This is a genomic window from uncultured Clostridium sp. (genome assembly GCF_934754925.1).
GTDB lineage: Bacteria > Bacillota > Clostridia > Clostridiales > Clostridiaceae > Clostridium.
Genome location: NZ_CAKVJA010000008.1, coordinates 1 through 57,671, shown reverse-complemented (window position 1 = coordinate 57,671; position 57,671 = coordinate 1). Strand labels below are relative to the sequence as shown.

Sequence of the window (57,671 nt, the reverse complement as noted above, 5' to 3'; positions counted from 1 at the left end):
AATTATGATGTAATAGAAAACATTTTAGATTATAGTATTTATGGTATATTAAACTCATTAAATGCTAATATTCCTCATGCACAACAAGTATACTTTTTATCATCTATTTTATTTGAAGAATTAAAACCCCTTCATAGATTAGATGATAAGTATTTAAATATATTAAAAACAGGAACTATGCTTCATGATTGTGGAGTTAGTATCAATTATCAAAATCATCATAAACACTCCTTCTATATTATTTTAAATTCATTTATTAATGAACTTACACACAAAGAGCATCTAATGAGTGCAGCTATTGCAGCTTCTCATAGATTTAATAATTATCATTTACCTTTAGCTCAATTTTCTTATCTAATCAATAAACTAGATATTGATATAATTAATAAAATTGGTGCATTAGTAAAAATTTCTGAAGGTTTAGATAGAAGTCTTGTTGGTGTAGTAAAAAAATTAAGAGTTTATTTTGATGATGAAAAAGTTATTATTACTGTCTCATCACCTAGCAACTTAGATGTAGAAATACATCAAGCAATGCGTGGTAGAGAGTTTTTTAAAGAAATATATCATAGAGATTTATTTATAGAAAAAGAAAGGTGGCAAAATTAATTGCCACCTTTTAAATAATTCCAAATATTAATTTTGCGAAAGCCATAAATCCATTCAAAATAAGGTTAACTGGTATTGATAAAATAGTTCCACCGATAAATATAATTGCAATAAGTATTAAAAATTGATATTGATATATTTTATCTGAAACCTTATAAAATGTTTTTGGCCATAAATCTCTAAATATTTCAAATCCAGCTAATCCTGGTATAGGCAATAAATTAAATACAAATAAACTTACATTTACAGTTGCAATTAGTAATACCATATTAATTAATATGAAGTATATTGTATCTGGTAAGATATTAGATAAAAATTTATATGTACCTACATATAATATTGTTCCTAAAAGACCTACTAATAAGTTAGCTAATGGTGCTGCAATAGAAACTTTTATTGCATCTTTATATCCTCTTTTATAAGCGCTTGGATTTGTGTTTAAAGGTTTAGTCCATCCAAATCCAGCTATTAAAATCATTATAAATCCAATTAAGTCTATATGTGCAGCTGGGTTTAAAGTTAGTCTACCTTGAAATCTTGGCGTTTTATCACCTAATTTATCTGCAACTAAAGCTTTTGCATAACCTTGGGCAGTAAAAGCTATTAATATAGCTGGTATTTTCAAAATTACTCCTAATAATTCCATTCTAAACGAGCTCATTATTTTATTCCTCCCTATTATTCTTTTAATTATTATATCATATATTATGGTATAAATTATCATATTAATAATAATTTAATAAACTTATATTAATAATATTGTTAAATATAAAAGCGATGATTTTACTCATCGCTTTTTATATTTTTACACTTAAATAACTTATTGAATTATTTAAACCTCTCCAGAAGGTGCTGGATTCTCTGGAGTAATCGTCTCTTCTGGAACTACTGGTTCTTGTGGCGTACTTGGCTCCTCTGGCGTACTTGGTTCACTTGGCGTACTTGGTTCACTTGGCGTAGTTGGCTCTTCTGGAACTACTGGTTGTTCTGGAGTACTTGGAGTTTCTGTACTTGTTCCACCATTATTACTATTATTACTATTATTATTGTTATTACTGTTGCTGTTGCTATTACTATTGCTATTACTATTACTATTGCTATTACTATTTGTATTACTAGATGGTGGAATAACAATATCTTCACTATTATCTATATAATCTTCTGGTTTAATATTATGCTTATTATTATATTCTTCTGACTCTGATTTGTATTCAGACATTGCTTCATTAAAGGAATTATAATCATATTCATCTGGATTTGGAAGCTTACCTTCAAATATAAATTGATCTAAGAACTTAGCATTTTGCTGCCTATCCATTAAAAATACCCAACCTAAGTTTTTATATAAACCACCATAAGCTAAATCAGGAATTGGTATTTGAAGTTGCTCAATATCTAAACTTGGGAACTTATATATAGTATATGCCATATTTAACGCTTGAATTGGCTCAATATTTGTTTTTATATACTCTAACATATTATTCATTATTCCTAAGTATTTACTTGGTTTAGTTTCTTTTAACTTTTCTGCTACCTTTATTAAAACTTCTCTTTGTCTATCAGTTCTTGCATATTCATCTCCAACACCTTTTCTTATTCTTGCATAAGATAAAGCTTGTTTTCCATTTAAAACTTGTAATCCAGCTTCTGTAACTGGGCAGTCATTTCCACCTGTAGACTCACCAATATACTTATTTAATTCATTAAGCATATACTCTTCTACATTTAGCTCTAATCCTCCCATTTGATCAATAATTGCTTCAAATCCCCAGAAATTAATAATTACATATTTATCAAGACTAATTCCATAAGTTTCTTTTATAGTTTCAATTAAAAGCTCCGGTCCCCCATATGCTAATGCAGCATTTAATTTTCCTTCTCCATGACCTGGAATATTAACTAGAGTATCCCTAAATAATGAAGTTAATCTTATTTGTTTTCTATTATTATCTAATGTAGCAATTATAATAGAATCTGCTCTTGACGCTTCATCCAATGTTCTTGCATCAGTTCCTATCAATAGAACGTTTGTTATCCCTTCAACTTCCTTATATTCAGTATCAGATATAGTTTCTGATGGATTTAATCCCGAATATATTTTGCTTCTAATATACATATATCCTGTTGCAAGAGTAGATATTAATAAAGCAAAAATAATAAATGTAGATATTATAACTTTCTTTTTAATTGACCACCCTTTCTTTTTAGAACGCTTTTTTCTTTTCCTATTTGATTCACTCATTACTGTTCCATCCCTTCAAAAATATTAATTTTTAATATTAAAAGTTAAATGTATGCATTATTATTTTAATTATAGTTTATGTAATTTTAATTTTATAATTATAAATTACCAAATATAATAATACCACATTTTACAGTAAATTTTAAATTTTTAATAATATTTTTGTAATTTGTTAAAATTTCATATAATTATTATAAATTTGCCATGTCAATATATTTATTTTATTCTTATTTTATGATTTTATTAAACAAATAATTTTAATTTTATACATTTTCTCCTTTAATATAAAACATCTTTTTTGTCATCTTGGATATAATATAAATAAGGTATTCATATATTTTGACAAATTTTATTAAATAAAAAGGAATTTAATATTTACTTATATTATTTAAAGTATTATTATAAGTATTGTGCAAAATTTAGTTAATTGATGGAGGTCTTTTTATGGATATAAGTATTATTGGAATGCCTCTTTTTTATGGTTGTGATAAACCTGGTGTAGAAAAGGGACCTGAAGAATTAAGAAAAAACAACCTTATAGATATTTTTGAAGAAAATCATAATGTTTATGATTTAGGAGATATTGAAGTTGAAAAAGCAAATGCTGAACATAAATTTTTAAGTAACCCAAAATTAAAATATTTAGATCAAGTTGTTTCGGCAAATAATGGACTAGCTGTTAAAGTTTTAAGCGCATTAGAAAATAACACTTTACCTTTTATAGTTGGTGGTGATCATTCATTAGCGTTAGGCTCAATTGCTGGTGCTAGTAAATTTTTAGGAAATGATTTAGCTGTAATTTGGATAGATGCTCATGGTGATATAAATACTGAAGAGACCTCACCATCTGGAAATATTCACGGAATGCCTTTGGCTGCATCAATGGGAATTGGATATAAAAAGTTAACTTCAATTTTCTTTGATGATTTCAAAATAAAACCAGAGAATGTTTTCATTCTTGCTTGTCGTGATTTAGACGCAGGAGAAATCGCTTTAATAGATGAGCTAAATATTAATGTTTGGACAAATGAAGATATAAATGTTAAAGGAACTGACGTGGTCGTGAATGAATTATTATCAATAATAAAAGAAAAGAATATAGAAAATATTCACCTTTCTTATGATATAGATTGTTTAGATCCTGAATATGTTCCAGGCACTGGAACTCCAGTTACTGATGGTCTATCTTTTGGTGAAAGTAAAATATTACTTGAATCTATCTTAGGTACAAGCTTGGTAAGATCTATAGATTTTGTAGAATATAATCCTGATTTAGATAAAAATAATAGAACTAAAGAAACTTGTATAGAGTTATTAAAACTTATATCTAAAATATTAAAATAAAAAAAATCACCTTTATATTAGTACTATATAAAGGTGATTTTATTATTATTAATTTGTTTATTAACATAAGTTATGATATGATAAAATGAATAAATTAAATTTTTGGAGGTAAAGATGAAATTATTATTTTTCGATACTGAAACAACTAGTGTACGTCCTGGTCATATATGCCAGTTAAGTTATATAACTGTAGATACATCTACAAAACCACAAACAACTATAGGTAAAAACTTCTTCTTTACAGTTGATGAAATGGATCCTGCCGCTCAAGAAGTTCATGGATTCTCTCTTGAAAAACTTTATGAATTATCTAATGGTTTAGAGTTTTTAGAACAAATTCAAGATTTTATGGGTGATTTTTTTGATGCCGATTTTGTTATTGGGCATAATGTTCAATTTGATGTTAAATTTTTAAAGCATGAAGTTAATTCTTTATATGAAGCTGGAATGATAGATTCAACTTGGGAACCTAAAAAAACATTCTGTACTATGGCATATTATAAAAATATATGTAAAATTCCTTCTCCAAATGGTAACGGAATAAAAAACCCAAAACTTTCTGAAACAATTGAATATTTAGGAATTACTGATGATGCTATTGCTAAAAAAGCTAATGAATTATTCCAAGGTAGTGGAAATTATCATGATGCTAGATTTGATACTGCAGCTGTTTATCTTTTAGTTATTGAAGGTATGAAAAAGAAATTAATAAAACCAGGTTTTTTCTCAAGTCAACTTTAATTTGAACTAATAAAAATAGTAGTAAACTATTTATAAAGTTTACTACTATTTTTATTTTATAAATTAAGCAATTTATATAACTCTTTACATTGATCCTTGTCCATTGCAGGAACACCATCTAATCTATATTTTATTCCCATATTCTCATATTTATTTACACCAAGTAAATGATATGGAAGTAATTCTACTTTTTCAACATTATTTAGAGATTTAATAAATTCTCCTAATGAAGTTATATACTCTTCACTATCTGTCATTCCTGGAACCACAACTTGTCTTATCCATATTTTTGTATCACACTTCTTACATGCTTCTAAGAACTTTAAACTTTCATCTATTTTTATTCCTGTCATTTCTTTATATCCTTCTGCTGTAAGATGTTTAACATCAAAAAGAACTAAATCTGTATATTTTAATATTTCTTCATAATTTCCAAAACCTACTCCAGATGTATCTAATGTAGTATGTATTCCCTTTTCCTTACAAAGTCTTAAGCATTCTTTTAAAAATTCTGGTTGTCTTAATGGGTCACCACCTGAGAAAGTAACTCCCCCTCCAGATCTTTCAAAGTAACTTCTAAATCTAGCAATTTTATTTACTAATTCTTCAGGAGTAAATTCTAATGCTTCTTCTCCCTTATCACTCCATGTGTCTGGATTATGACAATATTGGCATCTTAGTGCACATCCTTGCATAAATACTACAACTCTAATACCAGGACCATCTACTAATCCCATTGTTTCTATCGAATGTATCGTTCCTTTTAACATATTTGCTCCTCCATATTGTTCTAAGTTTATGTTAAATATTCTTTAAATTTATCGAATAATTAAATAAAGGTAGATTTTTTTTAAAATTATTTTTATGTTTCCAACAAAGATTATTATACACCGTAATTTTAAATTTGTTAATAGCTTCGTGTAATCATTATCTATTCATAATAATTATTATTTAACTTAATATTAAAAATAATATTTTAATCGTTAAATTTTACTGATTCATAGTTTTTATAATTATATTTAAAATAAATTTATATAATTTTATATTTAATAATTTTATATGTATTTTTTTCTGTTGTTTACCAATTATAAATTTATATAGAAATTTTTATTTTAAAGTAATAAGAAAATTTATATATATACTTTGCTATTACCCTTTAAATTAGGTGTTCTTATTTTTTTTATAATTTAGACCATTCTTAGCTATACTAAACTTTTAATGTATAAATGTTAAACTTTTTTTATTGCTTTTTCTTCAAACCCTTTATTTATAAGGTTATATAGAGAATTTTTATTTAAATATTTTATTTAAAAATATTGATTTTTTACTTACAAGTCTATATAATAACATTGTTTGTTTAGTAATTTTAAACCATTAGTTTAGTAATAGTTATTATTAGACTAGTTGAAAGGCAAGGTGAAATTGTGCAAATTGGTGACAAAATAAAACGAATGAGAATTGAAAAAGGACTAACACAAGAAGAACTTGCTAATAGATGTGAATTATCTAAAGGTTTTATATCTCAAGTTGAAAATGATTTGACTTCACCTTCTATTGCTACACTAATAGATATTCTTGAAATACTAGGGACAAACCTAAAAGAATTCTTTAGTGATGATAAGGATGAAAAAATAACTTATAAATATGAAGATATGTTTGAAACCGAAAATCATGATTTAAAATATAAATTAATGTGGTTAGTTCCAAATGCACAAAAAAATGAAATGGAACCTATAATGATAACATTAGATCCTGGTGGAAAATATACAGAAGAAGAACCCCATGAAGGTGAAGAATTTGGCTACGTTCTATCGGGAACAATAACCTTACACCTTGGAGATAAATCTTATAAAGTGAAAAAAAATGAAAGCTTTTATTTTAAACCAAGATCAAATCATTATATAAGCAATAGTGGAAAGACACCAGCTAAAGTTATTTGGATTTCTACTCCACCATCATTTTAAGTGATATTCTAAATTTTCAATTTAGCTAATAGAACTTGCTCAATTGGCTAACTATAGAAAGTATTAATATTAAAGAAAGAGGTGTTTTTTTTGAGTCAAAATATTATCGAAATACAAGGTGTTTCTAAAGTCTATGGTGATAATACAGTTTTAGATAACCTTTCATTAAATATACGCAAAAATGAATTTTTAACCTTACTTGGTCCTAGTGGATGTGGTAAAACAACTACTCTAAAAATAATAGCAGGATTTGAAACTGCTGATAGTGGAAAAGTGGTCTTCGATGGAAATGATATATCTGACTTACCTCCTTATAAAAGACAATTAAATACAGTGTTCCAAAAGTATGCATTATTTCCTCATATGAATATATATGAAAATATTGCATTTGGATTAAAGATAAAAAAACTTCCTAAAGAAGAAATTGATAAAAAAGTCCATGAAATGCTAAAAATGGTTGCTCTTGAAGGCTTTGAAAAGAGATCTGTTGAATCATTAAGTGGTGGGCAACAACAAAGAGTTGCAATTGCTAGAGCATTAGTAAATGAACCACAAGTTCTTCTACTTGATGAACCACTTGGTGCATTAGATTTAAAACTTAGAAAAGAAATGCAATTAGAACTTAAGAAAATTCAAAAGAGACTTGGAATAACATTTATATTTGTAACTCATGACCAAGAAGAAGCCTTAACAATGTCAGATACCATTGTTGTAATGAACAAAGGAAAAATTCAACAAATGGGTTCACCAGAAGATATATATAATGAGCCTGCTAATGCTTTTGTTGCAGACTTTATTGGAGAAAGTAATATATTAAATGGAGTTATGTTAGAAGATTACAAAGTTAAATTCTCTAATAATATTTTTTCTTGTGTAGATAGTGGATTTACTAAAAATGAACCTATAGACGTTGTAATAAGACCAGAAGATATTGAAATTACAACTCCAGATAAAGGAATGTTAACTGGAAAAGTTAATTTAGTAACCTTTAAAGGTGTTCATTATGAAATAGAAGTAGAAGCTGAAAATAATAAGTGGATAGTACATAATATAAAGAGTGCAAGTGTTGGTAATACTGTAGGATTAATAATAGATCCTGAGGCAATTCATATAATGAGAAAGGTTGAAGCTAATGAAAAATAAAAATAATCAAGGTCTACTCCCAGCATCACCTTATATTATTTGGAGCGCTCTTTTTATTGTTATTCCACTTTTAATCGTAGTTTTCTTTAGTTTTACAATAAAATCTGGAGATAACTATAGCTTTTCTCTTGAAAATTTTAAAAGATTAATTGATCCTAATTATCTAAAAGTATTTTGGAGAAGTTTGCTTTTAGCTGCTGAAGCTACAATAGGCTGTCTTATACTTGGATATCCTGTTGCATATTTAATTTCTAAAATGAGAGAAGGAAAAAGAAATGTATTAATTATGCTTTTTATCGTTCCAATGTGGATGAACTTCTTACTTAGAACTTATGCTTGGCTTCCTATCTTAGGTAAAAACGGACTTATTAATAACCTTCTAGTTACTTTAGGATTTTCTCGTATTGATATTCTTTATAATGATTTTGCAGTACTTTTAGGTATGATATACAACTTTTTACCATTTATGATATTACCTATATATACTGTTCTTACAAAAATGGATAAAGATTTAATTAATGCTGCTGCAGATTTAGGTGCAGATAGAAAGAAAATATTTACTAAAATAATTATACCTTTAAGTATGCCTGGTGTTATTTCAGGAATTACAATGGTATTTATGCCTGCTGTTTCTACATTTGTTATTTCTAGAATACTAGGTGGCGGTCAATATATGTTACTTGGTAATTTAATTGAAACACAATATACAACAATGGGCGACTGGAATTTTGGTTCTGCTATTGCAATATTTATGATGATAATAATATTAATTTCAATGGCCTTCATGAATAAATTTGAAGGTACAGACGATAAATAAGCAGGAGGTATACTATGATAAGAAAACTTGAATCTTTCATTAAAAGATTTTATTTAATTTTAATTTTTATATTTCTTTATACACCAATAGTTACTTTAATGGTATTCTCCTTTAATGATTCAAAATCAATGGGAAAATGGAGTGGCTTTACTTTAAGATGGTATACCCAACTTTTCCAAAATGCCAGAATAATGGAGGCATTAAAGTACACAATAATAATAGCCGTTATTTCATCTATCGTTGCTACAGTAATAGGTACATTTGCAGCAATAGGTATTCATAGAATGAAAGGACTACCTAAAAAAACTTTATTAAATATAAATAATCTACCTGTATTAAACCCTGATATTGTTACAGGTATATCTATAATGAGTTTATTTATATTCCTATTTCCTTTACTGAATAAAATAGGAATAAATGCCCAATTTGGCTTTACTACAATGCTTTTAGCTCATATTACATTCAATATTCCATATGTTGTATTATCAGTATTGCCTAAATTAAAACAATTACCTTCTAATATAACTGAAGCAGCCTTAGATTTAGGTGCCACACCAGGATATGCTATGAGAAAAATAATTTTACCTCAAATAAAGCCTGGTATAGTTGCTGGTTTATTAATGGCTTTTACAATGTCAATTGATGACTTTGTAATTAGTTTCTTTACGACAGGTCCTGGAGTAACTAATCTTTCTATTGAAATTTACTCTATGGCTAGAAAGGGAATTAACCCTTCAATTAACGCATTATCTACTTTAATGTTTATAACAGTATTAATTTTATTATTAATTGTAAATAGAAAAGAATTTACTTCAAGGGGTGAATAAATTGAAAAGATTTAAAAAATTATCAGCATTAATTGCATCAACTTTATTAACAACTTCTCTTTTTGTTGGTTGCGGAAACAGTAATGTTGGAGAAAATGGAACAATAAACTTCTTTAACGTTGGTGATTATATTGATGAAGCTCTTATTAGAAAATTTGAAAAAGAAACAGGAATAAAAGTTAACTATTCAACTTATGATACTAACGAAATAATGTATCAAAAAGTTAAAACTAATCCTGGCACTTATGATCTAGTTGTACCATCTGATTATATGATTGAAAAAATGATTGAAGAAGATTTATTAGAAAAAATAGACTTTAATAATATTCCTAATTATCAATATATAGGAGAAAATTATAAAGATTTATCTTACGATCCTAGTAATGAATATTCTGTACCTTATATGTGGGGAACTATAGGTATAATTTATGATAGTTCAAGAATTACAGAACCTGTAACTAGCTGGGATATACTTTGGGATTCTAAATATAAGGATGAAGTTTATATGTTTAACTCTCTTAGAGATTCTTTAGCTATTGCTTTAATAAAAGCTGGATACTCTATAAATTCTACAAATCCTAGTGAAATAGAGGCTGCTAAAGAAGAGTTATTAAATCAAAGAAAATTAACTAATCCAGTTTACGTTGTTGATGAAGTTAAAGATAATATGATTTCAGGCGAAAAAATGCTTGCTACAGTTTGGTCTGGTGATGCAATTTATATAATGAATGAAAACCCTGACATGAAATACGTTATACCTGAAGAAGGATCTAATAAATGGGTAGATGCATTATGTATTCCAAAGGATGCACCTAATAAAGCTGGTGCTGAAGCTTTCATAAACTTCTTATGTGATCCTGAAAATGCTAAAGAAAATGTAGACTATATTGGATACTCTACACCTAATACTGCAGCTTATGATTTACTTGATGAAGAAACTAAAAATAATCCTGCTGCATATCCATCAGAAGAAACATTATCAAAATGTGTTTTATTTACAGATTTAGATCCTGAAACATTAAAGCTATATGAAGCTGCTTTTACAGAAGTGCTTTCTCAATAAAAAATAATGCAGAAACTTAATAATAGTTTCTGCATTATTTTTTTATTTTTTATAATTTAAATTAGGAAACCATATTTTTATTTCTCTTTCAGAACTTTCAATAGAATCTGATGCATGTACACAATTTTCCGTGATTCCCTTAGCATACTTTTTTCTTATAGTACCCTCTTTTTGTTCCTTAGGATTGGTAGATCCATTTATCTTCCTAACTTTATCAATACAGTCCTTTCCTTCTAATATTAATGCACATAATGGACTTCTTGTAATAAATTCTATTAATGAATTATAAAAGCTCTTTCCGTAATGTTCTTTATAATGCTCTTCTGCTACTTTTCTTTCTGCCTTTTCCATTCTTAATGCAACAACCTTTAATCCAGCATCTTCATAAAAGCTTATTATCTTTCCAATTATATTTTGCTCTACTGCATCAGGCTTAATTAATACTAATGTTTTTTCCATACTTCCCCCAAACTTTATTATTTAATTAATAACATTATATGATGTATTTACTATTTTTATATGTGATATAATTCTAAATATATATTTTTTTATAAAAGGAGGAACTTATGATTAGATACTATATAATTGTTGATGGTCGTGTACAAGGCGTTGGGTTTAGATTTTTCTGTACAATGAATGCTCGTACATTAGACTTAACTGGTTGGGTTAGAAATATGGATAATGGTATGGTAGAAATGGAAGTTCAGGGTGAAGAAAATTCTATTGAAAAATTTATTAAAAACATAAAAAAAGGTAATCGCTTTATTAGAGTTGATGAACTTTATCAAAAGAAAATAGAAATACTCCCTCAAGAACGTACCTTTACAGAACGCTACTGAAAAATATTGCGCATCAAAGCGTTAATGCCATGATGACGAAAATTAATGATATTCTCTCCAGAAATTAGTGTAATTTTCGTTAAGAATTTAATCTTTGTGGAATTGAACTTGCGTAAAGAAGTTGTATTGAAGCGTCAGCGGCTTTTACAACTTTAGCAAGTTCAATGGAACAAAGATATAAATTCTAGGCGAAAATTTCACCGTTCCCGGAAAATAAATATTTCATTTTTCCCTTCCATGTAGTGTGCAATTTAGTCATATTGCATTAGGTTATATTTTTCTATAAGTGCTATTAGCTTATCAGCATATATTGGTTCTCCATTTTCATTTTTAACTGTACTGTATCCAGCATCTTCTAATGCCTGTGCTTGTGCTTTATAGTCCTTTCTATTAAATAGTCCATATTCAGCATACCTTGAATTTTCATATAAAAATTTCCCATGATCCTCAATTGATTCATTAATATTTTCGTATTTTCTAAAGTTAGCTATTGTAGAATCATTATAATTTTCACTTGTTGTTATTGTGGCAACTGCTCCATTCCACCTAGTATCTGCCTTTATTCCAAATAAATTATTATGTGTAACTGCTAACTCTGAACTTCCCCATCCTGATTCTAATATTGCTTGAGCCATAGTTATTGATGGTAATATTCCATATTTATTATAATTACTGATAGCTCCATCTGATATAGTTTTTATAAATTCCATCTTATCACTATCTATATATGTATTAGAATATACTTCTTGATTAATAGCCTCTTCTATTATATTTTCTTCTTGCTTATTTTCCACAACTGCTACTTCTTGTAAATCACTTCCTTCTTGTGAAATATTACTTCTTAAGTTTAAAACCATTATATATAATATAAGAATTGTAAATATACTAACTACACATATTTTTTCCAACTTTATTTTTTTATCTCTTTTAGTATAGCTTCTTAATCCATAATATTTAATATTTTTTTTCATTTTCAACTCTCCTATAAATTTAAAAATACACCTTTTATTCTTAAAGTAATATTCTTTATATACTTTTTTTAATTATTTTGCCTTTATATATATTTTTTTATTACATTTAATAATATGAATTTATTAAATGTTTATTACTAATTTAAATTTTACAACTTAAAAGGATCTATATATACTCTAATAATATATATAGACCCCTTATTATCTAATTAGCTTTTAACTTATTATCTTTATCTATCTTACTTTTCCTCTTTAACTTTTCAAAAAATTCATTAGTTTCATTTATAACTACATTTCTTAATGCTATTAAACCAATTAAATTAGGTATTGCCATTAATCCATTTACTATATCAGCTATTATAAATACTAAATCTAATGATAGGAAAGGTCCTACCCCTACAAATGCTATAAATACAATTTTATATAACATTATTCCTTTAACACCTACTAAATATTCAGTACACCTTTCACCATAATAGTTCCATCCTATAATAGTAGTAAATGCAAAAAATATTAATCCTATATTTACTATATACTTTCCTATTGCTGCAAAAGGTAAACCTTGTTCAAAGGCTGCTGTTGTCATCGCAGCTCCCTCAAGTCCACCACTAAAGCTTCTAGTTAAAACTATAGCTAAACCAGTCATTGTACAAATTATTATTGTATCTATAAATGTTCCTGTCATTGAAATTAGTCCTTGTTTAACTGGAGATTTAGTTTTAGCCGCTGCGGCTGCTATTGGAGCACTTCCTAAACCAGCTTCATTTGAAAATACTCCTCTTCCTATTCCTCTTTTAATAGTCATTGATAGAGTTATACCAACTGCACCCCCTAATGCTGCCTTAGGATTTACTGCACTATTAAGTATTAATATTATAGCTCCTGGTATAGATTTAAAATTAAATATTAATACCATTAATGCTCCTAATATATACATAATTGCCATTGATGGCACTATTTTTTCTGCTACTTTTGATATTCTCTTTATGCCGCCTAATGTAATTAATGATACTAAAATAGTAATAACTACTGCACTAATCCATAATGGTACATTAAATGTTAATTTAGCTGCTGATGCTATAGAATTTACTTGTCCAAATGTTCCTATCCCAAAAAGAGCTACTCCAACGCCAAAAATAGCAAATATTTTAGCTAATAACTTACTTCCTACACCCTTTTCTATATAATACATAGGACCACCAGACATTTGTCCATTTTCATCCACCTCTCTATACTTAATTGCTAGAACTCCTTCAGCATATTTAGTAGCCATTCCAAAAAACGCTGCTATCCACATCCATAAAAGTGCTCCTGGACCGCCTGATGCTATTGCAGTCGCAACTCCAACAATATTACCAGTACCTATAGTTGCTGATAATGCAGTACAAAGTGCTGCAAAACTTGATACATCACCTTTTGCATCATCATCATATTCCTCATCATCTTTTAAAAATAAATATTTAATAGCTAATGGCAACTTAAATATTTGTAATAATTTTAATTTAAAAGTAAAATAAACTCCTGTTCCAATCAATAATATAAGTAGAGGTGGCCCCCATACTATACCATTAATCTTATTTAATAATTGTTCAATTATTTTAAAAAACTCCATAAAAAAATCCTCCTTAAAAATAAATTTATAGGAGGAGATTAAAAGTAATTATATGATAAAAATCATCTAAATTTATTAACTAAATTGAGAAAAAAATTAAAAATTAAAATAAATTTACAACTTATTTTTTCTAGCTAAATGGCTTTCTGCTTATAAATGCTACTCTTAATTTTTAATTAAAAATACTTCTCTGCAATATTATTAATTATTCATTTTAATTTTTACTATAAATCACTTTTATCCCCTGTCCTTTTACCTGAGAGTTTCAATTTAACTTAAATTAAACCTTGCTCCTTCGGTGCTCTAATATGAGTCTCTCCAGAGGCTCGTCCAGTAACGGTCCTAATACCTGAAAGATTTACTTCTTCGGTGGATTTAAATCGCTCTCCCATTACCTTCATCCGAACATATTAAATTATAAAGTCATTATATACATTAAATAGAATTAAATCAATATATTTTTTACATTTTATCTGAATCTAAGAATCCAGCTTATACAATCTATTTATTGCACTAATTATAGATTTTATAGATGCACGTGTTATATTACTATCAACTCCAACACCAAATGTTTTCTTATCTATATCATTTCTCTTCATATATACATAGGCTGCAGCTTCTGCTTCTGACCCTTTACTTAACGCATGTTCCTTATAATCCATAATAGATATATCTATTAAATTACTATTATATAAAGCTCTACCTAATGAATCTATAGGGCCATTACCACTTCCCTCTATGTCCATTTCTACATTATTATATTTAATTCTTGCTTTAATCTTTGTGGTTTCATTGCTTCCATGATCTATATCAGATATGGACATATTTATTAATTTAAATGGTTCATCCAAATCTAAATACTCCTTTCTAAATGCTTTTAGAATTTCATCTGGCTGAACCTCTCCTTTAGCTTCTGAAATTTTTTGTACTATCTCCGCAAATTCTTGTTGCATTTCCTTTGGCAACTTATATCCAAAACAATGATCCATTACAAAAGCTACGCCACCTTTTCCTGATTGGCTATTTATTCTTACTAAAGGTTCATATTCTCTTCCTAAATCGTTTGGATCAACAGGTAAATAAGGTACTTCCCACAACTTAGAGCCTCTTTCTTCATACTTCTTCATTCCCTTATTTATAGCATCTTGATGTGATCCTGAAAATGCTGTAAATACTAGATCCCCAGCATATGGATGTCTTACATGAACAGGTATTTTGACACATCTCTCATATATTTCAATTATTTCATTTATATTCCCAATATTCAGCATAGGGTTGATTCCATGAGAAAACATATTATATGCAACAGTAAGTAAATCTACATTTCCAGTTCTTTCTCCATTTCCAAATAGAGTCCCTTCTACTCTGTCAGCTCCTGCTAAAAGTGCTAGCTCTGCATCTGCTACACCTGTACCCCTGTCATTATGAGGATGAACACTTACTATAATTCGCTTTCTATCTTTAAAGTTTTTACACATATACTCTACTTGATCAGCAAAAACATTTGGCGTATCCATTTGAACTGTTGATGGAAGATTTATTATTATTTTATTATTCTGTGATGCTCCCCAAACATCCGCAACCGCATCACATACTTCAAGAGCATATTCTACTTCTGTACCTGTAAAACTTTCTGGTGAATATTCTAAAAATACTTTTCCTTCAAAATCTGAAGCACATTTCTTTACAAGTTCTGTACCTTTTATAGCAATTTTCTTTATTTCCTCTTTGCTCATATTAAAAACAACATCCCTCTGTAGTACAGATGTAGAATTATATATATGAACTATAGCTTGTTTAGCTCCCTTTAGTGATTCAAATGTCTTTTCTATTAAATGTGGTCTAGCTTGTGTTAATACTTGAACTACTACATCATCCGGTATAAGTTTTTCATCAATTAATCTTCTTAAAAAATCATATTCTATTTGTGATGCTGATGGAAAACCAACTTCTATTTCCTTAAACCCCAATTTAACTAGTAAATTAAAAAATTCTATCTTCTCATCTATATTCATTGGATTTATAAGTGCTTGATTTCCATCTCTTAAATCTACACTACACCATATTGGCGCTTTTTTAATATTGTTATTTGGCCAAGTTCTTTCCTTAAAATTTATAGTTTCAAATCTTCTATACTTATTATAATTTAACATTTATAAAAGCCCCCTTTAAATTTAAATATAATAGATTTGCACTGAATCATTTAAAACTAAGCAAAAAAAGCACAAACCACCCCTTATATTGGAGCGTGTTTGCGCGGTACCATCCAAAATTTCACTTAATTAAAATAACGGTATTATTCCGATAAAGACTACTAATATTTCATCTTTATAGCTCATGAGCGAGTTCAAAAACATTAATTTATAGACTCACAGCATACGTCTACTCTCTGAAAAATTACTTATTTTCTACTACTCTCAATCTTTGCTTGTTTTATGACTTTTTTATAATATTACTATAAAAGTATATTTCTGTCAATAATTATTCTTCATTTTATTTATCTACTCTATTTCTAACTTTACCATTATAAAATGCCCTTATATTTTCTATAACCTCATTAAATAATCTTTCTCTAGCTTCTATACTTGCCCAAGCTATATGTGGAGACAATATTATTCTATCCTTATTTTTCATTGTTAAGAGGGCACTATTTATCTTTATTGGCTCTACTTCGAACACATCTAAAGCAGCACCTCTAATTTTCTCTTCATCAATAGCTCTTGCTAAATCTTCTTCAATAATAATAGGTCCTCTTCCCATATTAACTATAATTGCTGAATGCTTCATTTTACATAAAGCTTTATAATCTATCAAACCTAAAGTATTTTTACTTAATGGTGCATGTATAGATATAATATCACTATTATTTAATAGTTCCTCAAAAGATACTCTATTAAATTCATCATTAAAATTATTACCTGTTGTAGAATAATATACTACTTTAGCTCCAAAAGCTTCTGCAATTTTAGCTACTCTTTTACCAATATTTCCAAGGCCTATTATTCCCCAAGTTTTACCTTCAATCTCATAATAAGGCTTATTTAAACATGTAAATAAACCTGATTTTGAATACTCTCCACTTTTAACATAATTATCATAGTAAGTAATTTCATCTAATAAAGCTAAAGCTGATGCAAATGTATGTTGAACTACTGCATTAGTAGAATATCCAGCAACATTAGCTACTCCTATTCCCCTCTCTTTAGCATACTCTATATCTATATTATTAAATCCAGTAGCTACTTCTGCTATAAATTCTAAATTATTTGCATCACTTAAATTTTCTCTATTTAAAATTACTTTGTTTGTTAGTATTATATTAGCTTCTCTTATTCTTTCCTTTACCTCACTAATATCAGTAGTATCATAATATTTAATTTCTCCAAATTCACTTAACTTTTCTAAACTTACATCACCCAATGTTTTACCGTCTAATATTACTATTTTTTTCATTTATAACTTCCTCTCTTCACTTAATATAAAATAAAAAGACTATTTTTTAAAATAAATACATCTTAACAGCTTAACTTTTTAGTTTAGCTATTAAATTTTATGTATCTACTTTTAAAATAGTCTTAATATAATGGTGCAGATGGTGGGACTTGAACCCACACAAGGATTCCCTTAATAGACCCTCAATCTATCCTGTCTGCCTATTCCAGCACACCTGCATACAAACTACTAATATAATTTTAAATTACTATAGCCTTAAATTCAAGAATTTTTTTCCATTTATTCCTTTAAGGATTTTAAAATTTTAGCTATATTATCAATATCCTCAATAGTTAATTCATCATAATTATCTAACATACTCTTTACATCCTCTATAATTTTGTCTTTATAGGTCTTCTTAAACCCCTTTCTTCCTCCTATAAGTGATAATGTTAAACTAGTAGTTATAACTCCTATAATCCCTATTCCTATTATCATTAATAACACTGCAATAGTTCTTCCTAATTGTGTCTTTAGTAAAACATCTCCATATCCCACAGTTGTAAAAGTTACAAAACTCCACCATAATGCATCACCTAGAGGCATTCCTTCTACAAGAGAAATTAATACTGCACCTATAACAATAAATATTGTGGAAATCACTAATAAAAAATTTAATCTACTTTTACGTATTTCATCTTTAACTCTAATTTTAAATTTTATAGCACATATTGAAAGCATTATAAATTTAATTGTCTTTATACAATATGATGGATTAATCTTATTTGGTAAAATTGTGAATCCTAATATTTTTATATAAATTGTTATAGGAAAAATAGAAAATAAATCTATTATATTTTTTTTTATAAACTGTTTTTTACCTTTACTTATTACTAATCTAGTAAAATAATCTCCTATAAAAATTAACCTTACTATATTATCTATATAGTAAAAAGTCCATCTAACTTCATTAGGTATATTAATAAATATCTCTATTAACAATATCAATGAAAGCATAAGTGCTAATAATCCTATAAAAAAATCATATATACTTTTCTTACTCATAAAATCGTATCCTTCTATAAATATTGTTTAATATATTTATATTTATGTAAGATAATTTTAATATATGAAATGCACTGCTTACTTTTATTAATATATAGAAGCTCTATTATAAATAAAATTTAAATTTTCACTTATTAAACATTTTATATTACTAAAATTTAATACTGCTTGTACCAAAAAAGCTGTTACTTTTTTAGCAACAGCTTTTTATTTTATTTACATCTTCCATACATTTTTGTATATCTATAAATCTTATCTGCTAGTTCCGTTGTATAGCTACCTTCTTTAGCTCTCCATTTCCAATTATTACCTAGCGTTGATGGGAAATTTACTCTAGTTTCATTACCCAAATTTAAGAAGTCTTGCATTAAAGCCACTGATACATCAGCTACACTACTCCATGCTCCCCTAATAAATCCCCAGTTATATCCCTCTTTTTCAGATAAAGCTAAGTATTCTTTACAGTATTCTACATCTGATTTACTTCCAGTCATTTCAAACCAGCCTCTAAAAGTATCATTATCATGAGTTCCTGTATATGCTATACAATTATTTATATAAGTATGAGGTAAATAATTACTTTCTTCTCTAGCATCAAAAGCAAATTGTAATACCTTCATTCCCGGGAATCCACTTTCCTTTAAGAATTCCATAACTTCATCAGTTAAAAATCCTAAATCTTCAGCTATAACATTAATTTCTCCTAATTCATCTCTAATAGCATTAAACAATTTAATACCTGGTCCTTTTACCCATCTACCACTTATAGCAGTTTCTTCCCCATAAGGTATTTCCCAATAGCTTTCAAAACCTCTAAAATGATCTATTCTTACAATATCATAAAGTTTTAAGCTTTCTTTAACTCTCTTTATCCACCACTTATAGCCCGTTTTCTCCATATAATTCCAGTCATATAAAGGATTCCCCCATAATTGACCTGTAGCTGAGAAGGCATCTGGTGGACATCCTGCTACTGAAATTGGTTTTAAAGTTTCACTATAAATTAAATATGCCTCTGGATTACTCCAAACATCAGCGCTATCTTCTGCTACATAAATAGGCATATCTCCTATAATCTCTATTCCCTTTTCATTTGCAAAGGATTTTAATTCATTCCATTGTTTAAAGAATATAAATTGGATAAATGACCAGAATCCAATTTCATCTGATAATTCTTCTCTATATCTTTCCATTGCTTGTGGCTCTCTCTTCTTTATATCTTCATCCCACTCTTGCCAACTTACAAGATTAAATTTCCCTTTAATAGACATATATAAAGAATAATCAGCTAACCATTCTTCGTTTTCCTTATTAAACTTATTAAATTCTTCCTTTAAATATATATTATCTATATTCTTAAAATTATTATATGCTCTTCTTAATACAGTATATTTAACATTAAATAAAAGACCATAATCTATATATTCAGAGTTATCTCCATAATTTTCATAAATATATTCCTCTTGATTTAAAAGACCCTCTTTATTTAAAATATCAAAATCAATAAAATATGGATTTCCAGCAAATGCTGAAAATGATTGATATGGAGAATCTCCATATCCCGTTTGTCCTAATGGTAGTATTTGCCAATATTTTAATCCTGATTTAAATAAAAATTCTACATAATCATATGCCTCTTTTCCAAAAGTTCCAATACCAAATTTCCCCGGTAATGATGCAATATGCATTATTACCCCTGCACTTCTTTCCATATACCTCTGCTCCTTTTATAACAATAAATTTTATTATATATAAATTTTTATACATACTAACTATTTTTAAGTAAATTTAAATCTGCACACGATTCTCGTTCTATTAACTCTGTATCTAATAAAATATGCTGATTCTCACATTTATTTTTTAAAAGATCAAATAAAATCTCTACACTCTTTATTGCCATTTCTTCTATTGGCTGCTTTACAGTAGTAATACCTGGATTATAATAACGACTTATATTCATTCCATCAAATCCAACTATTGATATTTCTTTTCCAACAGTTAATCCACTATCTGTTACAGCCTTAGCTACACCCATTGCCATAACATCAGAAATTGCAAATATAGCAGTAATATCTTTACGCTTTTTCAAAAAATCTAAAGTTACTTCATAGGCAATTTTACTATCATAATCTCCTATAATAAGATTATCATCATTTGGTTCAATATTATTATCTTTTAGTGCTTTAATATATCCTTTATATCTCCACCAACTAATACAAAAGTCATTTTTCTCACCAATCATTAAAGCAATATTTTTATGACCTTTCTTTATTAAATAATTGGTAGCATCATATGACGATTGTAAATTATTAATTCCAACTGTAGAATACTTATCTTTACCTAATGGCGATACTGTATTAACCGAAGTTAATATAATAGGAACATCGATATTTTTAAAACTATCATCATCTAAATCTATAAAATTGCCTCCTAGGCATATTATCCCTTGTAATCTCTTTTCCTTTACAAATGAAATAATACTTTCAACCTCTTGCTCTAATACATAGTCATTTTGTTGAAGTATCATTGTATATTTATGTTCATTTATTTTACTTCCTATAACATTAATAAGTTCAGAAAAGAATGGATTAAAAACTCCTTTAACTAACACTCCTATATTTTTAGTATTATTTTGCTTTAATATCCTTGCACTATTATTAGGAACATAATTACTCTCTTTTATCACACGTAAAACATTTTCTCTAGTACTCTCTTTTACATCAGGATGATTATTTAGTACTCTAGATACAGTACTAACCCCTACTCCTGATATCCTTGCAATATCTCTGATATTCATTTATAAAACTCCCTTAAAAATATTTTGAATAGTTATCTGGTATCGTTACCTAGTTAATAAAAACATCACTATATGGATCACTTCCAAAATATTTCTCATATTGGAATGATTCATTAATATTAGTAAATATTACACCAATGAGCCACTTATGTCTATATATAAATTTTTCAAACGATTCGGTATCGTTTCCAAATATAATTGTATCTTATTCATTAGACTTTTTCAACTATTAAATTACTTTTTCTACCTATATATAAAAATATTATTTTAAATATCATTGCATCATTAAATTGTCTTACGTCGTAAGAAGTAATCTTTTGTATTTTATCTAATCTATATATTAATGTATTTCTATGAATATACAACTCTTTTGCAGCTTCACTTAAATTTAATCCACAATTAAAGAAAACCTCTATTGTTTTTAACATTTCCTTATCTAGCTTAGCTATTTTAGAATCAAAATCCTTAACTATTTCATTTTTTATTTCCTCTGGCATAGAGTCTATCACTTCTTCTAATACAAGCTTTTTATCATCAAATATCACTTCTTTAATTCTATATTTAATTGCCAATTGTAACGCCTTAAAAGTTTTATCATAAGCTATTTTTAGATCATTATAATTATAAACATTACAATATGTTATATAATAACTTTTAAAATAAAATTTATCTATTTTTTCTTTAATAATTTCCGCATCTTTTAAAGTATCATCAATATTCCCGATTATAAGTATATTATTATTATACAGAATAACTTCAATTGTACTATTTAAATATAGCTCTTTTATATCATCATAAATTTCACTAGAATATTCACTTAAATAAATATTTATTATTTTAAATGATTTATTTAGTTCAGACCAAATAATCTCAACAACCTCATCATCTATATTCTTTTCACTTAATAAAAATAAAAGTAAATCTTCCTTTTTAACTATTATCTTATCAAGTCTACTTTCTAACAGACCCGTTAATAAATTAATAGTGTTAATATATTCATCACCTATTATAAAAGTATATTTAATACCTTTATACTCAGACCTTTTCCTAAGATACTTTCTTTGAGTTTTAAATGCTGGTGAAGAATACACACCTACTCCATCTACAATTAATTGAAATTCTATTTTAGATTCATAGTATATATCATTTACCACCCGCTCTATAAACTTCACTATATCCCCCCTAAGAAACCATAATTACATCATTATTATACAAAAATAACTTTGAATTATCGGTATCGTTACCGTTTATTCTTAATTTTTTCTACCAAGATCAGTACTAAAAATCTTGGTAGAAATAGAAGAAATTTTTTTAATTTTCTTCTGCTTAAGTGTGTTGGTATCGTTCCCAAGGGCTATTATACATTAATTTGAAAACATTTTCAAGTATTTTTTTCATTTTTTTCTTTCCAAATAAAGAAAATTATTTTTAATAATACTGCTTCATTAAAATCTCTTATATCATAGTTAGTATATTTTTGAATCTTATCTAATCTGTATATTAAAGTATTTCTATGGATATATAGTTCCTTAGCTGATTCACTTAAGTTTAATCCACATTTAAAAAACACTTCCATAGTTCTGATCATTTCATTGTCTAATTTTGATATTCCATTTTTAAACTTATCATATATATCGTCTTTCATTTTATTTGATACAGAATCTATTATTCCTTCTAATATGAGTCTATTTGCATTAAATATACTTTCAATAATATTATATTTATTTGCTAATTCGATTTTATAACAAGTATCTTCATAATACTTTTTTAAATTTAAATAATTATCAATTTCACAATAGCTTATGTAACACTTTCCTGATACTATACTTTCTATTGTAGCTTTTATACTTTTAGCATGCTCTAATACATCTTCAAATCTACCAATCATTAGTATATTACCATTATAAAATAATATCTCAATATCACTATCTAAATAAACTTGCTTAATATATGATAATAATTCATCACTATAATTTTCTACATATATATTAATTAAGTTAAATTCTTTTGTAATAACTGGCCAACTTGATTTTATTACTCCCTCTTCTACTTCCTTATTTGTTAATAATAATGAAGTTATACTTTCTCTATTTAAGTATACATCCCTCAATTTTTCTTCTATACAAAATTTTAATAAATCTATTGTAACACCGGGTGTTGCATTTGTTCTTATGCAACACTCAGTGTTATTATAATAAAAATACTTTTCTATATAATCTTGTACTAATTCAAATTGAGGTGTAGAAAATTCTCCTAATTCATTAATTATTAATTGGAAGGGTATTTTACAATTGCTGTATATTTCATTTACCAGCTTCTCAATACACTTCACACTATCTCCCCCAGCAAATTAATATTATACAACTCTTATTTCTGTTTCTTTATCAAATACATGTAACTTTTCTGATCTTAAGTAAAGTTTTGCAACTTCTCCAATTTTTAAGTTAGTTGTTCCTTCAACTCTTACATTTAATGGGTCTTTTCCACATCTAGTGTAAATATAACTTTCTGCTCCCATAAGTTCTATAACTTCTACATTTCCTTTAACTATGCTATTTGGATTTGCTGCTATAAGCTCTGCATCATCACTTAAATGCTCTGGTCTTATACCTAATGTAACAGTTTTTCCAACATATCCTTCTTTAACTAAAGTATCACCTTTTTCTTTAGGGAATGTTATTCTATTACCACCAAATACTGCAACAATTTCATTTCCTTCTTTTTCAACTCTTCCTTCTAAGAAGTTCATTTGTGGACTTCCGATAAATCCAGCAACGAAAAGATTTGCAGGATAATTATAAATATTTTGTGGTGAATCTACTTGTTGAATAACACCATCTTTCATAACAACAATTCTAGTTCCCATTGTCATAGCCTCTACTTGGTCATGTGTTACATATATAAATGTAGTTTGTAATTTTCTATATAACTTTATAATTTCAGTTCTCATTTGAACTCTTAATTTAGCATCTAAGTTTGATAAAGGCTCGTCCATTAAGAATACTTTTGGATGTCTTACAATAGCTCTTCCTAATGCAACTCTTTGTCTTTGTCCTCCTGATAAAGCTTTTGGCTTTCTCTTTAATAAATGTTCAATATCTAGAATTTTTGCTGCTTCTGTAACCTTTTGTTCAATTTCAGCTTTTGGAACCTTTCTTAATTTTAAAGCAAATGCCATATTATCGAAAACTGTCATGTGTGGGTATAAAGCATAGTTTTGGAAAACCATCGCTATATCTCTTTCCTTAGGTTCTACATCATTTACTAGTTTGTCCCCAATATATAATTCTCCTTTTGATATATCTTCAAGACCTGCAATCATTCTTAATGTTGTTGATTTTCCACATCCTGATGGTCCAACGAATACAATGAATTCCTTATCTTCAATTTCTAAATTAAAATCCTTAACTGCTGTTACGTCACCTTGGTATATCTTGTAAATATGTTGTAATGATAAATTTGCCATTTTTATTCCTCCCATAAATTAACTTTACTTGATATATTTATTGTACACCTTGTAACTGTTTTCATCTATATATAATACTTACAAATATACAAGCTACTTTTTGTAATATTATCTAAATTGGCAATCTTCCTAATATCTTTTTTATTATATACTACTAAAAACCTTTTTAAAATAATTTTCCATTATTTAATTATAAATACTATAAAAAATAATACATAAAGAATAATCTAATTATAAACTCTTCTTTATGTATTAACCATTAATTACTCTATATTTTATCTATTATATGCTTATTTTATTTCTTTCTCCATTTGTTTCTTTAATTGTTTTGCAAATTCTTTTTGTTCTTTTCTATCTTCCTTTTCTAACTCTCTTATATCTTTATCTATTTCTTTAGCCATCTTTTTTGCGTCTTTTTCTTCTTGTTTATAATCCTTTTTCTCTTGTTTTAATTGATGTTTTGCTTCATGATTTAATTCTCTATTTTCCTTATTTAACTCATGATGCTCATGTCTCTCTTCTTTTCTCTCAGCTCTAGCTTCTTTTCTAAACTCATGTTCTGATTCTCTTTCTTCTCTTCTATGATCCTTATATTCTTCTTTTAATTGACTAGCTGCAACTTTGTCCCCCTCTTCTTTTAACTGATTATGCAATTCATGATAAGCCTCTTTTTCAGCTTTCTCCTCTTCTTTTACTTCCTTTTTCATTTGATGTTTTATTTCATGAGCAAATTTCTTTTCTTCATGTCTTTCATGTCTTTCTTCTTTCTTTTCTTCATGATGTATTTTCATTTCTTCTATTTTTTCTTTTATACTCATATTAAATCCTCCTTACAATAAAACTTACTTTACAGCATTTAAAGCACTTTCATAATCTGGTTCATTTATGACATCATTACAATATTCAACGTATGTAATTTTATTATTTTCATCTACTACAAATATAGCTCTTGTTAAAAAACAAAACTCTTCTATTAAAGTTCCATATTGTTTACCAAAGCTTTTTTGTTTATAATCTGATAAAGTTATTACCTTATCTATATCGGCATTTCCACACCATCTTACTTGGGCAAATGGTAAGTCCATAGATATAACATATACAGTAACATCTGAAAGTTTTGCTGCTTCTTCATTAAACTTTCTAACTTCCATATCACAAACAGATGTATCTATAGATGGAACTACTACAAATATTCTTTTTCCTGAAGTATCTTTTAATGTAACATTTTTTAAATTATTATCAACTACAAGAAAATCTGGGGCATTATCTCCTACTTGAACTCTTGACCCTACTAAAGTAATTGGATCGCCATTAAATGTTATTTGCATTAACTACACATCCTTTAAAATTATTAATCAACTGTACATTAATATATTTCCCCAAGTCCATAAATTTTAATTATATAAAAAATAAAATCCAATGATATGATAATTAAGTTCATCATTGCTAAATTTAATTATTCTTTTTTATTATTTCTACAAAAGTTTCATTATAAGTAATTTGTCCACCAATATCAGATATACCGCTATTAGTTAAGAAATTAGGGTTTCCATGTTTTTCCCACCATCCAACAAACATCATTACTATGTTATTACCAATACAATTATCTACTCTTATTTTAACATCAACTTGTCCATTATCGGATTTTAAAGATACTATTTCTTCATTATCTATATTAAATATTTTTGCACATTCTTCATTAATATAAGCTATAGCAATGCCCTCTTCATCCATAAAATGCTGACTTGATAAACTATCTCTACCATGATTAGTTAACAATCTTAATTTGTCCTCTTTTTTATCAACATATATTTTTTTATCAATATCATTAAATCTTATAATTTCAAATTTTTCACTTTTATTTGCAAACTTTTTATCTTTCCAAGCAATATCCTCATGAAGTGTAAAATAATTATTTTTTAAATACTCTAAGTTTATATAACTATTATTACTTTTTAAAGGACTTATCACTTTCTCTAAATATTCTCTCTTTATTATATATGGGTAATCTTTTATTTCTAATTTTTTAGCTAATTCCATAAAGAAATAATATTCATCCATTACCTCTTCTCTTGGTTCTATTGCTTTTTCATTATAAATTAAATATGGGTTCATCATAGAACTAAATAATAAATCTTCACTTTCAAGCTGGCTTGTTACTGGTATGAATAAATCACATTCTTTAGCTGTATCAGTCATAAACATATCAAAACACACCTTAAACTCCACTTTAGATAAACTCTTCTTTAATTTATTTAAGTTTGGAAGTTGATTTAAAATATTACTTTTTGTAACTATAGCCATTTTTATTGGTATATCGAGTTCCATACTATTATTAATATTTTTATCATTTATAAAAATATTATCTTTATAATATTTTTTTCCATTATTGCAACTATCTATAAAATCACTTATTTCATTAGTATAAAAATATCTATTATCTGAAAAACTTTTACTATTATAAGGATCTAAATTCATTATTTTAGGATATACCTTATTAGCATAATTTATCCCACCTCCACTAAAGCCTATTTGCCCTGTAATAGCTCCTAACGCATCTATGGCTCTAATAGTATTTCCACCATTTTTATACTTCTGCATTCCAAAACCTAATAATATAGTAGAATACTTTTCACTATATAATTTTGCTAACTTTATTATATCATCTATAGCTACTCCACTATTATCACTTAATTCTTGCATTTCTAAAGATAATATATATTTCTTATAATCATCAAATCCATTAACAAATTTATTAATATATTCTTTATCATAAATATTTTCTTCTATTATTACTTTTGCCATAGCAAGAGACAGTGGTAAATCCCCATTTGCATTAACTCTTATATATATATCTGCTAATTCAGCTGTGGCTGTTTTAATTGGATCTATAACTATAATCTTACTTCCATTTGCTTTTGCCTTTCTAATCATTTGCATAGTATGTATTGTTGTATTAGCTGGATTCTTTCCCCATACAAATATATTTTTACTATTTAGCATATCTTCTAATGAGTGGCTTTTAGATTCACCAAAATCTAATTTTTGAGCTGAAATTCCAGCACTCCAACATGGTCCTCCCTTAGGAAACGTTGCTCCGCCATAAAAGTTTAAAAAAACTTCTCCAATACTTTTTAGAAGAGATCCATTTCCATACTGTTCATAATAAAGAATAGATTTACTTCCAAATTCCCTTTTATATAACTTTAGCTTTTCTACCATAATATCTATGGCTTTATTAAAGGATATCTCTTTCCATTCTCCTTTTTCCTTTAAAAGTGGTCTGTATATTCTATTTTTATGATTTAATCTATCTAAATGAGATAAACCTTTCTTACATATAAATCCCTTTGTATAAGGATGCTCTTTATCACCTTCAATTTTAATAATTTTATTATCTTCTACATAAACATTAAATTTACAGCAATCTGCACAATCTAAAGTACATCCATGACTAATTTTTTTCATTTTTCCCATCCCTTCTTCTTAAAGTTATATATCACTTTTTATCTTATCTCTATAAGATAAAATTGTACTTAAAAATATAGTAATACATATTATATTGGTTATTGAAATTGAATTATTCTCCTCCCTAATGACCTATCTTTAAATAATTCTAAATATACATTGTTAATTTCAAAAATAACATTTTTTAACCTTTTAAATAATCTTATATTATTACTAGTATTTCTTTGTATAATAACTAGTATCAATATAATTGTAGAAACAATAATAAACATTTTTCCCATTTTTCTTTTGTTCTTCTCCTATTTTTTAATAATTATAATAATGCTATACTAATATTATATCAATTAAATTTTATTGGAGGTGATAATAACATGAAAAACTTTGATATAATTACTGATGATAGAAAAAACCATTCTAATCTTGTTCTTAAAGGCCTTTTAGTTGGAATTTTAACTTCTTTTGTAGTTGTATTATACAGATTTGCATTATCTTATGCAGAAGAGTTTTCATTTTTTATTTATTCATTTATTAAAACAAGAAAATACCTTATTTTAGTATGGTTTATTATTTTAATAATCTTAGCCCTTCTTATAGGAAAACTAATTGATAAAGAACCTTATATAAGTGGAAGTGGTATCCCACAAGTTAAAGGTATTATGGGTGGCTATATAAAAAATAGACCCTTTTCAATTATACTTAATAAATTTATTGGAGGTACTATTTGTATTATATCCGGATTATCCCTGGGAAGAGAAGGCCCTTCTATTCAACTTGGAACTTGTGTAGGAGATATAATAAGCAAGAAATTTAAAAGCACACGTCTTGAAAGAAGACTTCTTCTAAGTAGCGGTGCTACAGCAGGACTAGCAGCTGCTTTTAATGCTCCCTTATCTGGTGTATTATTTTCACTAGAAGAAATTTATAAATATTTTTCACCACTTGTATTAATTTCAACAATAACTTCGGCTGTTGCTGCTGATTTTATTTCAAAACAATTTTTTGGATTAAAGCCAATATTTAATTTTACAACTTCTAGTTCTATGCCTTTAAGTAATTATTGGCTATTAATAATATTAGGAATTTTATTAGGAGTCTTTGGCTCATTTTATAATTGGCTTACCTTAAGAACTCAAAATTTATATGCTAAACTAAAATGTTCTACATCAGTAAAATTAATGATTCCATTTTTACTTGCAGGAATTTTAGGATTATTATTTCCTGTAGTTTTATGTGGAGGACACGCTATAGTTGAAGAGTTAACATTAAGCTCTGCTTTAAGTTTACTTTTATTGATGTTAGTTGCAAAATTTTTATTTTCAATAATATCATTTGGTTCTGGTGCACCTGGTGGAATATTCTTTCCTCTTTTAATCATTGGTGGAACATTTGGTGCTGTATTTGGTTATATTGCAATTAATTATTTTGGAATATCTAATGAACTATTTAATAATTTTATTATAATTTCTATGGCAGGTTATTTTACAGCAATAGTAAGAGCTCCTATTACGGGAATAATTTTAATTACAGAAATGACTGGTTCCTTTTCTAATTTACTTGCACTTTCTGTAGTATCAATAATTGCTTATATAATTGCTGATTTACTAAAAAGTGAACCTATATATGATTCTTTACTAAAAAATCTTTTAATAAAAAATAATATTAATGAATATCATAGGCATAGCACTAAAAAATTAATTATAACTAATGTAGTTCATTTTGGTTCAAAAATAGAAAAAACTACATTAAATTCTCTTAGCTTACCAGAAAATACACTTATAGTATCTATTAAACGTGGCGAAAATACCATAGTACCAAAAGGCAATACAATAATTAAGGCTGGAGATACTATACTAACAATGACAGATTTAAAAGATGAATGGAAAGTTAGAGAACTTATGGATTCATTAACAACTTTAGAATAGTTTTTGAACAAAAGGAGAATTATTCAAGATAATAATAATTTCTGAATAATTCTCCTTTAATTTTATATACCAAATACAGGTCCAGTAATATTTCTCTCGTAACGTTCCATAAACCCCATTAATATATAAATACAACCTATTACTCCAAAAATATTTCCCACATTTATAGCTATGCTAGGTTGTAATAAACTATTATATTGTGTTTTTCCATATTTCTTATATAATTCATCATATCTAGTAAAAGCTATATTAGCTAGTATAACTCTGGACAAAAAATAACAAATAGCTGATTGAATTGCTGGAATATCCGGATTTACTTTTCTTTCCTTATTATTTTTATTTTTATTTTTATCAAGGACTAGCTGTATACTCTCTACAATACTTATATATGCAAGATAATCTGCATAAAATCTCATATTTATAGCATCTAACTGTGAAAGCATTAATGATAGTTCTTTACTAGCATCTATAGAAATATCTTGAATATTATTCACTTCATAAGCTCCTAAAAATCCAATATAAATAAAAAAGTATGTTAATACTTGAAATTCATCTCCTATAGTTATATCTACCTCTGGTTTTAACAAACGTTCTTTTTTATCATTTATATTTTTTTTATACAAATGACTATATCTAGATATATCTACGTTTACCAATATTATCTTCGATATTACTTCTAAGTATCCAGCTTCAATTGCTTCTACTTCTCCAATTAGCCTTTCATCCCTCTGTTTATTGAGTATATAATTAATTGAATTAACGGTTGAATCATAAAATATTATATCTGATATTGTGAATAGATAAGTTGATATCAAAGAACTATTTAATAATGATAATTCTTCTAACTCTTCTTGAGTAAACTCAAAACCTTCTTCTGTTTGATTTTCTAAACTAATATTCTTTCTTTTAAATGATCTACTATGTCTCACTTACTTTCTCCTTATCTTATGTTCATACTTCATTATATACTTATTTGTTTATTAGTGAGACTTAATTCATTTATCTTATATTTCTTCTAGCTACTTACTTATAGTTTTTCTTTTTAAATCATTCCATAGCCTTATATATAACATTCCGCTAATAGCTAATGTAACTATTATAAATATACTATTCATACTAGATCCTTGAAAACTTTCTCCTAAATAACTATATAAAAATAATGCTGGTATATTAGCTGTAATAAAAATTAATAAAAACTTACTAAGCTTCATCCCAACATATGATGATAAAAATACAATTACATCTGTAGGTGCAACTGGACATAAAACTCCTACTGCTAATATTTTGTAGCTGTACTCTTCTATCAACCCTATCATATCTGGATACTTATTTATTAATTTATTTCTTATACCATCTAATAATTTACTTTTAGCTAATAAAAATACTAAAACATCACTTGCAACTATTCCTACCATAGATAATAAAAATGCTTTACTTGGTTCAAATATTATTCCCCCTAAAAGCATTAATGTAACTCCTGGTATAAATAAGATTAATCTTAAAGTCCATATCCCTATAAATATTAACTCTGAAAACTGGTTACTTTCAATAACTCTTCGTAACTCTTCTATACTAAAATCTAATACTATTTTATCTTTAAATAAAAATATAAATATTAACGTAACAATTAATAAAAAAATCCCTATAATACTATAAAACATTTTTTTGTTTTTCATTTTTTTATCCTTCAACTCCTAGTAAATTTCTTAAATTTAATTATAATCTGAAAAGTACAGTTTTTTATGTAATTTATATTAACTTTTTATTAATATTATAAATTAATAAAACTTCATTTATATATATTTTTTGTTTCTGTATTTTACTATCAGTGCATATATTATAATAATAACAATTGCTGGAGTTGAAATAATGTCAAAGAAAACTGATTGGGGAAAAGTAATTAGAGATACAGTTGATCAAATAATATGTGCAATTAAAACCCCATCTGCAAGACCTAAACAACCAACTTGTCCAAATCCCAAAGCTAGAATCTGTATTTTAATACTTATGGCAATAACATTATTATTTTCAGGAATAGGTATCTATAGTTGGATAATAATTATAATGTTGTTCGTAATTTTAACTTTTGTATAAAAAAACTATTTGTAATATTTAATAATATATGTTATTATAAATTCTGCGAGTGATACATGCAATCGCTGCTAGCTTTTAAGCTAGGAGAGGAAAGTCGGAGCTCCATAGGGCAGGGTGCTGGTTAACGGCCAGTCAAGGCGACTTGAAGGATAGTGCAACAGAGATATACCGCCAGAAGTTTTTAAACTGAGTTCACTTTTGTGACTGGTAAGGGTGGAAAGGCGAGGTAAGAGCTCACCAGCATGGTGGTGACATCATGGCTATGTAAACCCCACCTGGAGCAAGACCGAGTAATGGCATTATGGGATTGCCCGTCCCGCCATGTGGTGTGTCGCTTGAGCTTACTGGCAACAGTAAGCCTAGATAGATGATTGCTTAATACAGAACTCCGCTTACGGATCATCTCGCAACATGAAAAACACTAGGTTTAAACCTAGTGTTTTTCTTATTTTGCTTTATTTTAAAATTATATAATTGTAAACGAATATAAAGTAAAGGGAAGATTAGATAAACCTTCCCTTTATTATAAACTATATAGTAATTACATATATAATTATATTAAATTATTTTCATCACATAATCTAAATTTTTTTATTTAATAGAGACTAATAAAAATTATAAGGATCAACTTCAACATTTGATGTTATAAACTCAACATCATCAAATTTTTCTTTTAATTTTTTCATTACATTAAAGAAAACTATTTGTTCTGATCCAAAATGTCCAACATCTATAATATTTATTCCCATTTCCTTATAATCAGAAGCAAAATGATATGTTGTATCTCCTGTAATTATAGTATCTACACCTAAACTTACAGCTTTACTTATAAAATCTTGCCCACTTCCATTTATTATTGCTATTTTTGAAATATTATCATTACCTTTAACAACTCTCAAGTTATTAACTTTTAATGATTTCTTTACTTTCTCCACCAAATCTTCTAAAGTAATAATTTCTTGCAACTTTACTATTCTTCCAAGTCCAGCACTTTCGTCTTTCTTATTTTTTTCTAATATCTTAGAATTTTCGAATCCTAACATTGATACTATTGTATGATTTAAACCATTCTCCACAGAATCTAAGTTAGTATGACTTGAATAAAGAGAAATATCATTTTTTATAAGTTCTATTATCTTCTTACCTTGTAATGTGTCTGTTGTAATATTACTTGGCCTTCTAAAAATAAGAGGATGATGTGTTATTATTAAATCAATATTTTCGCTCTTAGCTTCTTCAATAACCTTTAATGTACAATCTAAAGCTAATAGTATTTTTTTTACATCCTTTTCTCTATCACCAATCATTAAACCTACATTATCAAAATCTTCTTTTAAAAATGTTGGTGCTAATTTTTCCATTTCTCTAATTATATCATTAACTTTCTTCATAAACTCACCTTATATATAATTTAGCATTGAAGTAATAATATTTATTTTTTCTTTTATCTCTTCTCTTCTCTTATTTGCACTTACAGTAGCTTCTGTTATAAATCCTAAAATTCTATTGTATTCATCTAATTTAAATTGTAAATAATCTTTCATTAACGGATTTTTACTTCTTAATAATATAGGACTTATCTCATAATATATGCTATCTAATTGAGTTGCATTACCTTCAGCACTTCTTACCTTAAATAATTCATAATATATTCCTTCATCAAAACATAAATCTTCTTTTATAATCTCATAGTTATGTGTATATAAATATTCTCTTAATACCTCTGGGTTCTGAGCAGGAACTAAAACTAAATAATCAACTGATTTTACTTTATCTATATCTGCCTCTAATATATCTCTTATTAAATTTCCTCCCATACCAGCTATAACAACTTCATTTGCTTCACTTATATTAAGTGGTTCAAATCCTCCACCTAATCTAAATTCAAGCTCATCTCCAACGCCTTCTAAAATAGCATTAAGTCTTGCCTTATCTAAAGGATCTTTGTTAATATCACAAGCAATTGCCTTTTCACAAAGCTCTTTTTCTAGCGCTATTAAAGGAACATATCCATGATCAGTACCTATATCTGCAAGTGTATCAACCTTCTCTAAGTTTTCGATTATAAATTCAATTCTTTTACTAACATCCATTTTAACTACCTCTAATATTATAATTATTTAATCTTTCGTTATCATTTAAAATAACAATTATATAAATATTATTATTTTCTTATATTTATATTTTCTTTATTAAATTATGCTATTTCATAAATTTTATTTGATTTAATATATCCTATCTAATACAAAAATTAGCACCACTTATGGTGCTAATTTACTAATCTAAGTAATCTTTTAACTTCTTACTTCTAGATGGGTGTCTAAGCTTTCTTAACGCTTTGGCTTCAATTTGTCTAATTCTTTCTCTTGTTACGTTAAATTCTTTACCAACTTCTTCAAGAGTTCTAGCTCTTCCATCATCTAAACCAAATCTTAATCTTAGTACTTTTTCCTCTCTTGGAGTTAAAGTATCTAATACATTTATTAATTGTTCTTTTAGCATTGTAAATGCTGCTGCTTCTGCTGGTGCAGGAGCATCATCATCAGGAATAAAATCTCCTAAATGAGAATCTTCTTCTTCTCCTATAGGTGTTTCTAAAGAAACAGGCTCTTGTGCTATTTTTTGAATTTCTCTAACCTTTTCTACTGGTAAATCCATAACTTTAGATATTTCTTCTGGGAATGGATCTCTTCCTAATTCTTGTAACAATTGTCTTTGTACTCTTATTAATTTGTTTATTGTTTCTACCATATGAACCGGTATTCTAATAGTTCTAGCCTGATCAGCTATGGCTCTTGTAATCGCTTGTCTTATCCACCATGTAGCATAAGTTGAAAATTTAAATCCCTTTCTAAAATCAAATTTTTCTACAGCTTTTATTAAACCAAGATTTCCTTCTTGAATTAAGTCTAAGAATAACATTCCTCTACCAACATATCTCTTAGCTATACTTACAACAAGTCTAAGGTTTGCTTCAGCAAGCTTCTTTTTAGCATATTGGCTTCCTTCTTCAATTTTTTTAGCAAGTTCCATCTCTTCTTCTGAAGACAGTAGAGGTACCTTTCCTATTTCTTTTAAGTACATTCTTACAGGATCATCAATTGCAATCCCTTCTGGTACTGATAAATCTATTTCTTCTTCAACAATGTCAATATCATTAGCTGCACCTTGAACTTCTATTCCCATTGATTCTAAAACTTCATAGATTTTTTCAATTTGCTCTGGACTTAGATCTATATTTTCTACCTCGTCTAATATTTCTTGATATGTTAAAACACCATTTTTCTTCCCTTTATCAAGTAGGTTTTTAACAATATTCATTCTATTATTTCTATCTTGGCTATCCTTAGGCTTATTCTTATTTACTTTTGTTTTTTCTTCCACTAGCTGACTACCTCCTTTCGTTATATGACCAACTATAATACTCTCTTACTTTCCTTCAACTTTTTAGTAATACTTGCTAACTCAATGGCTAATTTTATTGATTCCTCAATCTTACCTTGGTTTTCAAGTTCTTTTTGTTCTTTTCTTAGTTGATCTATTCTTTGCTTTAATTTATATGAATGTATTTCATTAATGAAATCATTAATTTGAACTTTAATATCATCTGCAAAGAATATATTTTCTTCTCTGATTTTTACTAATTCTCCAATAGATTTTGTATTGTTTAGCTTTGATTCAATAAATGAATCTATATTATTTATATTTTCCCCTTTAGCTAACATAATAACAGTGAAAATTTCTTTATGTTCTAGCAAAATAAAGTCGTTTTCTGATATTCTTTCCTCTATATACTGTAGATACTCTTTATTTTTTAACATAATTTTTAAAATTGCTCTCTCTGCTTTTAAAAATCCAGGTTCTACATATAATTTTGACCTATCTTCTTCCTTATTATTCCTAAAATTATTTTCTCTATTATCTTTCATCTTACTTTTGAGAATATCGTATAAGGTTTGCTCTTTTATACCAGTATTTTCTGATGCTTTTTTTATATAAACATCCTTTTCCATAGGATCCAAATCTGAAATTATTTCCATAATTCTTTTTGCATATAGTATTAGAGATTGGCTATTTTTAAAATCAATTCCATCTTCAGCTTTCTTCATTCTATAATCAATTAAAGGTTCTGCTGCATTAATTAATTTTAAAAAGGCTTCTTTTCCATTACTTCGCACATATTCATCTGGATCTTTTCCTTGTGGAATATTTAGCACTCTAACATCAAACCCAGCAGTTCTTAATATTTCTAGTCCTCTTAATGTTGCCATTTGACCTGCCATATCTGCATCATATGAAATTATAACTTTATCAGCATATCTTTTTAGCAGTCTAGCTTGATTGATAGTAAGTGCAGTTCCTAATGATGCTACTACATTAGTAATACCATATTGATGTAAAGATATTAAATCCATATATCCTTCAACAATTACAAAATACCTTTCATTCATATTGTGCTTTAAAGCAAAATTTAAGCCATATAAGTTAGTTCCCTTTTGAAATACTAAAGTTTCTGGAGAATTTAAATACTTAGGTTTTGAATCATCCAATACTCTTCCACCAAATCCAATTACTCTTCCTTGATAATCAAATACTGGAAACATCACTCTATTCCTAAACCTGTCATATTTTCTACCTTTTTCCTTATTCACAGAAATCAGTCCAGCTTCTTCTAATAAAATATCACTAATTCCTTTTTTTCTTAAATAAAACATTAAACTATTCCAACTATCATTAGCAAATCCTAAACCAAATTTTTTAATTGTTTCTTCTTTAATGCCTCTATTTAAAAAGTATTCTTTTGCATTTTGATTATTCATAAGATTTGAAAAGAAAAACTTTGCTGCTTCAACATTTACTCTATACAACAAATCCTTCTTTTTAGCTGTTATACTCTTTTCTCCATTATTCATTTCCAAAGGAATATTGGCTCTGTTAGCCAAATATTTTACGGCTTCGATAAAAGGTAAGTTTCTTTCCTTCATCACAAATGAAATAACATTTCCAGCTTCTCCACACCCAAAGCATTTATAAATTTGTTTTTCTTGTGATACTGAAAAAGATGGTGTTTTTTCATTATGAAAAGGGCATAGTCCTGTGAAGTTTCTTCCTGCCTTCCTTAGTCTAACCCTTTCTGAAATTACATCCACAATATCATTTTGTGATTTTATTTTTTCTAAAATTTCTTCAGAAATCTGCAAGGAGATCCCTCCTTACTATAATAATATTTATCCACTCCATATAATTCGACATATTATTATAAATTCCTTCTTTCTTTTTAAATTAAATTTATTTAACATGTCATTATTATTAGATTTCTATTTTAATTCTACCCTAATATTATTTATTCTATTTCTATTATTAAAATCCTTTTTATTCTACAAAATTTATTGTTCCCAATTTTTTTGTATTATACAACTTTTTTACTAATAAATTACAAACTTTGGCACATATATTTTATTAAATATTGAAAGGCAATAATCATCTGTCATTCCTGCTATATAATCTGCCACTCCTCTTTTTAGTCCCTCTTCATTTGCAATCTTCTGATATAGTTCTGGTAATTCTTCAATATGTCTATAATAATGTTCTATTACATGAGTTAAAATAAATTTTGCTTTTTCCCTTTCTTCTTTCAATACATTACCTAAATATATGTTAGAAAACATATACTTTCTCAATTCTATCATCGCTTCTTTAACTTCATCGCTTTGTTTTATATCATATATTCCATTTTTTAAATTTTTTTGTGTTTCATTTATCATATCTGTTACTAAAACTTGAATTCTTTCTGAATGAGTATTTCCTAAAACACTAACAGCATCTTTAGGTAAATACTCTTCCCTTAAAATCCCTGCTCTAACCGAATCATCAATATCGTGATTTAAGTATGCTATTTTATCACTATATTTAACTATTCTACCCTCTAATGTTTTTGCAACATTATCTTTACTTCCTAATCCACTGTGATTTAGTATTCCATCAATAACTTCTTTTGTTAAGTTTAATCCTTTCCCACTTCTTTCTAGCTTTTCAACTATTCTTACACTTTGTTCGTTATGCCTAAATCCATCATCTAAAAAGTTATCAAGTACTTCTTCTCCATTGTGAGCAAAAGCTACATGTCCTAAATCATGACCTAACGCTATTGCTTCTATTAGCATTTCATTTAACCCTATTCCAGCCCCAATAGTTCTCGCTATTTGCGCTACTTCTAAAGTGTGAGTAAGTCTAGTCCTATAATGATCTCCAAAAGTACGTATGTATACTTGGGTCTTATGTTTAAGTCTTCTGAAAGATTTAGAATGAATTATTCTATCTCTATCTACCATAAAACAAGTTCTAATATTATCAGCTTCCTCATCCCGTAACCTTCCACTACTTTTATTACTATGAATAGCTTCTGGAATTAATGTCAAGTCTTCATTCTTTTCTATTCTTTCTCTTATATTCACTTAACTCACCTCCAAATAACTTATTCTATATTCTTCTCAAAAACCCTCTAATTTATATCCTAATAATAAATTATTATGTGGTAATTCATTTCTATGATATGTATATTTATATATTTTTCATAATATTATTATAATAAGAAATTTATACAAGGAGTTTTGCAATGAGTAACGATAATAATGTTATAGATATTGATAATATAAACAAATATATATTACCTAAATTTCTTTTACAAGATGCCACTATTACTATGGTTAAATTTAAAGATACTGATAAACAGAGAGCTGTTTTTAAAATATCTTGTAATAACAAGAATTATTGTTTAAAAAAGGTTTACTATGATGAAGAAAATTTACTTTTTGTTTACTCTGCAATGGAATGGCTCTATAGAAATAATGTAATGGTTCCTAAATTATTGCCTTCTATAGATAATAATAGATATATATACTACGAAGATATGCTATTTATTCTAACCCCATGGGTTGAAGGTGAAAAATGTAATTTTGATTCTCTTAGCGATATAAGGCTTTCAATTAAAACTTTAGCTAAATTACATAAATGTTCTAAAAACTTTTCTCCCATTCCAGGAAGTACAAATAGAGTTGGATTAGAAGACTACTATTTATCTATAAATAAACATTTTAACGATATTCTTCAAACTGCTAATTTAGCTTCAACATATAAAGACAGGTTTTCAAAACTTTATCTCAATAACTTAGATAGCAATTTATCTTTAGCAAAACTTTCACTTGAAATAGCTTCCTCAATAAATACCTCTAACTTAAATATATCTTTATGTCATGGTGACTATGTAAATAAAAATATATTAATAAATAATACAGATGTATGGATAATAGACTTTGATAAATGCAAAATCGATTATTGCGCTCATGATTTATCTTATTTTTTAAGAAGACTTTTAAAAAGGGCAACTACAAATTGGAATCCTGCTCTAACTATAGATATAATTAATACTTATTTAAAATTTAATAACTTGAGTGATTCTGATTTAAAATATATTTTATCTTATTTAGCCTTTCCCCAAAAATTTTGGAAGATATCTCGAGATTATTACAAAAACTTAAATAAATGTAATAAAAATGCCTTTATATCTTTATTTACTAAAGGACTAGATAGATCCGCTGATCAACTTGATTATATTTATAATATGATTGAAATATTCCAACAATACTATAATGTCAAATTTTAACTAAATTATGCACCATATGGAAGCGAAAAATGAAATATTTATTTTTGGGGAACTATGAAATCTTTTCCGTAAATTAATATTTCATTTTTTTCTTTCCCCATGTATATTCTTATAACTTCTCCATTTATATTAAATTTTTTAATAAAAAAGGAACGCCATTGCGTTCCTTTTTTATTATTACTTTTTATATTATCTTGGATTTTTTACTTGTGCTTGTGCAGCTGCAAGTCTTGCAACTGGTACTCTAAATGGTGAACAAGATACATAATTTAATCCAACATTATGGCAGAATTCAACTGATGATGGATCTCCACCATGTTCTCCACAAATACCTAATTTAATATTTGGTCTTGTAGCTCTACCCTTTTCTGCAGCAATTTTAACTAATTGTCCTACACCCTTTTGATCAAGTTTAGCAAATGGATCTTGTTCATATATCTTTCTTTCATAATAATCAGATAAGAATTTAGCAGCATCATCTCTTGAGAATCCAAATGTCATTTGTGTTAAGTCATTTGTTCCAAATGAGAAGAATTCAGCTTCTTTTGCTATCTCATCAGCTGTAATAGCTGCTCTAGGAATTTCAATCATTGTACCAACATGGTAATCTAACTTAACTCCCTTTTCCTTCATAACTTCTTCTGCTGTCTTAACAACTATATCTTTAACAAACTTTAATTCTTTAACTTCACCAACTAATGGAATCATAATTTCAGGTACTATATCATATCCCTTAGTAGTTTTTACTTCTATAGCAGCTTCTATTACTGCTCTAGTTTGCATCTCTGCAATTTCTGGATAAGAAACTGCTAATCTACATCCCCTATGACCCATCATTGGATTGAATTCATGTAAACTTTCAACTGTAGATTTTAGTTCTTGGAAAGTTAATCCCATAGTATTTGCAAGTTCTGATATTTCATCATCTGTATGAGGTAAGAACTCATGTAATGGTGGATCTAAGAATCTTATTGTAGCTGGCATTCCTTGAAGTGCTTCATATATTCCAATAAAATCTTTCTTTTGCATTGGAAGTAATTTTTCAAGAGCTGCTCTTCTTTCTTCTTCATTCTTAGCTACAATCATTTCTCTCATAGCCATAATTCTATCTTCTTCAAAGAACATATGCTCAGTTCTGCAAAGACCTATACCTTCTGCTCCAAATTCAACAGCTTGCTTAGTATCTCTTGGATTATCAGCATTAGTTCTAACATTAAGTTTTCTTATTTCATCTGCCCATCCCATGAATGTTGCAAAATGACCAGAAATTTCAGGAGTAACAGTCTTAATAGCTTCTCCGTATACACTTCCTGTAGAACCATCTATTGAAATATAATCATTAGCTGTATAGACTTTACCATTTGCTTCTAGTGTTTTCTTTTCTTCATTAACCTTTAAATCTCCACATCCAGCTACACAACAAGTACCCATACCTCTTGCAACAACTGCAGCATGAGAAGTCATTCCTCCTCTAACTGTTAAAATACCTTCAGCTGCTATCATACCTTCAATATCTTCTGGAGAAGTTTCAAGTCTTACTAAAACAACCTTTTCTCCTTTTTCTGCTCTTTCCTTAGCTTCTTCTGCAGTAAATGCAACCTTACCACAAGCAGCTCCTGGAGATGCTGGAAGTCCTTTTGCTATTACAGTAGCCTTTTTTATTTCAGTTGCATCAAATGTTGGATGTAATAAAGAATCTAATTGTTTAGGCTCAACTTTAAGAATAGCTTCTTCCTTTGTTAACATTCCTTCTTTAACTAAATCAACTGCAATCTTTAAAGCAGCTTGAGCTGTTCTCTTTCCATTTCTTGTTTGTAAGAAATATAGTTTACCTTCTTCAATAGTAAACTCCATATCTTGCATATCTCTATAATGATTTTCAAGTGTATTAACTATATCTATAAATTGTTTATAGATTGCTGGATTTTGTTCTTCTAATTTAGCTATTGGAAGTGGTGTTCTAATACCAGCAACAACGTCTTCACCTTGTGCATTCATTAAGTACTCACCATATATTTCTTTTTCTCCTGTTGCGGCATTCCTTGAGAATGCAACACCTGTTCCAGAAGTATTTCCTTTATTACCAAATACCATTTGTTGAACATTGACAGCAGTTCCCCATTCACCTGGAATATCATTTAATCTTCTATAAACAATAGCTCTTGGATTATCCCATGATCTAAATACAGCTGTAATAGCTTCAGTTAATTGTACTGTTGGATCTTGAGGGAATTCTTCACCTTTTTCCTTCTTGTATAATTCTTTATACTTTACAACTAATTCTTTTAAATCATTTTCATCTAACTCAGTATCATATTTAACACCTTTTGCTTCTTTTGCTTCATCTATTAAATTTTCAAATAATCTCTTTTCTATTCCCATAACAACATCTGAGAACATTTGAATAAACCTTCTATAAGAATCATAAGCAAACCTTGGATTTCCTGTTGCTGCTGCCACAGCTTCTACTGCAACATCATTTAGCCCAAGATTTAATATTGTATCCATCATACCTGGCATTGAAACTCTTGCTCCTGATCTTACAGAAACTAATAATGGATTTGTGTTACTTCCAAATTCTTTTCCTGTTATTCTTTCTAATTCTTTGATATTTGCATGGATTTCTTCTACAACTGAATTTGTAATTTGTTTTCCATCCTCGTAATACTTGTTACAAGCTTCAGTTGTAACTATAAATCCTTGAGGAACAGGAATCCCTATTCTAGTCATTTCTGCTAAATTTGCCCCTTTACCTCCAAGAAGGTTTCTCATTGAACCATCACCTTCACTAAAAAGGTAAACATACTTTTTATTCTCCATCTCAATACTCCTCCGTTCATACAATAAATATATACTAACAAGACTTAGTCTCGTAGTTACCATAGTTACTCTTTAAATTACCCTTAATTTGCTTCTCCAAGATTAACAAATAGTTTTGTTATGTTAGTCTTAGAAATTTTACCAATTATCTTTAAATTAACTTTACCATTGTCTGATTCGCAGGACTTTTCTACTATTGGTATACTATCAATTTCATGTTCTATTATTTTTTTAGCTAGTGAATAAGCACTATCCTCTGGATATCCATAAATTATATTAGGCATTCTTGTCATAATAACACCTACGGGAACTTTATGTATATCAGTTCCTCCAATTGCTATTTTCAGGAAATCCTTTCTTGAGGCTGCTCCAACAAGATTACCATTGTTTTCAATAAATAATGTTCCTACATCATGTAAAAATAAATGAACAATTGCATCATATACTGTAGTAGCATCGTTAACGGTTACAGGCTTTGACATGATGTCTCCAACCTTTATTTTGGATAAGTTTTCCAATATCTCCCCGTCAATCTTTTTCCCTAAATACACATAACCTACTTTAGGTCTAGCATCTAAAGTACCAGTCATTGTAAGTATTGCTAGGTCTGCTCTTAAAGCAGCTCTTGTAACTCCTAGCTTCTCAGCTATTGATTCGCTTGTAATTGGCTGCCCATCTTTAACTATCTTAATTATTGCCTCTTGTCTTTTTGTAAACTTCAATGCTATCCCTCTTTTCGACTATTTAAGGAATATTCAGACAATTAAGAATGTTTTTTATTTACAGTATAATTATAACATTTTCTCACCTTTTGACTATGCTTAATTTTCTGAAAAATCATTCATTTTAGCTGAATATTCCTATTCTCCCTAATTATTCTAGACTATATCATTGTTTTTCTTTGATTTTCTATTTTTTACCATCTTCATCATCGAAATTTACAGTATAAGTAAAAGTAGTATTTGTATCATTTTCTTTTTCTTTAAATTTATTTGGCATCTTTATACCATCTAAATTTACATCTTGAACTTTTTCTTTAACCTTATCTGCAAAATCATTTGCTTTATCTTTCGCTTCATTAACAGCTGCTGATATATACTTATTAACGACTTCTACTGTACCATCAGCTTTTGTTATTTCAATTGTAACTTGAGTTACTACTGCTGCCACTACAACAAATGCTAATATAGGAGGAATTATTACTGCTATAACACCTGCAGCTATCCCTGCATTCACTGGGACATCAATTAACTTTTTACCATCTTTAGTTATTTTAATTCTAGTTACATTTCCTTTATTTATTAAATCCTTTAACCAATCCTTAAACTCATCAATAGTTTCAGATTGCTTAGTTTCATTTACATTATTATATTTTAACTTTTCTTCTAGTAATATAATCGCATTTAAAACATCTCCATTAGATATTTCTAATGCATTCTTTGCTTCTGCATAACTTACTCCAGTTCTTTCTCTTACTTGATCAACCTTTTCCAATGTAATATCCATATTTCTCTCTACTCCTTTATATAATTTAACATTTCTAAACTTTTAGGTTTTCTTGAATAATTTGAATTTATTATGAATGTTGTCACCTTTTCTATCTGCTTTTTTACATCTTTATTTATATTCAATCTGTAAATTTTATCCATGGGTGTATTGCTTAAAAATCTTAAAGCGTTATATCCTGCTCTTGAAATATAAATTCCATGTTCTTTATTACATTCCATACATACTCCTCCAAAATGAGATAATGAAATATAATCACTAGTTCCTATTGATTTTTTACAAATACTACACTTATCGAACTGTAATCCATATCCTGTTGCATTTAATAATCTTAATTCAAAAGCTCTTATCAACAACTCATAATCCATTGCATCAGTATTTAATAAATATAAACAAGTAATAAACTCTCTAAATAATGTTTTATTTACTTCTCCTTCCTGTACACATATATCTATTAATTCACAAATATATGAGGAATACGTAAGTTTATCTAAATTATTTAGTAATCCTTGAAATGAATTTATAATTCTTCCTTCTTGGAGATTATATAAATTTCTTCCTTTAAAAAATATATAATCCCCAAAGCATAAGGGTAAAGTTAAGCTTAAATTTTTGCTTTTGCTTTTCTTCGCCCCTCTAGCTATAAATGTTATTTTACCTATTTCTTCACAATATGCCCATATAAGCTTATCATTTTCTTTATAATCTATAGCTTTAATTATTATAGCTTTGGTCTTTTCAATAGACAGAATTCTCAACTCCTATCTACTTTGTCTTTTTATATCCTAATTCCTTAAGTAAAAGTCCGTTATCTCTCCACTCTTTTCTAACTTTTACCCAGATCTTTAAATTAACTTTAGCTTTTAAAAATCTTTCTATTTCATATCTTGCAGTTTCTCCAATTTTCTTTAAAGATGCTCCATTTTTTCCAATTATTATACCCTTATGAGAATCCTTTTCACATATTAAGTCTACTTCTATATGATATGTTCCATTCTCTTTTTGTTTCATTTGTATAATATCAACAGCTATTCCATGAGGAATTTCATCTCTTAAATTTTTTAATGTTTTTTCTCTTACTATTTCTGCAACAATAAATCTTTCATTAACATCTGTAATCATATCCTCTGGATAGTATTGAGGACCTTCTGGCATTTTTTCTACCATTAATTTCACAAGTGTATCTACATTTTTTCCTTTTAATGCAGATATTGGTACTATCTCTGCAAAATCATACTCTTTTGAATACATATCAAGTGTTTTAGCAACCTTTTCATGGCTATTTTCATCAACCTTATTAACAACTAAAAACACAGGGGCCTTTTGTTGCTTTAATGCTTCTAGTATAAATTTATCTCCTCTTCCTATTTCATCGCAAGGATTAATAATAAATACAACTAAATCAACTTCCTTTATGGAACTAGTTGCTGCATTAACCATATAGTCTCCTAACTTATTCTTTGGTTTATGTATTCCTGGAGTATCAACAAACACTAATTGATAATCATCTCCAGTTAATATTGTTTGTATGTTATTTCTTGTAGTTTGAGGTTTATTTGAAACTATTGATAATTTTTCCCCCATTATTTGATTAGTTAATGTTGATTTCCCTACATTTGGTCTTCCTACTATTGTTACAAATCCTGATTTATACATATTAGCCTCCTAGCCTTTTAAGTCTTTTTTTGAAAAAACACCTGGTAATATTTCTTCAAAATCCTTTATTATATAGTCATTTTCATTTTTTATTATTATTACTGGAATTTTTTCATCCACTACAAATTCTGCTATCACCTGTCTACATATCCCACATGGATAAGTATATGCATTAGTATCTCCAACTACAGCTACAGCTTTTATCTCTCTATTTCCTTCATGTACGCCTTTAAAAATAGCAGTTCTCTCTGCACAATTAGTTGCTCCAAAAGACGCATTTTCTATATTAGATCCTGTATATATTTTTCCATCCTCAAATAATATAGCTGCTCCAACCTTAAAATTAGAATATGGACAATACGCTTTTTCTCTAGCTTCTAAAGCACTGTGTATTAATTCTTTATATTCCATTCTTAATTCCTCCATTTAAATAGTATATCACATATAATAAAAATTCCAATTGCTGATTTAATCTAGATTATAAATTTCTATTTAATTAAATTGCATAAATAAATATTTAAATTATAAGTTTAACTTATAATTTAAATATAGTGAATATTAATAATGTTAATAGTATTCCTAATACTCCCCCCACTATAACCTCAAATACAGTATGAACCTCTGAGTCAACTCTACTTTGAGCTGTAATAAAAGCCATTAAATAAGCTAAAATTATACAAATAGGTTTCTCTGTTATTAATGCTATTGCGGTAGAAATAGAGAAGGCTAACGCACTATGTCCACTAGGCATTCCACCCTTTAAGGGTGTTCCTTCACCAAAAATAGCTTTTATTATAACAACAGCTAAAATAACTATAACTAATGCTATAAATATCATATATGGCTCTGAGTGTTTAATCTTGTAAACTACTTCAAAGGAAAAATTAGAAAGTTTATCCCAAAACACAATATACCCTACTAATAATGCATTTATTGCTGTTACAAGTACAGCTCCTGCTGCTGTGTTTTTTGCAACCTTCGCTAACGGATGATAATAATTTGTATTTAAATCTACCGCTGCTTCCACAGCTGTATTAACCAATTCTGCACTAATGACCATTGTAATTGTTATTGCTATTGCTAAAAACTCTGCCTTTGATATATTAAAGAAAAAGCAAGCAAGCAAAACGGCAATTGATGCTATTATATGAATCTTCATATTTCTTTGAGTTCTTACAGCATCAACTATACCATTAATTGCATGATTAAAACTCTCTAATAATTTTCTCATCTCCATAAATTTACTCTCCTTACCCCACATTTACCTAGTTATATTTAGGCTTTCTAAAATTTCTTCCTCTCTTTTTCTCATTCTTTTCTTTTCTTCATCTTCCATATGATCATATCCTAATAAGTGAAGAATTGAATGTACTACCAAATAACATACTTCTCTATTAAATGAATGATTATACTCTATACTCTGTTCTTTTGCTCTTTCTAAAGATAAAACCATATCACCTAATACTAACTCATCTCCATCTAAATATATTTCGTTAAATTTAGTATTCTTATAAACCTCTTTAAAAACTTTATCTTTTGGATACTCTAACATTGGAAATGATAAAACATCAGTAGCCTTGTCTATTCCTCTTGTTCCTCTATTTATTTCTCTTATTTCTTCATTATCTACAAACAAAAGTGATATTTGATAGGGAAAATTCATCTCTTCAGCCTTTAAAGACTGCTCACAAACTTCATTTATGATATTAACAAGTTCATCATTTACTTCTATTTTATTCTGTCTATTATCTGTATATAACATAACTTCTCCTTTCTTTTTCATAATTTAAATTACGTATATTTTAAAGTAGCGTTTCTTATTATAATGCTTTTTTGTAAACTTCGCAATTTATATAAAAAAGGAGGTAAACCCCCTCCCTTTTTCTATTTTTCACCATTTTCTTTTGGATACTCTATTCTATGATGATAGATTCCCTTTAAAACTTTTAAGAAGCAAGTTTTTATAATCTCTAAATCTTTGAATGTTAAATCACACTCTGTTAATTGATCTGAGTTTAGTTTATCCTTAACTATATTATTTACCATATTTTCAATCTTATCAAAAGTAGGCTCTTGAATAGATCTTACAGCAGCTTCAACACTATCAGCCATCATAATTATTGCAGCTTCCTTACTTTGAGGCTTAGGACCTGAATATCTAAAGTCATCCTCTTTTATACTATCCGGATTATCACTATTATTTTTTAATGTATAATAGAAATATTTAACTAATGTTGTTCCATGATGTTGTATCATCATATCACTTACTACACTAGGAATATCATATTCTTTTGCTAACTCTAATCCATCTTTAACATGAGATATAATTATGGAAGCACTTAAACTTGGTGAAATCTTATCATGAGGATTTACTCCACCTATTTGATTTTCTCCAAAGAAAAGCGGCCTTTTTATTTTGCCTACATCATGATAATAAGCTCCAACCCTAACTAACATTGGATTAGCCCCTACTTCTTCTGCTGCAACCTCTGCTAAGTTTGCAACCATAATACTATGATGATATGTTCCTGGTGCCTCCATTAGTAATCTTTTTAACAATGGACTATTTGGATTAGAAAGTTCTAATAGCTTCATATTTGTAACTAAACTAAAGCTTGATTCTAAAAATGGTAATAAACCTATAGCCAATATTCCTGAAATAAAAGCTCCTAATGCAGCTAATACCATATCAAATAATATCTTCTTTATATTATTTGATAAAAGTATTCCACTTGATAAAACAACAACTGAAACACAAATTGCAACATAAATAGTTGAATATAATATATCATTTCGTTGGCTAACTTTCTTTAATGAAGTTGATGCTACAATAGTGCCTACAATTCCAACTAAAATAATTTGAGGATCAAAACCTGATATAACTGCAATAAGCATCAAATTTAAAGAATTTATTATAACTGAAACCTTATAATCTAAAAATACAGTAATAAGTATTGGTGAACATGTTATTGGAATTAAAAACAAAGATACAAATGCAAATATTCTAGTACTTACTAATGATAATAAATTTAATAATAATATTAAAGATACAAGCTTAGTATTATAAAGGACTTCGGGCCTTTCCTTTTTTAAATACATATACTGTAAAACAAATACAAATAACACATAAAACACTATTATTATATAAGTATATATATAATCCTTACTTACACCTTCTCCTACTAAGCCTAACTCTGTAAGTATAGTTATTTGCCTTTGTGTAATTGGCTCTCCTTCTTTGACTATAGTTTGATTTTTCTTTATCATAACCTTTGAAACGCTTTTTAAGGCTTCTTTAACAGCTTCATCTGTCTTTGTTTGGTCAAAAAAGTAATTAGGGTGTACTTGACTATCACATATTTCCTTTAAAATATCTTCAAGATTAGTATCTAAGTTCTGACTTTCTAAATAATCCTCAATAGTTGATTTTGCTTCATCTATTTCATCATTATTCCCTTCTTCTATTTGATTTTCATAAGCCCTATCAATAGCTGCTAAAGCTATCCACTGTAACTCTGTATCCTTATCAACCGTTAAATCTAATAATATTTTATATTGATTATCCGAAAGCTTAAATGCCTCTATCTTTTTTAATTCATTAATTTTATCTTTTTCTTCTATTTCACTACTTTTCAAATTTATTAGCTTATCGAAAAAAGTCTTTATATTTTGGCTTGCTTCAATTTTTACTTCGCTTTTAAGAGTAAATTTCTTCTCTACCTTTGCTGTTACCTCTTGTTCTTTTGCATTAGTAGCCTCTTCATCAATAATATCCCTAGGTGCTTTTATATCAACACTAGCTATATCACCTTCAATAAAATTATATCTCTTAGGAGTTACAACTGTCATAATTATGAAATAAACTAAAATTGCTGTAACAGTAAATAAAAATATTCTTTTCCATTTATCCTTATGTATATTTTTACCTACACTTTTTTTATCTTTCATTTTGTTCACCTTCTCATCTTACCCTAATTGTCTAATAACTTACTGTATCCTCACTTACTATGTTTTGCTCCACAACAAATACAACTTTCACCAATAAATTTTCATCATCTTTCATTTCCTTATCTACTAATTTATCTACTATCTTCGCATCTCTGCTTAATTCATTTAATAAAGATTTTTCTAGATTATTTACTGCATTTTCTATAGCATCATCTTCTGATAAATTTATATCTTTTTCTATTCTTTCATAATATAACACCTTATTAAATATTTTACCACTCACTTCTATTTTATCATAATGTTCAAAGTCTTTTATAGCCTTTTTTAGATAAATTTTTTTACCAAAAATACTTATAAATATATCGCTGTCCTTTTCTCCACTTCTTTCAAGTTGAGTTCCATTAACCTTTACATTCATAGATTTCTCATAGAATGTATTTGCTATAACTATTCCTCTTGGAGGTAAAATATATTCTCCCCCCTCATTTCCATCTATACCTTCTATGACAACATCTCCAGCCTTAACTAACTGTCCACTTTTAACTTTTGCTCTACCAGCAAAAGTATAAACTCTCTTTATTTCACCTTCCATGGTAGCAACCAAATTTCCATATTCATAGCTTTGCTCTTGTGGTGGATTTATCTTCTCTTCAACTACTACCTTTAAAGTAGACCCTTCAATTCTAGCTCTTAGCCATAATATTTCAGAGCTCATATTTTCTAATTTCTTTTCTACTTCTTTTACATCAATAGAACTTTTTGCAATTCCCGGTTTTATACCTATACTATTCAACTGTTTTCTCACTTCAAATGGAGGTATATTTTGTTGAACATCTACTTCTACGGCCCATATGTAAGTAGATAAATAATATATAATGCATAAAAACATAACCCCACCAATGACTAATGATAGCTTCTTTTTTATATTACCTAAAAAAAATACAAATCCTTCACTTTTTATAATATTTATTCTGCCACCTAAACTTTCTACACACTCCTTTACTTCTAAATAACTTAAATAATCAATCTCTAATATTAATGTTGCAAAATCCTTTTTCTTAACTTTATAAACTCTTATGTTCTTTTTCCAAAATAAATTTAATATTCTTTCAGTATTTAACACCTTAATCTCAACTAATATTTTTCCCTTTTTCATCTTATCAAAAGCCATTTTCTATTCACCCCACATATTCAATTGAATCAAAATAACCTTTAATAGTTATAGTTGATGCAGCTATATATAATATTTCAAACTCACGTCCCTTTATTTCTATTGGTGACATATTTGTATTTATTTTTATTTTTTCTCTTTCAAATAGCATTATCCCTTTATGGTTTTCTATGGTAACTTCATTTCTTCCTATAACAATAATCTTAGGTACATCTAATAATACATCTTTAGGGAGATCAAGCTTTTCAATTAAAACTTCTTTACCTCTATTAATTTTATTTTCCATAGTTTCTCTCCTTTAAATAATACTCTCTCAATGTACTTTATGATTTTATCTTAAAGAAAATCACAAAAATAAAAAAAGAACTCAATTTACATTGAGTTCTTTTAATTATTTACTATTTAAATACTCTTTAACAATCTGACTAACAAGTTTTCCATCTGCTTTACCTACAACCTTTGGTCTAACTGCTGACATAAGCTTACCCATGTCTTTCATGTTATTAGCACCCACTTCTGTAGCTGTTTCTTTTACAATTTGTAAAATTTCTTTTTCACTTAATTGCTGAGGAAGGTAACCTAGCAAGATTTCAATTTCAGATTTATTCTGATCAACCAAATCCTGTCTATTTCCCTTTTCAAATTCAAGCATCGCTTCTTTACGTTGCTTGACTTCTTTTGCTAATATTTCTATAACCTTATCGTCCTCAAGCGTAACACCATCGGTTTTTTCTACTAGCAATATAGCAGATTTAGCACTGCTTAATACATTAGCTCTAAATTTATCTTTAGACTTTAATGCCTCTTTCCAGTCTTCTTGCAGTCTTTCTTTTATTGTTGGCATACTTAAATACCTTCTTTCAAAAATTAAAAACTACTTGAATTTTCTCTTTCTTGCAGCTTCTGATTTTTTCTTTCTCTTTACGCTTGGCTTTTCGTAATGTTCTCTCTTTCTAACTTCTGAAAGAACCCCAGCTCTTGCGCATTTTCTTTTAAATCTTCTTAATGCACTTTCTAGTGTTTCGTTTTCTCCAACTTTGATTTCTGACATCTATTATCCCTCCCTCCGCTAGCTCAAATTAGTATCTTTAACTCAGCTACGGGCTTAATAACACATATTGTATTATACAATAATGGTCACAAAAATGTCAATATTATTTATACTATTTTTCTATTAACCTGGTGGCCATTTTAATTCTCTTGCGCCTAATATATGAAAATGTATGTGATTTACTGTTTGCCCACCATCAGCTCCGCAGTTATTCACAATTCTGTACCCTGAATCTGCAATACCTAGTTCCCTTACTATTTTATTTATTACCATGAAGATATGTGAAATTATTTCACAATTTTCTTCATTTAACTCATTAGCACTGCTAATATGATCTTTTGGTATTACTAAAAAATGAACTGGCGCCTCTGGGCTTATATCGTAAAATGCAAGAACTTTATCATCTTCATATATCTTCTTAGACGGAATTTCTCCAGCTATTATTTTACAAAAAATACAATCTCCCACAAACTTCACCTCCTTTATCTAGTGACAAGTGGCAAGTTTTCAGTGACCAATTAAGGTTGAAACTCTAATGAGTTTCTTTAAAATATTTCTTTAATTCAGTTTGCTGAATTTACCACTTAACTTGCCACTTGTCACTTATCACTTGTCACTCTCTAAACCATGCTAGCTACTGCATAATCTTCTATTGCTTCTTCAATCTTTACATCTACTATTTTACCAGTAATATCAGCTGACATGCAATGTACTATTACTTTTATATAGTTTCTTGTGTAGCCTTCATAAAAATCTGGCTTATCTTTAATTTCTTTTTCTATTAAAACATCCATTACTCTTCCAATAAACTTTTGAGTAAATGCATGCTCATTTTTATCATTTAACTCTATTAAAGCCTTACTTCTTATATCTTTTATATTTCCATCTAATTGATTTGGCATATCTGCTGCCTTAGTTCCCTTTCTTGGGCTATATTTAAATACATGAGTTTTAGTTAAATGAATTCTCTTTAAATATTCATAAGTTTCATTAAACTCTTCGTCTGTTTCTCCTGGGAACCCAACAATTACATCTGTAGAAATTGATACATCAGGTAATGTTTCTCTTAACATATTAACAGATGCCTCATATTCTTCAGCTGTATATCTTCTATTCATTCTCTTTAATGTTGCATCACATCCACTTTGAAGTGATAAATGGAAATGTGGGCATAATTTTTTAAAGCCTTTAATTTTTTCAACAACCTCTTCTGTGAAGAATGCTGGTTCAATAGAACCTATTCTAATTCTCTCTATTCCGTCTATCTTTTCTATTTCTTCTATTATATCTATTAAATTTATATTACCTTCTAAATCTAATCCATATGAAGCTGTATGTATTCCTGAAAGTATGACTTCCTTAAATCCATGAGCAGCTAATTCTTTAACTTCTTCTAAGACCTTATTTGGATCCTTTGAACAAACTGATCCTCTAGCATAAGGTATAGTGCAATATGTACAAAATCTATTACATCCATCTTGAATCTTTAAAAATGCTCTAGTCTTATCTTGATAATCTTCTATTTTTAAATCTTCAAATTTCTTATTTTGCAGTACTGGTTGAACATGTACCTGTGGCTGACCTTCATCTTTAGCCTTATTAACATAATAAACTACATCACCCTTGTTTCTTGTACCTAGAACTACATCTACTCCTGGTATTTCTGCAACCTCTTTAGGTGCCATTTGAGAGTAACATCCTACAGCTGCAATTATTGCATCTGGATTAGTTCTTCTTGCCCTACTTATTATTTGTCTTGATTTTTTATCTCCCATATTAGTAACTGTACAAGTATTTATTACATATACATCAGAAAACTCATTAAAATCCACTACTTCATATCCTTCTCTAATGAATTTTTCCGCCATGGCTTCTGATTCATATACATTAACTCTACACCCTAACGTAGCAAATGCAACTTTCATTAATCATTTCCTCCTAAATCACTTAGCTCATATTGTATTAAAGATGTTGCAACAAACCCAGCTGTTTCAGTCCTTAATATTCTTTTTCCAAGAGTAACTATATGAGCCCCTTTATCTTTAAGTCTTTCAATTTCATATTCTTCAATTCCACCTTCAGGCCCTACAAATATTCCAACACTTTTAACATTATCAATAATATTTTCTTTTCTTAATTTATTAATCAATGTTTTTATACCAAAATTATTTGCATTTTCATACGGAACTATTAATAAATCTAAAGAATTTATTCTTTCTAAAACTTCCTCAAATTCAATAGGCTCTGAAACCTTTGGAATTATGCTTCTCTTACTTTGTTTTGCAGCTTCTAAGGCTATTCTATTTAATCTATCTAATTTTTTAAATTCGCCTTTTAATTTTACATCTACTCTATGAGTTATTATTGGAATAAATTCAGTAATTCCAAGCTCTGTTCCTTTTTGAACTATTAAATCCATCTTTTGAGATTTTGGTAGTCCTTGAAATAAGTATATCTTAATATCACTCTCATTATTCAATTCCAATTTTTCTAATATTTCTATTAAAACTTCCTGTTTAGAAACAGATGTAACCTTTCCTAAATATTCAATACCTTCACAATTGTTTAATGTTACCTTTTCACCCTCAGAAATTCTAAGAACCTTATATATATGTTTAACATCATCACCAATTATCTTAGCTACATCTCCATTAATTAATTCTTTTGGAGTAAAAAACTTATGCATTACTTCATTCTCTCCTAAAAATTATTTTAGTTTTGCAACTATACAGTTCCATTCACCATCTCTATTTTTTTCTACAACCTCAAATCCTGTAGCTTCAAGCTTTTCACAAATCATATCAACTCTATCATGAATTATTCCTGATGTTATGAAAACTCCACCATCTTTTAAAACTCTTTTTACATCATCTGTTAATATACAAATTATCTCTGCTAGTATATTTGCAACAACTATATCAGCTTTTCCATCAATAACTTCTACAAGATTTCCATGAAGTATTTCAATATTATTTAAATTATTATAGCCAACATTTTCGATTGAAGATTCAACGGCAACTGGATCTAAGTCTACTCCGACAGCTAACTTTGCTCCAAGCTTTGCTGCAGCTATAGCTAATATACCTGATCCACACCCAACATCAAATACTGTGCTTTCTTCTTTAACATATCTTTCTAAAGCTTGAATACACATTCTTGTAGTTTCGTGTGTTCCTGTTCCAAATGCCATACCTGGATCTAAATCTACAACTAATTCTCCATCCTTAGCTTCATACTCTTCCCATATTGGTTTTACAACAATTTTCTCACCAACTTTTGATGGTTTATAGTATTGTTTCCATGTATTAGCCCAATCTTCTTCATGCATTTTTTCATGTTCAACTTTAGCTTCTCCTAAATCAATACCCATTTCCTTTAATTCTGTCAATCTTTCGTTAACATACTCTAATACATCTTCAATATTATCTTCTTCTGCAAAATACGCTTTTACAACTGCAACTTTGCCCTTATGCTCTAAAACATTTATATCTGCAAAATCCCATGTTAATGGTCCTTGTTCTCTTCCTAAGATATCCTCTGGATCCTCTATTGCTACACCTTTACAATCTAAGCTATAAAAAATTCCTGATATTGGCTCTAATGCCTCACTTTTAGTTATTACTCTAACTTCTATCCATGTTCCATCCATTACTGAATCATCCTTTCACTTCTTTTCTCTTTGACTAATACTATATTTTACACGTATGTTTACATAAAGTCTAGAATAATTTATATACAAAAGGATAACTATATTTTTATATATAGTTATCCCCAAATAGCCAATTTAAATTGCTATATCTTTATTATCATTTTCTTTTTTCTTTCCTTTAGTAAATCTGGCTTTTCTAATCATTTTATCATTAGCCATATTATATGTAATTGTTCCTATAAAAACAAATATTATACCCAACTGTGGAGCATACAAAGTGCAATCTACTATTCCTTGAACAATTATCATTGCATTTATAGCTGCAATTAAAGGTAACATTTTATTATGCTTCTTATATAATTTTATCATATCTTTATATAAATTGAATTTGATATATAAATATATTGTAAGTCCTACAATACCTAAAGTTACTAAAAAAGTTAACCATAAATTATGAGGGTGTATTAAAAAAGTAATTATTTGATTATGTAAATTGGGTTCATCACTATAAACAAAATTTGATCCATGTTGCATCATCCCTAGCATTCCCCACCCAGTAATAGGCTTTTTAAATACCATATTTATAGCTCCAATCCATATACGATATCTTGAATTAAAAGATGTTACTAATTCACCAATAGGTGTTGTATTAGCAACTTTATTTTGAATTATAAAAAATAAAATAGAGCTTATTCCTACGGTAATAGAAATTGCTATTAACCCTCTTATATCCTTTTTTTCTTTTAATATATAATATATAAATATTGATACTACTAAGGCAATAAATGCCCCTGTTGATTCAGTCAATAACAAAGCTACAATTACCAACAAAATTGAAACATTATAAATTATATAGTCTTTTTTACCTTTATCTATACATTTTAAATAAAAAATCATCAATATTATGTTACCGAACCAAGCTCCTGCCATATTAGGATTTCCAAAAAAACTAAAAACTCTATGTTGAGGCATTCCTATTAAGATAAATATTATCTTTTCTATCACCCCTCCAATTGCTGCAATCACACTTAAATACACTATATACTTAATAACTATATTTATTCTACTTATCTTAACAAAATAATTTTGAGAAAATACATTCAGGGCAAAATATAAAAACAATATAAAAGAGGATAATAAAGATAACAAATCCTTATTTAGAATACTACTAAATACAGAGTATGCAAACAATAAAAATAAACCTATATTCCAGTAATTCTTCTCTATTTTTAATTTTTTTCTAAATAATAAGTTCACTGCATATACAGCTGGAATTACAGCTGTAAAAGGTGAAAAAACAATCATAATAATAAAATATATCATAATTTACCACCAATATTTTTTATTTACACCCCTTGGTGTAACTGCCTTAGTATACACACAATAAAAACTTTATTCAAAAAACATTAACTATCTTTTTATTAAATTTAGCACAAATATTTTAATATATACTTAGTATCTCCAATATTTTTTTTTATTTATCTAATAAAAGGACGTTTACATATATATATATACTAATAATACTTCTATAAATTATATATATTTCTAACTTTTCTTTTTGTTTGATATTCTTTTAAGTTTTTTTGTATTTATAGGCATTTTTATCAATACATATATAAAAAGATTGCAATATGCAATCTTTTTATACCTAATTATATATAGCAATTAAAAATTTAGTTTTTATTCCTTGAGCTGTAAACATTTCTTCATGCTCAGTTGTAACATTTCCCTCAAATCCGCTATTATGTAAATCATATGTAATATACTTAATTTCTAAGTTACTTTCCTTAA

At 27.8% G+C, this 57,671-nt stretch carries 54 protein-coding genes, 1 tRNA gene, 1 other RNA gene, 1 pseudogene, 1 riboswitch and 1 other annotated feature (1 of these 59 running past the window's edge); of the genes and pseudogenes, 13 read left to right on the top strand and 44 right to left on the bottom strand.

The window, feature by feature from the left end:
- Window positions 1–609, top strand: the final stretch of a protein-coding gene (locus tag Q0G30_RS04860) for a Ppx/GppA family phosphatase (RefSeq protein WP_294387272.1). Its footprint begins 909 nt before the window's first position; the window shows 609 of its 1,518 coding nt (coding positions 910–1,518); its start codon lies off the left edge, out of view; it ends in the stop codon at window positions 607–609.
- 10 nt (window positions 610–619) lie between these two features.
- Here the strand turns inward: Q0G30_RS04860 and Q0G30_RS04855 are convergent, their stop codons facing one another.
- Both Q0G30_RS04855 and Q0G30_RS04850 read right to left on the bottom strand, forming a co-directional pair.
- Window positions 620–1,270 carry a site-2 protease family protein gene (locus Q0G30_RS04855; RefSeq protein ID WP_294387269.1) on the bottom strand — a complete coding sequence of 217 codons (651 nt, stop codon included), beginning with the start codon at window positions 1,268–1,270 and terminating at the stop codon, window positions 620–622.
- Between the two features lie 171 nt (window positions 1,271–1,441).
- On the bottom strand, window positions 1,442–2,851 hold the full coding sequence (locus tag Q0G30_RS04850; protein ID WP_294387266.1) for an LCP family protein: 1,410 nt from the start codon (window positions 2,849–2,851) through the stop codon (window positions 1,442–1,444).
- 444 nt (window positions 2,852–3,295) lie between these two features.
- On the opposite strand from Q0G30_RS04850, the gene rocF reads away from it, so the two are divergent.
- Both rocF and Q0G30_RS04840 read left to right on the top strand, forming a co-directional pair.
- A complete protein-coding gene (rocF, locus tag Q0G30_RS04845) occupies window positions 3,296–4,195 on the top strand; it encodes an arginase (protein ID WP_294387263.1) in 900 nt (299 codons plus the stop codon).
- Window positions 4,196–4,309: 114 nt separating this feature from the next.
- A complete protein-coding gene (locus tag Q0G30_RS04840) occupies window positions 4,310–4,936 on the top strand; it encodes a 3'-5' exonuclease (RefSeq protein ID WP_294387260.1) in 627 nt (208 codons plus the stop codon).
- 56 nt (window positions 4,937–4,992) lie between these two features.
- Here Q0G30_RS04840 and pflA read toward each other — a convergent pair whose 3' ends face one another.
- Complete coding sequence (gene pflA / locus Q0G30_RS04835) at window positions 4,993–5,706, bottom strand: pyruvate formate-lyase-activating protein (protein WP_294387257.1); 714 nt, start codon at window positions 5,704–5,706, stop codon at window positions 4,993–4,995.
- Window positions 5,707–6,360: 654 nt separating this feature from the next.
- Here pflA and Q0G30_RS04830 point away from each other — a divergent pair.
- The 5 genes from Q0G30_RS04830 (at window position 6,361) to Q0G30_RS04810 (ending at window position 10,750) form a co-directional block, all read left to right on the top strand.
- A complete protein-coding gene (locus Q0G30_RS04830) occupies window positions 6,361–6,900 on the top strand; it encodes an XRE family transcriptional regulator (protein ID WP_294387254.1) in 540 nt (179 codons plus the stop codon).
- A gap of 90 nt (window positions 6,901–6,990) precedes the next feature.
- The gene (gene potA / locus Q0G30_RS04825; RefSeq protein ID WP_294387251.1) at window positions 6,991–8,043 is read left to right on the top strand and encodes a spermidine/putrescine ABC transporter ATP-binding protein; all 1,053 of its coding nucleotides are present in this window, start codon (window positions 6,991–6,993) and stop codon (window positions 8,041–8,043) included.
- The gene (locus Q0G30_RS04820; protein WP_294387249.1) at window positions 8,033–8,860 is read left to right on the top strand and encodes an ABC transporter permease; all 828 of its coding nucleotides are present in this window, start codon (window positions 8,033–8,035) and stop codon (window positions 8,858–8,860) included. The genes potA and Q0G30_RS04820 overlap by 11 nt, the downstream gene beginning before the upstream one ends.
- A 14-nt stretch (window positions 8,861–8,874) precedes the next feature.
- On the top strand, window positions 8,875–9,687 hold the full coding sequence (locus Q0G30_RS04815) for an ABC transporter permease (protein WP_294387246.1): 813 nt from the start codon (window positions 8,875–8,877) through the stop codon (window positions 9,685–9,687).
- Between the two features lies 1 nt (window position 9,688).
- Entirely contained in the window at window positions 9,689–10,750 is a 1,062-nt protein-coding gene (locus Q0G30_RS04810) for a spermidine/putrescine ABC transporter substrate-binding protein (RefSeq protein ID WP_294387243.1), read from the top strand.
- Between the two features lie 42 nt (window positions 10,751–10,792).
- On the opposite strand, the gene ndk is transcribed toward Q0G30_RS04810, so the two are convergent.
- Entirely contained in the window at window positions 10,793–11,209 is a 417-nt protein-coding gene (ndk, locus tag Q0G30_RS04805; protein ID WP_294387240.1) for a nucleoside-diphosphate kinase, read from the bottom strand.
- Between the two features lie 107 nt (window positions 11,210–11,316).
- Between ndk and Q0G30_RS04800 the strand changes: the two genes are divergently transcribed.
- Window positions 11,317–11,589 (top strand): acylphosphatase, encoded by a 273-nt coding sequence (locus Q0G30_RS04800; RefSeq protein WP_294387237.1) that lies wholly within the window; start codon window positions 11,317–11,319, stop codon window positions 11,587–11,589.
- A 251-nt stretch (window positions 11,590–11,840) separates the two neighbouring features.
- Here Q0G30_RS04800 and Q0G30_RS04795 read toward each other — a convergent pair whose 3' ends face one another.
- The 14 genes from Q0G30_RS04795 to Q0G30_RS04730 all read right to left on the bottom strand — a co-directional run bounded on the left by Q0G30_RS04795 (window position 11,841) and on the right by Q0G30_RS04730 (window position 28,400).
- Complete coding sequence (locus Q0G30_RS04795; RefSeq protein ID WP_294387235.1) at window positions 11,841–12,560, bottom strand: glycoside hydrolase family 73 protein; 720 nt, start codon at window positions 12,558–12,560, stop codon at window positions 11,841–11,843.
- 205 nt (window positions 12,561–12,765) lie between these two features.
- Entirely contained in the window at window positions 12,766–14,172 is a 1,407-nt protein-coding gene (locus Q0G30_RS04790) for a sodium:alanine symporter family protein (protein WP_294387232.1), read from the bottom strand.
- A 234-nt stretch (window positions 14,173–14,406) separates the two neighbouring features.
- Window positions 14,407–14,504, bottom strand: a riboswitch (glycine riboswitch).
- Between the two features lie 147 nt (window positions 14,505–14,651).
- The gene (gene leuA / locus Q0G30_RS04785) at window positions 14,652–16,325 is read right to left on the bottom strand and encodes a 2-isopropylmalate synthase (protein WP_294387229.1); all 1,674 of its coding nucleotides are present in this window, start codon (window positions 16,323–16,325) and stop codon (window positions 14,652–14,654) included.
- An 86-nt stretch (window positions 16,326–16,411) separates the two neighbouring features.
- Window positions 16,412–16,606, bottom strand: a binding site (T-box leader).
- A 59-nt stretch (window positions 16,607–16,665) separates the two neighbouring features.
- Window positions 16,666–17,625 carry a D-2-hydroxyacid dehydrogenase gene (locus tag Q0G30_RS04780; RefSeq protein WP_294387227.1) on the bottom strand — a complete coding sequence of 320 codons (960 nt, stop codon included), beginning with the start codon at window positions 17,623–17,625 and terminating at the stop codon, window positions 16,666–16,668.
- Window positions 17,626–17,756: 131 nt separating this feature from the next.
- Window positions 17,757–17,843 (bottom strand) — tRNA-Leu (locus Q0G30_RS04775).
- Window positions 17,844–17,904: 61 nt separating this feature from the next.
- Window positions 17,905–18,669, bottom strand: a complete 765-nt coding sequence (locus Q0G30_RS04770; protein WP_294387224.1) for a potassium channel family protein — start codon at window positions 18,667–18,669, stop codon at window positions 17,905–17,907.
- Between the two features lie 212 nt (window positions 18,670–18,881).
- On the bottom strand, window positions 18,882–20,381 hold the full coding sequence (gene malQ / locus Q0G30_RS04765) for a 4-alpha-glucanotransferase (protein WP_294387222.1): 1,500 nt from the start codon (window positions 20,379–20,381) through the stop codon (window positions 18,882–18,884).
- A 56-nt stretch (window positions 20,382–20,437) separates the two neighbouring features.
- Window positions 20,438–21,466 carry a LacI family DNA-binding transcriptional regulator gene (locus Q0G30_RS04760; protein WP_294387219.1) on the bottom strand — a complete coding sequence of 343 codons (1,029 nt, stop codon included), beginning with the start codon at window positions 21,464–21,466 and terminating at the stop codon, window positions 20,438–20,440.
- Between the two features lie 212 nt (window positions 21,467–21,678).
- Complete coding sequence (locus tag Q0G30_RS04755) at window positions 21,679–22,638, bottom strand: helix-turn-helix domain-containing protein (protein WP_294387217.1); 960 nt, start codon at window positions 22,636–22,638, stop codon at window positions 21,679–21,681.
- Window positions 22,639–22,847: 209 nt separating this feature from the next.
- On the bottom strand, window positions 22,848–23,798 hold the full coding sequence (locus Q0G30_RS04750) for a helix-turn-helix domain-containing protein (protein WP_294387215.1): 951 nt from the start codon (window positions 23,796–23,798) through the stop codon (window positions 22,848–22,850).
- 24 nt (window positions 23,799–23,822) lie between these two features.
- Window positions 23,823–24,932 (bottom strand): sn-glycerol-3-phosphate ABC transporter ATP-binding protein UgpC, encoded by a 1,110-nt coding sequence (gene ugpC, locus Q0G30_RS04745; RefSeq protein WP_294387213.1) that lies wholly within the window; start codon window positions 24,930–24,932, stop codon window positions 23,823–23,825.
- Window positions 24,933–25,222: 290 nt separating this feature from the next.
- A complete protein-coding gene (locus Q0G30_RS04740; RefSeq protein ID WP_294387212.1) occupies window positions 25,223–25,750 on the bottom strand; it encodes a hypothetical protein in 528 nt (175 codons plus the stop codon).
- Between the two features lie 24 nt (window positions 25,751–25,774).
- On the bottom strand, window positions 25,775–26,260 hold the full coding sequence (gene tpx, locus Q0G30_RS04735; protein WP_294387210.1) for a thiol peroxidase: 486 nt from the start codon (window positions 26,258–26,260) through the stop codon (window positions 25,775–25,777).
- A gap of 124 nt (window positions 26,261–26,384) precedes the next feature.
- Complete coding sequence (locus Q0G30_RS04730; protein WP_294387206.1) at window positions 26,385–28,400, bottom strand: molybdopterin-dependent oxidoreductase; 2,016 nt, start codon at window positions 28,398–28,400, stop codon at window positions 26,385–26,387.
- A 371-nt stretch (window positions 28,401–28,771) separates the two neighbouring features.
- Between Q0G30_RS04730 and Q0G30_RS04725 the strand changes: the two genes are divergently transcribed.
- Window positions 28,772–30,322: a ClC family H(+)/Cl(-) exchange transporter gene (locus Q0G30_RS04725; RefSeq protein ID WP_294387204.1), complete on the top strand. Its 1,551-nt coding sequence runs from the start codon at window positions 28,772–28,774 to the stop codon at window positions 30,320–30,322.
- Window positions 30,323–30,384: 62 nt separating this feature from the next.
- On the opposite strand, the gene Q0G30_RS04720 is transcribed toward Q0G30_RS04725, so the two are convergent.
- Complete coding sequence (locus Q0G30_RS04720; RefSeq protein ID WP_294387200.1) at window positions 30,385–31,251, bottom strand: hypothetical protein; 867 nt, start codon at window positions 31,249–31,251, stop codon at window positions 30,385–30,387.
- A 90-nt stretch (window positions 31,252–31,341) separates the two neighbouring features.
- Complete coding sequence (locus Q0G30_RS04715) at window positions 31,342–31,998, bottom strand: VTT domain-containing protein (protein WP_294387197.1); 657 nt, start codon at window positions 31,996–31,998, stop codon at window positions 31,342–31,344.
- Between the two features lie 193 nt (window positions 31,999–32,191).
- Between Q0G30_RS04715 and Q0G30_RS04710 the strand changes: the two genes are divergently transcribed.
- Together Q0G30_RS04710 and rnpB are read left to right on the top strand one after the other, a co-directional pair.
- The gene (locus Q0G30_RS04710) at window positions 32,192–32,416 is read left to right on the top strand and encodes a hypothetical protein (RefSeq protein WP_294387194.1); all 225 of its coding nucleotides are present in this window, start codon (window positions 32,192–32,194) and stop codon (window positions 32,414–32,416) included.
- A gap of 46 nt (window positions 32,417–32,462) precedes the next feature.
- Window positions 32,463–32,827, top strand: an RNA gene (gene rnpB, locus Q0G30_RS04705) — RNase P RNA component class A.
- Window positions 32,828–33,021: 194 nt separating this feature from the next.
- Here rnpB and Q0G30_RS04700 read toward each other — a convergent pair.
- The 5 genes from Q0G30_RS04700 to Q0G30_RS04680 all read right to left on the bottom strand — a co-directional run bounded on the left by Q0G30_RS04700 (window position 33,022) and on the right by Q0G30_RS04680 (window position 38,871).
- Window positions 33,022–33,807 carry a Nif3-like dinuclear metal center hexameric protein gene (locus Q0G30_RS04700; protein ID WP_294387191.1) on the bottom strand — a complete coding sequence of 262 codons (786 nt, stop codon included), beginning with the start codon at window positions 33,805–33,807 and terminating at the stop codon, window positions 33,022–33,024.
- Between the two features lie 9 nt (window positions 33,808–33,816).
- Entirely contained in the window at window positions 33,817–34,509 is a 693-nt protein-coding gene (locus Q0G30_RS04695) for a class I SAM-dependent methyltransferase (RefSeq protein ID WP_294387188.1), read from the bottom strand.
- A gap of 184 nt (window positions 34,510–34,693) precedes the next feature.
- Window positions 34,694–35,824, bottom strand: coding sequence for an RNA polymerase sigma factor RpoD (rpoD, locus tag Q0G30_RS04690; protein WP_294387302.1), 1,131 nt, complete (start codon window positions 35,822–35,824; stop codon window positions 34,694–34,696).
- A gap of 8 nt (window positions 35,825–35,832) precedes the next feature.
- Window positions 35,833–37,617, bottom strand: a complete 1,785-nt coding sequence (gene dnaG / locus Q0G30_RS04685) for a DNA primase (protein WP_294387184.1) — start codon at window positions 37,615–37,617, stop codon at window positions 35,833–35,835.
- Between the two features lie 225 nt (window positions 37,618–37,842).
- Window positions 37,843–38,871: a deoxyguanosinetriphosphate triphosphohydrolase gene (locus tag Q0G30_RS04680; protein ID WP_294387180.1), complete on the bottom strand. Its 1,029-nt coding sequence runs from the start codon at window positions 38,869–38,871 to the stop codon at window positions 37,843–37,845.
- A 161-nt stretch (window positions 38,872–39,032) separates the two neighbouring features.
- On the opposite strand from Q0G30_RS04680, the gene Q0G30_RS04675 reads away from it, so the two are divergent.
- Window positions 39,033–40,079, top strand: a complete 1,047-nt coding sequence (locus Q0G30_RS04675) for a CotS family spore coat protein (RefSeq protein WP_294387177.1) — start codon at window positions 39,033–39,035, stop codon at window positions 40,077–40,079.
- Window positions 40,080–40,268: 189 nt separating this feature from the next.
- On the opposite strand, the gene ppdK is transcribed toward Q0G30_RS04675, so the two are convergent.
- From ppdK to Q0G30_RS04580, 19 genes and pseudogenes are all read right to left on the bottom strand, one after another.
- Window positions 40,269–42,899: a pyruvate, phosphate dikinase gene (gene ppdK, locus Q0G30_RS04670; RefSeq protein ID WP_294387173.1), complete on the bottom strand. Its 2,631-nt coding sequence runs from the start codon at window positions 42,897–42,899 to the stop codon at window positions 40,269–40,271.
- Between the two features lie 83 nt (window positions 42,900–42,982).
- Window positions 42,983–43,621 carry a helix-turn-helix transcriptional regulator gene (locus tag Q0G30_RS04665; RefSeq protein ID WP_294387171.1) on the bottom strand — a complete coding sequence of 213 codons (639 nt, stop codon included), beginning with the start codon at window positions 43,619–43,621 and terminating at the stop codon, window positions 42,983–42,985.
- 187 nt (window positions 43,622–43,808) lie between these two features.
- Window positions 43,809–44,405: a DUF4342 domain-containing protein gene (locus Q0G30_RS04660; RefSeq protein WP_294387168.1), complete on the bottom strand. Its 597-nt coding sequence runs from the start codon at window positions 44,403–44,405 to the stop codon at window positions 43,809–43,811.
- A gap of 8 nt (window positions 44,406–44,413) precedes the next feature.
- Complete coding sequence (recO, locus tag Q0G30_RS04655; RefSeq protein WP_294387165.1) at window positions 44,414–45,163, bottom strand: DNA repair protein RecO; 750 nt, start codon at window positions 45,161–45,163, stop codon at window positions 44,414–44,416.
- 7 nt (window positions 45,164–45,170) lie between these two features.
- A complete protein-coding gene (gene era / locus Q0G30_RS04650) occupies window positions 45,171–46,061 on the bottom strand; it encodes a GTPase Era (protein WP_294387162.1) in 891 nt (296 codons plus the stop codon).
- A gap of 9 nt (window positions 46,062–46,070) precedes the next feature.
- On the bottom strand, window positions 46,071–46,472 hold the full coding sequence (locus Q0G30_RS04645; protein WP_294387157.1) for a cytidine deaminase: 402 nt from the start codon (window positions 46,470–46,472) through the stop codon (window positions 46,071–46,073).
- A 124-nt stretch (window positions 46,473–46,596) separates the two neighbouring features.
- Window positions 46,597–47,298 (bottom strand): diacylglycerol kinase, encoded by a 702-nt coding sequence (locus tag Q0G30_RS04640; RefSeq protein ID WP_294387152.1) that lies wholly within the window; start codon window positions 47,296–47,298, stop codon window positions 46,597–46,599.
- A 24-nt stretch (window positions 47,299–47,322) separates the two neighbouring features.
- Window positions 47,323–47,823 carry an rRNA maturation RNase YbeY gene (ybeY, locus tag Q0G30_RS04635; RefSeq protein WP_294387149.1) on the bottom strand — a complete coding sequence of 167 codons (501 nt, stop codon included), beginning with the start codon at window positions 47,821–47,823 and terminating at the stop codon, window positions 47,323–47,325.
- 122 nt (window positions 47,824–47,945) lie between these two features.
- A complete protein-coding gene (locus Q0G30_RS04630) occupies window positions 47,946–50,009 on the bottom strand; it encodes an HDIG domain-containing metalloprotein (RefSeq protein WP_294387148.1) in 2,064 nt (687 codons plus the stop codon).
- Between the two features lie 31 nt (window positions 50,010–50,040).
- Window positions 50,041–51,180 carry a sporulation protein YqfD gene (gene yqfD, locus Q0G30_RS04625; protein ID WP_294387145.1) on the bottom strand — a complete coding sequence of 380 codons (1,140 nt, stop codon included), beginning with the start codon at window positions 51,178–51,180 and terminating at the stop codon, window positions 50,041–50,043.
- A 7-nt stretch (window positions 51,181–51,187) separates the two neighbouring features.
- A complete protein-coding gene (gene yqfC, locus Q0G30_RS04620) occupies window positions 51,188–51,466 on the bottom strand; it encodes a sporulation protein YqfC (RefSeq protein ID WP_294387143.1) in 279 nt (92 codons plus the stop codon).
- 105 nt (window positions 51,467–51,571) lie between these two features.
- Window positions 51,572–52,024, bottom strand: coding sequence for a GatB/YqeY domain-containing protein (locus tag Q0G30_RS04615; protein ID WP_294387140.1), 453 nt, complete (start codon window positions 52,022–52,024; stop codon window positions 51,572–51,574).
- A 30-nt stretch (window positions 52,025–52,054) separates the two neighbouring features.
- Window positions 52,055–52,231: a 30S ribosomal protein S21 gene (gene rpsU / locus Q0G30_RS04610; RefSeq protein ID WP_003441547.1), complete on the bottom strand. Its 177-nt coding sequence runs from the start codon at window positions 52,229–52,231 to the stop codon at window positions 52,055–52,057.
- A 123-nt stretch (window positions 52,232–52,354) separates the two neighbouring features.
- Entirely contained in the window at window positions 52,355–52,699 is a 345-nt protein-coding gene (locus Q0G30_RS04605; protein WP_294387138.1) for a histidine triad nucleotide-binding protein, read from the bottom strand.
- 152 nt (window positions 52,700–52,851) lie between these two features.
- Window positions 52,852–54,156 carry a tRNA (N(6)-L-threonylcarbamoyladenosine(37)-C(2))-methylthiotransferase MtaB gene (mtaB, locus tag Q0G30_RS04600; protein ID WP_294387135.1) on the bottom strand — a complete coding sequence of 435 codons (1,305 nt, stop codon included), beginning with the start codon at window positions 54,154–54,156 and terminating at the stop codon, window positions 52,852–52,854.
- On the bottom strand, window positions 54,156–54,917 hold the full coding sequence (locus tag Q0G30_RS04595; RefSeq protein ID WP_294387133.1) for an RsmE family RNA methyltransferase: 762 nt from the start codon (window positions 54,915–54,917) through the stop codon (window positions 54,156–54,158). Before Q0G30_RS04595 ends, mtaB begins: the two co-directional genes overlap by 1 nt.
- Before the next feature lie 21 nt (window positions 54,918–54,938).
- Entirely contained in the window at window positions 54,939–55,880 is a 942-nt protein-coding gene (prmA, locus tag Q0G30_RS04590) for a 50S ribosomal protein L11 methyltransferase (RefSeq protein WP_294387131.1), read from the bottom strand.
- A gap of 135 nt (window positions 55,881–56,015) precedes the next feature.
- Entirely contained in the window at window positions 56,016–57,203 is a 1,188-nt protein-coding gene (locus Q0G30_RS04585) for an O-antigen ligase family protein (protein ID WP_294387130.1), read from the bottom strand.
- A 325-nt stretch (window positions 57,204–57,528) separates the two neighbouring features.
- Window positions 57,529–57,671, bottom strand: a pseudogene (locus tag Q0G30_RS04580) (tRNA (guanosine(46)-N7)-methyltransferase TrmB); the annotation flags it as partial.

Bases quoted from the DNA above. Each gene is read 5' to 3' on its own strand.
- Q0G30_RS04855 (WP_294387269.1), bottom strand. From the start codon at position 1,270: ATGAGCTCGTTTAGAATGGAATTATTAGGAGTAATTTTGAAAATACCA.
- Q0G30_RS04850 (WP_294387266.1), bottom strand. From the start codon at position 2,851: ATGAGTGAATCAAATAGGAAAAGAAAAAAGCGTTCTAAAAAGAAAGGG.
- rocF (WP_294387263.1), top strand. From the start codon at position 3,296: ATGGATATAAGTATTATTGGAATGCCTCTTTTTTATGGTTGTGATAAA.
- Q0G30_RS04840 (WP_294387260.1), top strand. From the start codon at position 4,310: ATGAAATTATTATTTTTCGATACTGAAACAACTAGTGTACGTCCTGGT.
- pflA (WP_294387257.1), bottom strand. From the start codon at position 5,706: ATGTTAAAAGGAACGATACATTCGATAGAAACAATGGGATTAGTAGAT.
- Q0G30_RS04820 (WP_294387249.1), top strand. From the start codon at position 8,033: ATGAAAAATAAAAATAATCAAGGTCTACTCCCAGCATCACCTTATATT.
- Q0G30_RS04815 (WP_294387246.1), top strand. From the start codon at position 8,875: ATGATAAGAAAACTTGAATCTTTCATTAAAAGATTTTATTTAATTTTA.
- ndk (WP_294387240.1), bottom strand. From the start codon at position 11,209: ATGGAAAAAACATTAGTATTAATTAAGCCTGATGCAGTAGAGCAAAAT.
- Q0G30_RS04800 (WP_294387237.1), top strand. From the start codon at position 11,317: ATGATTAGATACTATATAATTGTTGATGGTCGTGTACAAGGCGTTGGG.
- Q0G30_RS04795 (WP_294387235.1), bottom strand. From the start codon at position 12,560: ATGAAAAAAAATATTAAATATTATGGATTAAGAAGCTATACTAAAAGA.
- Q0G30_RS04790 (WP_294387232.1), bottom strand. From the start codon at position 14,172: ATGGAGTTTTTTAAAATAATTGAACAATTATTAAATAAGATTAATGGT.
- leuA (WP_294387229.1), bottom strand. From the start codon at position 16,325: ATGTTAAATTATAATAAGTATAGAAGATTTGAAACTATAAATTTTAAG.
- Q0G30_RS04780 (WP_294387227.1), bottom strand. From the start codon at position 17,625: ATGAAAAAAATAGTAATATTAGACGGTAAAACATTGGGTGATGTAAGT.
- Q0G30_RS04770 (WP_294387224.1), bottom strand. From the start codon at position 18,669: ATGAGTAAGAAAAGTATATATGATTTTTTTATAGGATTATTAGCACTT.
- malQ (WP_294387222.1), bottom strand. From the start codon at position 20,381: ATGGAAAGAAGTGCAGGGGTAATAATGCATATTGCATCATTACCGGGG.
- Q0G30_RS04760 (WP_294387219.1), bottom strand. From the start codon at position 21,466: ATGAATATCAGAGATATTGCAAGGATATCAGGAGTAGGGGTTAGTACT.
- ugpC (WP_294387213.1), bottom strand. From the start codon at position 24,932: ATGGCAAATTTATCATTACAACATATTTACAAGATATACCAAGGTGAC.
- Q0G30_RS04740 (WP_294387212.1), bottom strand. From the start codon at position 25,750: ATGAGTATAAAAGAAAAAATAGAAGAAATGAAAATACATCATGAAGAA.
- tpx (WP_294387210.1), bottom strand. From the start codon at position 26,260: ATGCAAATAACATTTAATGGCGATCCAATTACTTTAGTAGGGTCAAGA.
- Q0G30_RS04730 (WP_294387206.1), bottom strand. From the start codon at position 28,400: ATGAAAAAAATTAGTCATGGATGTACTTTAGATTGTGCAGATTGCTGT.
- Q0G30_RS04725 (WP_294387204.1), top strand. From the start codon at position 28,772: ATGAAAAACTTTGATATAATTACTGATGATAGAAAAAACCATTCTAAT.
- Q0G30_RS04715 (WP_294387197.1), bottom strand. From the start codon at position 31,998: ATGAAAAACAAAAAAATGTTTTATAGTATTATAGGGATTTTTTTATTA.
- Q0G30_RS04710 (WP_294387194.1), top strand. From the start codon at position 32,192: ATGTCAAAGAAAACTGATTGGGGAAAAGTAATTAGAGATACAGTTGAT.
- Q0G30_RS04700 (WP_294387191.1), bottom strand. From the start codon at position 33,807: ATGAAGAAAGTTAATGATATAATTAGAGAAATGGAAAAATTAGCACCA.
- Q0G30_RS04695 (WP_294387188.1), bottom strand. From the start codon at position 34,509: ATGGATGTTAGTAAAAGAATTGAATTTATAATCGAAAACTTAGAGAAG.
- Q0G30_RS04675 (WP_294387177.1), top strand. From the start codon at position 39,033: ATGAGTAACGATAATAATGTTATAGATATTGATAATATAAACAAATAT.
- ppdK (WP_294387173.1), bottom strand. From the start codon at position 42,899: ATGGAGAATAAAAAGTATGTTTACCTTTTTAGTGAAGGTGATGGTTCA.
- Q0G30_RS04660 (WP_294387168.1), bottom strand. From the start codon at position 44,405: ATGGATATTACATTGGAAAAGGTTGATCAAGTAAGAGAAAGAACTGGA.
- era (WP_294387162.1), bottom strand. From the start codon at position 46,061: ATGTATAAATCAGGATTTGTAACAATAGTAGGAAGACCAAATGTAGGG.
- Q0G30_RS04645 (WP_294387157.1), bottom strand. From the start codon at position 46,472: ATGGAATATAAAGAATTAATACACAGTGCTTTAGAAGCTAGAGAAAAA.
- Q0G30_RS04640 (WP_294387152.1), bottom strand. From the start codon at position 47,298: ATGGAGATGAGAAAATTATTAGAGAGTTTTAATCATGCAATTAATGGT.
- ybeY (WP_294387149.1), bottom strand. From the start codon at position 47,823: ATGTTATATACAGATAATAGACAGAATAAAATAGAAGTAAATGATGAA.
- Q0G30_RS04630 (WP_294387148.1), bottom strand. From the start codon at position 50,009: ATGAAAGATAAAAAAAGTGTAGGTAAAAATATACATAAGGATAAATGG.
- yqfD (WP_294387145.1), bottom strand. From the start codon at position 51,180: ATGGCTTTTGATAAGATGAAAAAGGGAAAAATATTAGTTGAGATTAAG.
- yqfC (WP_294387143.1), bottom strand. From the start codon at position 51,466: ATGGAAAATAAAATTAATAGAGGTAAAGAAGTTTTAATTGAAAAGCTT.
- Q0G30_RS04615 (WP_294387140.1), bottom strand. From the start codon at position 52,024: ATGCCAACAATAAAAGAAAGACTGCAAGAAGACTGGAAAGAGGCATTA.
- rpsU (WP_003441547.1), bottom strand. From the start codon at position 52,231: ATGTCAGAAATCAAAGTTGGAGAAAACGAAACACTAGAAAGTGCATTA.
- mtaB (WP_294387135.1), bottom strand. From the start codon at position 54,156: ATGAAAGTTGCATTTGCTACGTTAGGGTGTAGAGTTAATGTATATGAA.
- Q0G30_RS04595 (WP_294387133.1), bottom strand. From the start codon at position 54,917: ATGCATAAGTTTTTTACTCCAAAAGAATTAATTAATGGAGATGTAGCT.
- prmA (WP_294387131.1), bottom strand. From the start codon at position 55,880: ATGGATGGAACATGGATAGAAGTTAGAGTAATAACTAAAAGTGAGGCA.
- Q0G30_RS04585 (WP_294387130.1), bottom strand. From the start codon at position 57,203: ATGATATATTTTATTATTATGATTGTTTTTTCACCTTTTACAGCTGTA.